This is a genomic window from Marinobacter antarcticus, from assembly GCF_900142385.1.
GTDB lineage: Bacteria > Pseudomonadota > Gammaproteobacteria > Pseudomonadales > Oleiphilaceae > Marinobacter > Marinobacter antarcticus.
In genome coordinates, this window is record NZ_FRAQ01000003.1 from 1 (window position 1) to 56,510 (window position 56,510).

Genomic DNA, 56,510 nt, shown 5'->3' on the forward strand with positions numbered 1-56,510 from the left:
GTTCAAGACCAGGACGTTGATAGGTCGGGTGTGTAAGCGCTGCGAGGCGTTGAGCTAACCGATACTAATTGCTCGTGCGGCTTGACTATATAACACCCAAGACAATTGCGGATATCGCAACGAAAGAATCGAAATCACGGCCTTGAAAAGCCAGTGTTCTGTCTCATCCCCCAGTGATCAACCGTTTTGTCTGACGACTATAGCGGCTTGGAACCACCTGATCCCATCCCGAACTCAGAAGTGAAACAGGCCTGCGCCGATGGTAGTGTGGCATTGCCCATGTGAGAGTAGGTCATCGTCAGACTCTTAATACCGAAAACCCCCAGCGGACTGCCGTTGGGGGTTTTTTTATGCCTTAAAATTGCCTCAGCATGTAGGGGAGCACTGCTCCTTATACTTCCCGGTGATATACTCTCGCTATAAAACCAAATGCGATACGGAGCACCTCAATGTCTGGCAACGATCACCTGGTCATATTTGATACGACTCTCCGGGATGGTGAACAAAGCCCCGGCGCTACCATGAACAAGGCGGAGAAGCTTCGGATTGCCAAGGCTCTCGAGAAGCTGAGGGTGGATGTCATCGAGGCCGGCTTTGCAATCGCCAGTCAGGGCGACTTCGAAGCGATTAAGTCCATTGCGGAGACTATTAAAGAGTCAACGATTTGCAGCCTCGCACGGGCCCTGGATAAAGACATTGACCGCGCCGCTGAGGCAATTCGCCCGGCCGAACGCGGGCGTATCCATACCTTTATTGCCACCTCGCCCATTCACATGAAGCACAAGCTGCAAATGCAGCCCGATGAGGTGATTGAGCAGGCAGTTCGGGCAGTAAAGCGCTCCCGAAGCCATGTCGATGACGTTGAGTTCTCCTGTGAGGATGCTGGTCGCTCAGAACTGGATTTTCTCTGCCGCATTATTGAGGCCGCGATTGACGCCGGCGCCAACACGATCAACATTCCAGATACGGTTGGCTACGCCATTCCTGAGCAGTTCGCTGAGACCATTCATCAGTTGCTTAATCGCATCCCCAATGCGGACAAAGCCATTTTTTCCGTACATTGTCATAACGACTTGGGGCTTGCGGTCGCTAACTCACTTGCCGCCGTAACCCGGGGAGCCCGTCAGGTTGAGTGCACGATTAACGGCCTGGGCGAGCGCGCCGGTAATGCTTCTCTGGAAGAGATCGTGATGGCCGTTCGTACCCGTCAGGATCTGTTCAACATTGATACCCGGATAGATGCCCGCCATATTGTCCCGGCTTCGCGCCTTGTCTCCACTATTACCGGTTTTCCGGTGCAGCCCAACAAAGCTATAGTGGGCGCGAACGCATTCGCCCATGAATCGGGTATACACCAGGATGGCGTGCTCAAGCATCGCGAGACTTATGAGATCATGCGGGCGGAGGATGTTGGCTGGCATACCAACAGCCTGGTGCTAGGTAAACACTCTGGTCGTAATGCATTTCGTACACGACTACTTGAGCTGGGCATTCAGTTTGAGACCGAGACAGAGCTTAACGAAGCGTTTACCCGCTTCAAGGCGCTGGCTGATCTGAAGCATGAGATTTTTGATGAAGATCTGCAGGCCATTGCGAGCGACACCCGGCAGAAAGATGAAGACGGTCGTTATGGGCTGGTTTGTCTTCAGGTCTGCTCGGAAACGGGCGTGGTACCCAAGGCCACCATGACATTGACGATGGACGGAAAAGAACACAAAGTCGATGCGGAAGGAAGTGGTCCGGTAGATGCAACATTCAAGGCCATTGAGTCTCTTGTTGATTCTGGCTGTAACCTGCAACTCTACTCAGTCAATAACATTACCAGCGGCACTGATGCTCAAGGCGAGGTCACTGTCCGGCTGGAGCGTGGTGGCCGAATCGTAAATGGAGTGGGCGCGGATACAGATATCATAATTGCGTCAGCCAAAGCTTATATCGAAGCCCTTAACCTGATTAGCCGCGTCGGTATCCGGCAGCACCCTCAGGTGGCGGATGTTTGACGTGACGCGGAGCGTGCAAACCGCACGGGATCAGCAGGTCGTTTGAATGATCCATACTGAAGCTCAGAGGCAGTTCTATCTCGGTGTTGCGGGCATTCGTTTGTGGTATGCCCGCGAACCCTTGCCGGGTGCCGCACCCAGCCCGGAATTTCAGTTCCCGACGCCGGATGAGCCAGCGCAACCGTTAATGTCGAGTCGGGCCCAGGGTGCTGTAGCGCCCGCAAAAGTCGCCGGGCCCAAGCCTGCTTCCATTTCATCCGGTTCCAATCAACGTGCAGTGCAACGCATTGCCAGTCTCCAGGCGTTGATGGAGCAAAAAGAAGGGGTGGCTGCGGGTAAGGAGCCGCCAGTCCAGAAGTCGCCGGCAGCTCCAGACTTGCCTTCCGATAATTCACAAGACGGTGCCGTGCAAATGCAGGTGCCTCAGATACAGGCAGATAAGGCGCTTAGCCTGAACATGGGCGTATTTTCCGGTGAGCGTTACGTCCTGATAGCAAGCATCTCCAAAGAAGCGAGCCTTCGACTGCAGGAGGCTCTTGCTGTAAACATACTGAGGAGTCTCGGAGAAGAGCCGTCGAAGCCTGCAGAATGGATTCAGTGGCCGGTTTTCAACAATCGCCTTGCGGCAGGAGGATCGATTGCTGACCTGCTGTCCGTTATGAAGCATGTTCTGCCTGGTGTGGCCGGCAAAAAGGTGATTGTTCTGGGCAGTGTCAGTGGTGCCGATGTGGATGCGGGAAGTGAAGGCTGGTTGGCGGAGGCGCTTGAGCGTTTCCCCGATATTCAGTTTGAGTATTCTCTGGCGGAGCTTGCCAGTAACCCGGGCTCCAAGCGTTCCTTGTGGCAGCAGCTGAAACCGTTGGTCAAAACCTGATGCACAGAAGGGAAGATTCATACCTTGGCGCCCCTGGCCTGGAGCTGACTATACGTCCTTTGGAGCCCGGGGATCTTTCCGAAATACTGAATATAGAGCTCCAGGGATACTCTCATCCCTGGTCGGAAGGGATATTTCTGGACTGCTTCAAACCGGACTATCGCTTGTGGGGTGTTTGCCAGAATGGTTCGTTAGCCGGTTACGTTGTAGTGTCCTATGTGCTTGACGAGGTCCATCTCCTGAATCTCTGTGTTCACCCCGGGTTTCGTGGTCGGGGAGCTGGGCGGCTCCTGTTGCGCCATCTTCTTGCAGAAGCAGCCCGCGAGTGCATGAATCAGGTTATTCTGGAAGTAAGGCTGAGCAACAACGTAGCGAGCAAGCTCTATCGCAATGAAGGTTTTGAGGAAATAGGGCGGCGCCCCCGATACTATCCTGCCGCTTCAGGGTGGGAAGATGCTCGGGTAATGGCGTTGTTATTGCAGCCCTGACGGTTGTTGCTTCTGTTCGCGTAATCACCCCTTAGCCCTTATAATGGCTGCCTTTTACGAACATCTGACGCAGGTTGCTTTTCTACTATGGCTCACCTTTCCCAGGAAGTGGCGAAACGCCGCACCTTTGCGATTATCTCTCACCCGGACGCTGGTAAAACCACGATTACCGAAAAAGTCCTTTTATTCGGGCACGCTATACAGAGGGCGGGCACGGTCAAGGGTAAGAAGTCCGGTCAGCACGCAAAATCCGACTGGATGGAAATGGAAAAGGAGCGGGGTATCTCGGTAACTACATCCGTGATGCAGTTTCCTTACGGTGGCAAGTTGGTGAACCTGCTGGATACTCCTGGCCATGAGGATTTCTCAGAGGACACTTACCGCACCCTGACGGCAGTAGACTCTTGTTTGATGGTTATTGACAGCGCCAAAGGTGTTGAAGCCCGTACCATCAAACTGATGGAAGTGACCCGTCTAAGAGACACACCTATTCTGACCTTCATGAACAAGCTGGACCGCGATACTCGTGATCCGGTAGAGCTTATGGATGAAGTGGAAGATGTTCTGAAAATTGCCTGCGCACCCATTACCTGGCCTATCGGTATGGGTAAAAACTTTAAAGGTGTCTACCACCTGCTCCGTGACGAGGTGACTCTTTACCAGAGCGGGCAGGGCCACGCTATTCAGGCGGTCCGGGTAATCAGTGGGCTGGATAATCCGGAGCTCGATACGGCGATTGGCACTTACGCGGCTGAGTTGCGGGATGAAGTGGAACTGGTAAAGGGCGCTTCCCACGAGTTCAATCTTGAAGCATTTCTGGCCGGTGAACTTACTCCGGTGTTTTTTGGTACTGCGTTAGGCAACTTTGGTGTGGACCATATGCTGGATGGACTTGTTGACTGGGCCCCTGCGCCTCAGCCTCGGGAAACAGACCAGAGGCCGGTGCAGCCGGATGATGAAGCCTTCACCGGCTTTGTTTTTAAAATTCAGGCCAATATGGATCCTCAGCACCGGGACAGGGTTGCGTTTATGCGCATCGTGTCGGGTAAATACAGCCCGGGCATGAAGGCCCGTCATGTGCGGATCGGCAAGGAAGTGCGCTTTTCCGACGCGTTGACTTTTATGGCAGGTGATCGTGCGCACGCTGAGGAAGCCTATGCCGGCGATATCATTGGTCTGCATAACCACGGCACGATCCAGCTGGGGGATACGTTTACCGCCGGCGAAGACATGAAGTTTACCGGTATCCCCAATTTCGCGCCTGAGTTGTTCCGTCGTATCCGGCTGAAGGATCCGCTGAAAGCGAAGCAACTCCAGAAGGGGCTGATTCAGCTCTCGGAGGAGGGTGCCGTCCAGGTCTTCCGGCCACTGCGCAACAACGATCTGATCGTCGGTGCAGTTGGTGTGCTGCAGTTTGACGTGGTCGTGAGCCGTCTCAAAACTGAATACAAGGTTGAGGCTGTTTATGAGCCTATCAATGTCGCCACTGCACGCTGGGTAACCTGCTCAGATGATCGTAAGCTGGATGAGTTCCAGCGCAAGAACAATGACAATCTCGCGCTCGACGGTGGTGACCGGCTCGCATATATCGCACCAACCATGGTAAACCTGAATCTTGCTCAGGAGCGTTATCCCGACGTGGAGTTCCACAAAACCCGGGAACATTGATCCATTAGCGGGTGGAGGTGGCTTTGAAACTGGTTGATGCCCATTGTCACTTTGACTTTCCCCGGTTTGATGGGATCCGGGCCAGCGAGCTCGGGGCAGCTTCAAAAAATGGCGTTGTCGGGCTGGTTATTCCCGGTGTACGCCGCCCAGACTGGGAGCGTGTCCGGGATACGGCTCTGGCGCACTCAGGCCTGTTTTACTGTCTTGGCATTCATCCGTGGTTCGTTAGCGAACACTCCGCCGGGGACCTGGAGGCTATGGAGCAGCTCCTGCGCTCACGGCCTGAGAGCTGCATAGCCGTTGGTGAATGTGGGCTGGATCGGTTGCATGGTGATACGGGGGCACAGTTTCCCTGGTTTGAAGCACAGGTTGAGCTGGCATCGAAGCTGGGCTTTCCGCTGGTTATCCACTCGGTGAAGACCCACGATGAGGTTCACGCCACCCTGAGGCGCAGGAACTGGAGCGGGAGGGCCCTGCTACACGGTTTTTCCGGCAGCTATCAGCAGGCAAAAAAGCTGGTCGACCAAGGATGCTTTATCGGAGTGGGTGGGGTAATTACGCATCCTCGAGCCCGCAAAACCCGGGAGACAGTTGCACGCCTGCCTCTGGAATCTCTGGTGCTTGAAACCGATGCGCCAGATATGGCGCCGGAAGGTGTTGCCGCGGGCGATAATTCACCGGTTTATCTGCACAGTATTCTTGAATGCCTTGCCGAGATCCGTGGTGAGCAACCGGAATATCTGGCTTCTGTATTGTTTGCCAATACGGCAATGCTATATGGCCAGGCATTATGGCAGTAAGCGAACCATAAAACTGTTCAGAGCAGGGTTGGATTTCAATAATCGTTCGAGTATACTTCGCCACCTGGCTTTTCAAGGCAATGCCACTACCTCAGCCCCGAATAGTGTCACTGCCGATCAAACTACAGGTACAGAACCTCCTCCGGGTGTATTACATTTTCCGGTGGCGGTTTTTAACGTTTCTTTTTATAGCGTTCAAGGCGGAATTAATGAAGACTCTGAGTGCGAAACCAGAAACCGTAAAACGTGACTGGTACGTTGTAGACGCAGCCGGCAAGACGCTGGGTCGTCTGTCAACCGAAATCGCCCGTCGTCTGCGGGGCAAGCATAAGCCTGAGTATACCCCTCATGTAGACACTGGCGATTACATTGTTGTGATCAATGCGGGCCAGGTGCGGGTTACCGGCAACAAGGCATCTGACAAGATGTACTACAGTCATACCGGCTTTCCGGGTGGGATCAAATCTATCAGCTTCGAGAAGCTGGTCGACAAGGCGCCCGAGCAGGTTATTCAGAAGTCTGTGAAAGGCATGCTTCCGAAGGGTCCGCTTGGTCGCGCCATGTTCATGAAGCTGAAAATCTATGCAGGCGCTGAGCATCCTCATGCAGCCCAGCAGCCCAAAGAACTCGACATTTAACGGAAGGCGGATATGTCTGTAGCACAAAATTACGGTACTGGTCGCCGCAAAACGTCCACGGCTCGGGTGTTTATCAAGCCGGGAAGCGGTAATATCTCTATCAATGGTCGCACTATCGAAGAGTTCTTCGGTCGTGAGACTCTGCGTATGATCGTGCGTCAACCTCTGGTTGTTGCAGAATCTGCAGATCGCTTTGATATCAACGTCACCGTCAAGGGTGGTGGTATCAGTGGCCAGGCCGGTGCTATTCGCCACGGTCTGACCCGCGCTCTGATGGATTATGACGAAACACTGCGTCCGGCGATGCGTAAAGCGGGTTATGTAACTCGTGATGCTCGTGAAGTTGAGCGTAAGAAAGTTGGTCTGCGCAAGGCGCGTAAGCGTCCTCAGTACTCCAAGCGTTAAGTTTCGCTGGAGCAGATCTCAGGAAAACCCGGCTATTTTGGTCGGGTTTTTTTGTTTCCGGGTCAATGACAGCCAAATTGATCTGGAGCAGAGAAGAGGCTCTGGTGGCGGCTTTGCGACTTGTAAGCACGTGGTAATTTCATTACCATTTGAGCGCTTATATTTTTGGATTGTGAAGTCCTTTTCGATGCTCACTGTCGGCTTTCTTGCGGGCTGTGACATCGCCTGATGGGAGAAAACCATAATGAATAATGGCGACGTGAGCCAAGGTCGACGCCGGTTTCTTATCGGCGCTACGGCTGCGGTAGGTGGAGTCGGCGTCGTCGGTGCGGCAGTTCCTTTCGTGGCATCCTGGAATCCCAGTGCCAAAGCGGAGGCAGCTGGTGCGCCGGTAACCGTCAATATCAGTAAGATTGAACCGGGTCAGCAGGTCACCATTTCATGGCGGGGTATGCCGGTCTGGCTCATCCGCCGCACAGAAGAAATGCAGAGCAGCGTAGAAAAGCTCAACGACAAGGTGAGCGATCCTCAGTCTGAAGCCCCGCAGCAGCCGGCATACATTGACGGCATACTACGGTCGCTGAAGCCCGAGATGGCTGTTCTTGTCGGTTTGTGCACGCATCTGGGCTGCGTGCCTACCTATCGCCCGGAAGTAGCGCCGGCAGACCTGGGTGAGGAGTGGCTTGGTGGCTTGTTCTGCCCTTGCCATGGTTCCCGGTATGATTTGGCCGGACGGGTATACAAATCGCAGCCTGCTCCGCTGAACCTGCAGGTTCCGCCTTATCGCTATGACGATGACGTGACTCTCACGATTGGTCTTGATCCGGAGGCAGCGTAATGCAGAAGCTTCTTAATTGGGTAGACGAGCGTCTGCCAGTTGTTGATGCCTGGAATAAGCACCTGGCAAAATATTACGCGCCGAAAAACTTCAACGTCTGGTATTTTTTCGGATCTCTGGCGATGCTTGTGCTGGTCAATCAATTGGTGACCGGTATTTGGCTTACCATGAGCTATAACCCGACAGGTGAGGGAGCGTTCGCTTCCGTTGAGTACATCATGCGCGATGTGCAGTGGGGGTGGCTCTTGCGCTATCTGCACTCTACGGGTGCGTCTGCCTTCTTCATTGTGGTTTATCTCCACATGTTCCGTGGTCTTATGTACGGTTCCTATCAGAAGCCCCGCGAGCTGATCTGGTTGTTTGGCATGCTGATTTATCTGGTGCTGATGGCAGAAGCTTTCATGGGCTACTTGCTGCCTTGGGGGCAGATGTCCTACTGGGGTGCACAGGTCATCGTGAACCTGTTTGGCGCCATACCGGTTATTGGCGAAGATCTGTCTCTGTGGATCCGTGGTGATTACCTGATCTCTGGTATTACCTTGAACCGATTCTTTGCGCTGCACGTGGTTGCTTTGCCCATTGTTCTGCTTGGTCTTGTGGTTCTGCATATTCTTGCTTTGCATGAAGTGGGCTCCAACAACCCGGACGGTATCGATATCAAGAAGAACAAGGATGAAAACGGAATTCCCAAAGACGGTATCCCGTTCCATCCATACTACTCCGTGCACGATCTCGTGGGCGTGGCGGTATTCTTCTTTATCTTCTTTATTGTGGTGTTCTTCTTCCCTGAGATGGGCGGGCTATTTCTTGAGGCGCCGAACTTTGAACCTGCGAACGCGCTGAAGACGCCTGCGCACATTGCGCCTGTCTGGTACTTCACGCCTTTCTACGCCATGTTGCGTGCGGTTACGATCGATATCTTCGGTTTGCCGGCGAAATTCTGGGGTGTGGTTGTCATGGGCGGTGCCATTGCAATTCTGTTTGTTTTGCCCTGGCTCGACAGAAGCCCGGTGCGCTCCATCCGTTATAAAGGATGGCTGAGCAAGATTGCACTGGCTCTGTTTGCGGTAAGCTTCGTTATTCTCGGCTATCTTGGTCTTGTACCTACTACCGAAGGTCGTACCACTGCTGCCCAGATTCTGACGGCCGTTTATTTCCTCTACTTCATTCTGATGCCGTTCTATACGCGCATGGAGAAAACCAAGCCAGTACCAGAGAGGGTGACAGGATAATGAGAAAGCTGATTTTTGGTCTTTTCATCGCATTCCTGCCAGTTCTTGGACTGGCAGCCGGTGCTGGCGTTCCGCTTGATCACATCGAGACGGACCACACAGACAAGGCATCTCTTCAGCGTGGTGCTGCTATGTTCACCAACTACTGCATGGGGTGCCACTCCATGGAGTATGCCCGTTACAAGCGGGTTGCTGACGATCTTGAGATCCCTGTTGATCTATACGAGGAGAACCTTATCTTCACCGGCGCCCAAATTGGCGAGCTGATGAAGAATTCCATGAACAAGGATATGGCAGCGGACTGGTTTGGTGCTCCGCCACCGGACCTTACGTTGGAAAGTCGCCTGCGTGGTGAAGCCTGGGTTTATTCGTATCTGCGTGGTTTCTACAAGGATGAGACGCGTCCGCTCGGCGTGAATAATGTCGTGTTCCCTGCGGTGGGCATGCCGCACGTGTTGGTTGGCCTTCAGGGGCTGTGTGCAGTTGAACCCAACATAGGTAAAAAGGCGAGCGTTGAGCCGCTGAGTGGCAATGTCAATAACTCGAGCGCCTGCCCAGAGTATGCGACGGAAGGCAGTATGTCCGGCGCCGAGTTTGATAGTGCCATGTATGACCTGACCAACTTCATGTCTTATATGGCGGATCCTATCAAGGTGGAGCGTGAGCGCCTCGGGATTTTCGTATTGATCTTTGTGGCTATTTTCTTTGTCTTCGCGTACCTGCTCAATCGTGAGTACTGGAAGGACGTGCACTGAAAAATAGGGTATAATCTCGTTCCCTGAGTTCCAGCGGGCGTTAACCGGCCCGCTGGAATTTTGCGTTTTTCAGGACCATTTCGGTTTGTTTACTCGTGAGGTAGTTCTATGGGCGTTGTGACCAAGCGGTCATCGATGACGTTTTTCTCGGATCCGACCAGCCACTATAGCCACAGGGTGCGCATTGTGTTGGCAGAGAAGGGTGTTACCGTTGATGTCGTTGATGTTGACCCGGACAATCCACCAGCCGAGCTGGCTGATCTGAATCCGTATAACGCCCTGCCGACTCTGGTGGACCGTGACTTGGTTCTGTATGAGCCTAACATCATGATGGAATATCTTGATGAGCGCTTTCCACACCCGCCGTTGTTACCGGTTTATCCGGTTGCCCGCGCCAACAGCCGGCTGATGATCCATCGGATCCAGAAGGACTGGTGTGGTTTGGTGGATCAGATTCTGAACCAGCCAAACGTCAAGGCGTCAGAGACCGCTCGTAAAGAGTTGCGCGAAAGCCTGCTCGCAACAGCGCCGTTGTTTGCTGAAATGCCGTTTTTCCTCTCTGAGGAATTCACCATTGTGGATTGCTGTATTGCACCTATCCTCTGGCGCTTGCCGTTACTGGGCATAGAGCTCAACGAGAAGCAGGCCAAGCCGCTGCATAAGTATATGGAGAGCATTTTTGGCCGCGAAGGTTTCAAAGCGAGCCTCTCTGATCTCGAAGAAGATATCCGTAGCTGATTTGGCGGGGTTCCGCTTTACGGAACAGGAGGGTAGCTGTGTCTGATAACAAGATCACCATGACGTCCAGTCGTCCGTATCTGGTACGGGCATTTAATGAGTGGATACTGGATAACGACTGCACGCCTTATATAGTGGTGGACGCGAGCGTTCAGGGCGTTCAAGTGCCTAATGCGCATGTCGCGAACGGACAGATCGTTCTGAATGTCAGTCCTGGTGCAGTGCGCAGTCTGGTAGTGGGTAACGGTGCGCTGGAGTTCAGCGCCCGCTTCGGTGGTGTACCGATGCAGGTCTTTATTCCGCTTCAGGCAGTGATGGCTATCTACGCCAAGGAAAACGGTGAAGGTATGGTGTTTGGCAGTGAGCCCGGATCCCCGGATCCTGACGGCACTAATGATCGGGAAGGGGCCGGGCAGTCCGGAGGTCAGGAAGAGCGCCCATCGGGCCGGCCGACTCTCAAGGTCGTTAAATAAGTTGTAGCCAATCGTTGTTCTGACAAAAAAGCCGGCAGATGCCGGCTTTTTTGTCAGCCTCCAAACAGTTTTCCATCTACCAGTGAGCACAGGGCATTGATTACCAGCAGCAGCAGGGGCGATGCCTCTGTTGGTGAGAGGTCGTTCAGAGCGATCTCGTGGTCTTCAGAGTGCATCAGGGAGGTGATATCAGACTTCTCCCTCGCGCTCAGTACCACCACGTTCATTTCCCTGTCATGGGCTGCCTGAATAGCCTGAATGAGATTCGCTTTGTGACCGTCGTCAACAATCACGAATAATAGGTCGCCGGGCTTGCCGATGGCTTTAACCTGGCGGGAGAAAGTATCGTTGAATCGGTTATCCCGGCAAATGGCCGAGTAGGTGGTCGCGTCGGCTCCCAGATTGATCGCCGGCAGTGCAGGCCGATCCTGTTCAAAGCGATTCAGGAATGCCGTACAGAAATACTGGGCTATTACGTTGGCGTTACCGTTGGCGCAGGTAACAATCTTCCCGTCATTGAGAAGGGCGTTTACAAAAGCGTCTGCTGCCTGCTCGATAGCAGGTCCTACGGTGCTGGCTGCTTGAGCAGTATGTTCCATGTGGCTCGCAAACAACTGGTTGATCAAGTTTTCCGTTTCGCTCATCAGAATTTATACATCCGCCTGGATTGCATTTTTGATCCATTGTACCCGGTATTTTTTAACGGTTCCCGGGCTGATTGCCACTACGTCTATCCGGCTGAGTGCGTTCCAAAGGTTGTGTCGGTGCAGATAAAACGAAGCGGCCTTCAATAGCCGCTGTCGTTTTGGATAAGAAATGGAGCCTGCCGGATCGACGAGACTGCCACTGCCCCGGTAGCGCACCTCAAAGAAGACGAGAGTGTCGTTGTCCTGGCCTATCAGATCAATTTCACCGCCGCGGTTGTAAACATTGCGTTCCCGGATATGCACGCCGCGAGAGGTGAGATACCTTGCTGCGACTCCTTCAAAATGTGCTCCGATAGCTTTGCGGCCTTCCATGGCGCTTGCCTGTCCTTTTGCGAGGTGGTGTCAGTTAGTTAGCGCCTGCGGGCGCTTGTCCGCTTCAGCGCCAGGGTCGGCTGGCTTCGTTAGCAGGTCGGGCGTTCCGCTGCGGAATTGTGCCCAAAGCTGATTTCGATGGATGCTGCCTTCGCGGGTCATGGTCAGTTTACCTGTCTGGCCATCGACTACGGCGGTTTGAACCTGACGTAGCAGAGGCAGACGTTTGCTCAGCTGCCATGCGTCCGCACCCATGGCAAAGAGTCTGCCAAGCTGACCATAAGTGTCGGGCAAGGCTCTGGTGGCTTCTTCACGCAATGGGTTCTTGCTGTCGAGTACCCAGGGAATGTCGGTAAAAATAACCTGGTTGAGGTCGCGATCCCGGGCGGGGTCCGGTGAGCCTTCGTAAATGATGGAAGGCGAGTAGACGGGCAGGTCGCCTCCAAAGTAAAACGCAAACAGCGGCTTGAACTGGCGTGCGACTGCGGGCTCGGCCACCATAACGATTGCTTCAGCATCCTGGCGCCGCCGCGGTTCGAACTCCACATTGAGACCAATGGTACGTTCTACCTGAATAGCCCGATCCCGGGATACGGTAATGCCCAGCAAGTCTGCAGTAACTGCACGCAGGTTGTCTTCGCGGAAGAATCGCTCGATATCCAGTGCAACTGCGCCATTGTGCTGCATACGTTTCAGCAGCGCAGCCTCTACTCGATCGCCCCATTCACCCTGGGGGATGAGCGCCAGAACCTGATTAATATTCTCCTCCGAGAGTCTGTCCGCGATCTGTCGGGCTTCGTCCTCTGCTGAGAGTCCAAACTGGTAGAGGCCGTCTGGCGCCTTCTTGTCGGCAGCCAGATAATTGAGCCCGAGGGCAGGGACTGGAAGAGTTCTCATGCTGGTAAGGCTTGCCAGTGCATCCTTCTCAAGAGGGCCTATAATCAGATCGATATCTTGAGCGGCCAGTTCCTTATACAACTCATCAAATGGTTGATTTGAGGTGTCCACAATGCGGATGTCGGTTTTGCTGCGGTCGGCTGAGTCGTCCTGGTAGTAGGCGGCCAGAAATCCGTCCCTGATAGCCTTGCCGGCGCTGGCCAGAGGCCCTTGAAGAGGCAGTGCCAGGACAATTTTTTCAGGTCGGTTCTCAGCCAGGTTGGCAATAAGCTGCAGTTCCGATGGCAGTATCTGCGCGGCTGGATGGCCGGGCCAGTTATTTTGCCAGCGACGAATAGCTCGGCCCTGATCATCAATGCTCAGCCCAGGAGCGCGCACCCTTGCGGCGAGCTCAAACCATCCCTCGGTCTCAAAACCGATGCTGCTTTCGCCTGCGGCAGCGAGTTGCTGGTCCGGAACGGCTTTCAGGAATGTCCAGATCTGGTCGTGGATCTGTTGCGGGTTAACCTTGCCATCTGTCTGTGAAAGAAGCATTAGAGTCATGGCAGCTGATAGGCGGTCGCCTACAAGCGCATAGGTTTCGGCCTGAAGACTTGCGGCCCGGTTCACAAGGTCTGAGTTGTAGCTCCTGAAATTGTCCGGTGAGAGTGTCTTGGCAATAATGCCGGCCCACTCCCGGTCTTCGAGCGCCACCGCGCTTGCCATGGCGAGTAGCTGCTTTTGTGCCTGTAGTGGCGGTGCAGGTTGCGCCAGTTGAGTGCTCTGCAGTAATGTGCGGGCCGCCCGGTGTTCGCCGCGCTCCTGGAACCGGCTTGCGACCTTCAGCAGGTATCGCTGCGCCGTTTCAGTGTTGCGTTCTTTTGCGGCAAGCTCGAGAGCCTGGGAGGGGGATTGGGCTATGTGCGACTCCAGGTCGACACCGGCGCAACCGGCAAATAACAGGCTGATGGTAAATATACCGGCCAGGGCGGTATGGTTAATACGGTTCTTAGTCATGGCAAGCTCTATAGATTCCGGAGTTTTGGGCTTGTGGCGCCGATCTGATGGTGGCAAGTTTAACAGCTCCCGGGCCAATTCACATGACGCAGGTGTCATGGTGACGTCGTCCCTGCGCGCGAGGCACACATTTTGAATTCTGAATCGGATCAGTCAGCCATGCAGACATTAAAGCCGAGTGATAGCGGTGGAACCCTCTATATCGTCGCTACGCCCATTGGCAATCTGGAGGATCTTTCTTCGCGCGCAGCCAAAGTGCTTTCGGAGGTGGCGGTCATTGCCGCAGAGGATACTCGCCATAGCGGGCGCCTGCTTCAGCATCTTGGTATTAACAAGCCCTTGATTGCATTACATGATCACAATGAGCGCGGCAGGGTTAAGAGCATACTGGATCAGTTGTTGGCGGGCGCTGATGTTGCGTTGATTTCAGACGCAGGTACGCCGTTGATCTCTGATCCGGGCTATGTGTTAGTTCGTGAGGCGAGGGCTGAAGGGGTGCGGGTAAGCCCGATTCCCGGGCCATGCGCACTGGTTGCTGCATTGAGTGCGGCGGGGCTGCCCACTGATCGCTTTCTGTTTGTCGGTTTTCTGCCTGCAAAGCGCACTGGCCGGCGCACAGCTCTGGATGAACTCCGAAAGGAGATATCAACGCTGGTCTTCTATGAGTCACCTCACAGGATACTGGACACCGTGTCGGACATAATGGAAGTAATGGGAGCACACCGCGAGATTGTGCTTGGCCGGGAGATTACCAAAACCTTCGAGACCTTCTACTCAGGTGAGGCGGCCCAAGTGCTCTCCGCACTGACAGACGACCCTCACGGCAGCCGTGGCGAGTTCGTTGTTATGGTGCGGGGCGCCGACAAGGCCGAAAGTGGTTTGATGGCTGGTGCGCTTGATGTGGACCAGTTGCTGAGTCTGTTGATAGCCGAGCTACCGGTCAAGAAAGTGGCGAAGATTGCCTCTGGTTTGACCGGGCTGGGTAAAAACGAACTGTATCAGCGTGCGCTGGAGCTCAAGGACGTCTGACCCCTGGTCGGCGCTTTTTCTTGCATGGTGCGTGGTGCAGGAGTATTGTCTCGCCCGAGCTCGCCAGACAGTCGCCGCCGGTTTACCGGGGGAGGAAAGTCCGGGCTCCGCAGGGCAAGGTGCCAGGTAACTCCTGGGCGGCGTGAGCCGACGGAAAGTGCAACAGAAAGCAGACCGCCTAAGTGCTCGTGATCAGTTCACGGGCGCCGGTAAGGGTGAAACGGTGCGGTAAGAGCGCACCGCGTGGCTGGCAACAGTCCACGGCGATGGTAAACCCCACCTGGAGCAAGACCAAATAGGAGTCCTATGGCGTGGCCCGCGCTGGACTCGGGTAGGTTGCTTGAGGCCTGTGGTGACGCAGGCCCTAGATGAATGACTGTCCACGACAGAACCCGGCTTATCGGCGAGCTCGCCTTTTTCCCTTCTTAGCTTGTGAAGCGCGTTCATTCTCATGGCGCGCTTCTTATAGCCAAAAAATCTTAAACCTCACTTGTCTTCTTCAAACACTTTTGCAGGTGTTTGATTTTCCTTCTTTTCTTTTCCGTAATGTTACATTCCCCTCACGTCAATGCCCGTAACCTGTTGTCATAAAAGGAACTTTCCCAAGAGGGCCGCTGTTTGCGGCGCTTGCATTGTGAATTGCGTGTTTCTATAGTGTGCACAAGTGGGAAAAAGTGGTTTCTAGTGGTTATTTGTGGTTTTCAGGTCCCCAGAGACAGTGTAAATGAGCAATTTTCTCGGCAGTCATGCCATCAATATGGATGCAAAGGGTCGCTTGGCGATCCCCACCAAGGTGCGCGAAAGCCTCGCGCAGGCTTGTGGTGGCCGCATTGTATTGACGGCGAATGCCGATGAAGAGCGGTGTCTGCTGGTTTACCCGGAGCCGGAGTGGGAAATTCTCCGCCCTAAAATCGAGGCGCTTCCCAACATGAATAAGGCTGCGCGACGCCTCCAGAGGCTGCTGCTTGGTAACGCTGCGCCCATGGAGATGGATTCTGCTGGACGCATTCTGGTGCCGCCCACATTGCGCAGTTATGCATATCTTGAGAAAAAGCTGATGCTCATCGGTCAGGGCAAGAAACTGGAGTTGTGGAGTGAGGAACGCTGGTTTGCGTGGCTTGATGAATCTTCCGGTGATGAAGATATGCCGCCCGAGATGGAGGCGCTTTCCCTATGACCTCTGATCGCAGTCAGGAGGTCGGAGCAGAGTTTTCGCATCGCTCGGTCCTTCTGGATTCGGCGGTCGACTATCTGGTCAGCGACCCCGATGGCAACTATGTGGATGCCACGTTTGGTCGCGGTGGTCATAGTCAGCTCATTCTCGGGCGCCTGGGCACGTCTGGCCAGTTGCTGGGTATCGACAAGGACCCAGAGGCTATCACTGTGGCTGAGCTGCTTGCAGCGGATGATTCCCGATTCGGATATTTCCATGGTTCATTTTCTGAGCTCGGCCGCGCGGTATCTGACGCTGGCTGGGGGCAGGTTGATGGCGTGCTGATGGATCTGGGTGTGTCTTCGCCACAGCTTGATGATGCATCGAGAGGTTTCAGCTTTATGCGTGAGGGCCCGCTTGATATGCGAATGAATCCGTTGCAGTCGCCGAGTGCGGCTGAGTGGCTGGCAAGTGCGGACGAGCGTGAGATCGCGGATGTTATCTGGCGCTACGGAGAAGAACGGTTTTCCCGTCGCATCGCCCGCCTGGTTGTTGAGCATCGCAAAGAGGCGCCGATTGAAACCACGCTTCAGCTGGCCGCGTTGGTGAGCGAAGCGGTACCGAAAAAAGAGAAACACAAGCACCCGGCAACCCGCACTTTTCAGGCAGTTCGAATTTTTATTAACCGCGAACTGGAAGATCTGGAAGCTGGGCTGCAGGCAGCAGTAGATCGACTGGCGCCTGGCGGGCGTCTGGTTGTTATCAGCTTTCATTCGCTGGAAGACCGGCTGGTCAAGCGTTTTATGCGAGACCTTGCTCGCGGCCCCAGGTTGCCCAAAGGCATACCGGTGACGGCGGATCAGGAGGCTTCGGACTTCAGGTTGATTGGCAAGGCCAGCAAGGCCGGTGCCGGCGAGGTCAGTGAGAATGTTCGTGCCCGCAGCGCTGTTATGCGGGTTCTGGAGCGCATCGACAACAAACAGAAATCCCAGGGGAGCGCGTAATTATGGGCGCGGTAGCCATAGAGCCGGCGGTAAAGCAGGCCAAGCTGAATAAAGAAAAGGTTCGCGAGGGCGTTGTTGCTGCCGTCCGGATTTCGCGACGTGTTTTTGATGCCCTGCGGCAGAAAAGGGTTCTGGTATCACTGGCCCTTGCAGTGCTGCTTGTAGGTTCATCTATAGGTGTTGTTGTCAGCGCCCACGAGAACCGTGGACTGTTTAACACGCTGTCCCAGCTTCAGGTCGAGCGCGATCGTTTTCAGGCGGAATGGAGCCAGTTGCTTCTGGAACAGAGCGCTTTGGGAGCTCACGGTCGCGTGGAAAAACTTGCGGCAGAGCGGTTCAGTATGGTGGTTCCGGGGCGTCAGGATATTGTCCTGGTGCCTCTGATGTCGCCTTTAGCATCCCGGTAATTCACGGTTACAACAGTCTCAGGGTGATCTGATTGTCCAATCAGGAATCAGCAAGATCATTGAGCCAGAAAGTGGCGGCAGGCCTGAAAGCCTGGCGCTTTGGCTCTGTGCTGGGCGTATTCCTGTTGGTAGTGCTGGCTCTTGGCTGGCGCCTGGTTGATCTGCAAGTTGTGGATAACGATTTCCTGCGCAAGCAGGGTGATGTCCGCACTATTCGCGTAGAGGCAATCGATGCTCACCGTGGGGTGGTCACTGATCGCTATGGCGAGCCGCTGGCCGTGAGTGCTCCGGTGCAGACACTCTGGGCAAACCCTTCAGAGATAGATCCCGCTGAGCCGCGTCTGGCTAACCTGGCGCGGGTGCTGGAAATCAGTGAGGCAAGGTTGCGTGAGCGCCTTGAAACTTATGCTGGTCGCGAATTCATTTACCTCCGCCGAAAGGTCCAGCCCGGGCTGGCTGCAAAAGCTATGGAACTGGATATTCCCGGTGTTTATACGCGCCAGGAGTACCGGCGTTATTACCCTGCGGGAGAGGTTACTGCTCATGTTGTCGGGTTTACCAATATTGACGAGCGTGGCCAGGAAGGTATGGAGTTGGCATACAACGACTGGCTGTCCGGGGAGTCTGGCCGCAAACGTGTGCTGAAGGATAACCGCGGGCGGATCATCAAGGATCTTACGCTTATCCGCGATGCCAGCCCCGGCCATAATCTTGAGTTGAGCATAGATCTGCGCCTGCAATACCTGGCTTATCGCGAGCTGAAAGCAGTTGTTACTGCCCATGACGCTCATGGCGGCACGCTCGTTATGCTGGATGTTGAGACCGGCGAGGTGCTGGCGATGGTCAATCAGGGGTCTTATAACCCCAACGACCGAAGCCAGCTTGCCCCGGAAAATCTTCGTAACAAGGCTATCACTGATCTGTTTGAACCCGGTTCAACCATGAAGCCGATTGCCATGGCTGCGGCGCTTGAATCCGGACAATATTCCACCAATACATCGATTGATACATCACCTGGCTATCGGAGGTTTGGAAGATTCACGATTCGCGATCATCGGAACTATGGGGTCATCAGTCTCACCGACATCATCGTCAAATCCAGCAACGTTGGTATCAGCAAGATTGCCACTGAGTTGGGTGGCGATACGATTCGCAACCTCTATGCTCGACTCGGCATTGGTCAGCCAACCGGTATCGGATTTCCGGGTGAGGCTGTGGGTGTATTGCCAGCGCCACCGAAATGGCGCCCAGTAGAAGAGGCTACGCTCTCCTATGGCTATGGGATGAGTGTGAATGCGCTTCAGTTAGCGCAAGCCTATATGGTGATTGCTAATGGAGGCATTCGGTATCCGCTCAGCCTGATGAAGTTGAATGAAAAGCCAGTTGGTCGAAGGGTGCTGTCCGAGCAGGTGACCAGTGATGTTCGCGTCATGCTGGGAGAAGCAGTTTCCAGGGGCACCGGCAAGCGCGCCCAGCCCGGTTTATACAGTGCCGGGGGTAAGACCGGAACGGTCCATCTGGTGGGCGCTCAGGGTTATGAGGACAGCCAGTACAAGGCGATTTTTGCCGGGATGGCGCCAATCGATAACCCCAGAATTGTAACGGTTGTGGCTGTGGATGCGCCGCAGTCTGGCGAATACTACGGCGGCGAAGTGGCTGCACCGGTTTTTTCACGGGTGATGAGCAATGCGCTCCGTCTCCTGAATGTGAGGCCGGAGTTGGAAGTTGGCACCACGGGCCAGCAAGCCGAAAAAACAGGGGAAAGGGGTTAAGCCTATGTGCATAACATCTCTCAGCACCTTGTTGCAGGGCATTGTTTCTGTCCCCTCAGTATTTGACGTCACCATACACGGACTGCAAACCGACAGCCGTGAAATCAGTGCTGGTGACGCGTTTGTCGCGTTGGCGGGCACGGCTACGCCGGCGGACCATTACGTGGATCAGGCCATAGCCGCCGGTGCGACGGTTGTGCTCCTGGAGTCTGACACAGAGCTGGAGTGTTCGGAGCATCATGGTGCGCTGATTGTGCCGGTTGCAGGGCTTCGCCAGTTGACGGGCAAAATTGCTGCCCGTTTCTACGAGCATCCTTCCCGCAGGCTCCGGCTAATAGGCGTTACCGGCACCAACGGTAAAACGTCAGTGAGCCACTATGTGGCCCAGTTGCTAAGCCAGGCAGGAACGCCCTGCGGTGTTCTGGGTACGCTGGGCTACGGCATGCCGGGAGCTTTGCAAGAAGCGACTCATACCACCCCGGACGCCGTTCAGATCAACCGTGCATTGGCGGGCATTCTCGCCAAGGGCGGACGTGCCGCAGCGATGGAAGTGTCATCCCACGGTTTGGATCAGGGCCGAGTGGACGGGCTGACTATAACCGCAGCCATTTTTACCAATCTGACGCGGGATCACCTTGATTATCACGGTTCCATGGAAGCTTATGGTGCCACCAAAGCCCGGCTGTTTGAGCGTGAGGATGTGCACTTTTCGGTGATCAACTTTGATGATCCCTTCGGTCGCCAGTTATACAAAAAGCTTGAAGGCAAGTGTGATCGCGTTCGCTACAGCCTGCACGAATCCGAGACAGAGCTGTGGCTGAAAGAGTTCCATCCTACGGAATATGGCTTTGATGCAATCGTCGATGGTGAGTGGGGTAGTTTCGACTTCTCTGCGCCCCTTATGGGCAGCTTCAATGCCAGCAATGTGCTTGCGGCAATTGCAACGGTTATGACATTAGGTGTTTCTATAGAGCAGGTTCAGCAGGCGGTCAAGCAACTGACGCCCCCTCCCGGCAGGCTTGAGCGCTTTTGTGGCGGCGATGGCGTCCGTGCCGTAGTTGATTACGCCCACACCCCGGATGCCCTGGCGAATGCCTTGGCCGCATTGCGGCCGCACGTAGCTGGACGGTTGATTTGTGTATTCGGTTGTGGAGGTGATCGTGACAGTGGAAAGCGCCCGGAAATGGCGAAAGAAACAGAGAAAGGCGCGGATGTCATCATTGTTACGGATGACAACCCACGGACAGAAAGCCCAGTGGGAATTGTGCAGGATATTCTGACGGGCTTCTCTCGCCCGGATTGTGCAACGGTTATTCACGACAGGGCTGAGGCAATCTGCTTCGCTATCAACATGGCTGCGCCCGACGATCTTGTTCTTATAGCGGGAAAAGGTCACGAGTCCTGGCAGGAGATCGCCGGCCAGAAGCTTCCTTTTAGTGATGCCGCTCAGGTTCGCCGGATGCTGAAGCTCGAAGGAGGTGCCGCATGATGCGCGCTTTTTCACTGGCTGAGGCTGTGGGATTTACCAATGCAGCCTGTGGATCCGAGGGGCTCGGCGCAGTCGAGTTTACGGATGTTTCGACTGATACGCGTGCTCTGAAGCCGGGCGGTCTGTTTGTTGCCCTGCGTGGCGAAAATTTTGATGGCCACCGGTTTTTGCAGTCCGCGATGAAGTTCGGGGCCTGTGCTGTCGTGGTCGACACCTTTGATAGCACGCTCGCCAGCAACGCCGATATGCCGCAGTTGGTTGTGGCCAACACCGTTGATGCGTTGGCCGGTCTGGCGGCGGGCAATCGCAACGAAAGTGATGCGAAGCTGATTGCGATCACTGGCAGTAGTGGCAAAACCACCGTTAAAGAACTGACCGCCGCCATTCTGGTTCGTATGGGGGACACCCTGGCAACCCGCGGCAATCTGAACAATCACATTGGTGTTCCACTGACCCTGTTTGGCCTGAAACCAGTGCACCGGTATGGCGTTATCGAACTGGGTGCCAGCGGGATTGGTGAAATTGCACATACCGTGGCGATCACTCGCCCACAGGTAGTGATTCTCACAAATGCGGGCCAGGCGCACCTGGAAGGCTTTGGCAGCTACGAAAATATTGTGCAGGCCAAGGGCGAAATCATTGAAGGCGTTGCCGAGGGCGGCCTGGTGGTTCTGAACCGGGACGATCCAGCGTTTGGTCAGTGGCTTGCCCGTGCCGGCAACCGCAGGGTTGTCAGTGTCAGCCGTTGCGGCCACCCTGAGGCCGACTACAGCGCTGTTATAAAACAGTCGCAAACCCAAAAGCCCGAGATTGTGATTGCAGGGCCGGAAGAGTGGTCTTGTACATTAACGCTGCCGCTGGAAGGCGAGCACAACGTAACCAATACCCTGCTTGCTATTGCGGCGGCTCGCGAGCTGGGAGCAACGGATGTGGCCATTACCGAAGGGTTGGCCAAGGTACAGCCGGTTCGCGGTCGCTTGCAGGTCGTCAACCTGCCGGGGGAGTTATCGGTCATTGACGACAGTTACAACGCGAACCCTGCCTCCATGAAAGCGGCGCTGAGTGTTCTGGTAAAACGTCAGGGTAAGCGTGTTGCTGTTTTTGGCGCCATGGGCGAGCTCGGGCCAACAGCCCTAGAACTGCATAAAGAAGTTGGAGCCTTTGCCTCCGAACTCGGAATTGACCGTCTGCTGACGGTGGGTCCCGGCTGCGACGGCTATGCCGATGGCTTTGGTGAAACCACCGAGATGTATCAAACACACGAAGAGGCCGTACAGGCCCTCGTTTGCCCTAATGAGCCTCCGATGACCGTGCTGGTGAAAGGGTCAAGAAGCGCTGCCATGGATCTCGTGGTGGAAGGGATAAAAAACAAGGTGAATGACGCATGCTGCTCTGGCTGACAGGGGTTTTATCAGAATATTTTTCAGCGCTGACGGTGTTTCAGTATCTGACCCTGCGCGGGATTCTGGGGATATTGACGGCGTTGCTGATTTCTCTGGTTATCGGGCCGCTGATGATCCGCAAACTCAGCCAGTACCAGATTGGCCAGGCGATTCGGGATGACGGGCCGCAGACGCACCTCAGCAAGGCAGGCACTCCCACCATGGGCGGCGCGCTGATTCTGGTGGCTATAGGCATTAGCACATTGCTATGGGCGGATTTGAGTAACCGCTACATCTGGGTGACCTTACTGGTCACCATGTTGTTTGGTGCGATTGGCTGGGTGGATGATTACCGTAAGGTCGTCGAGCGTAACCCTCGCGGGTTGCCCGCGCGCTGGAAGTATTTCTGGCAGTCTCTGATTGGCGCCGCAGCAGCCATCGTGCTGTATTTCAGTTCGGTGTTGCCCCAGGAAACATCGCTGTATCTGCCGTTTGTTAAAAACGTCTCGCTGACTCTCGGGCCGGTGTTCTTCATTCTGCTGACGTATTTTGTGATCGTCGGCAGCAGCAATGCGGTGAATCTGACGGACGGCCTGGATGGCCTGGCAATCATGCCTACGGTTATGGTCGCCGGTGCTCTGGGCATCTTTGCCTACGTTTCTGGCAACGTTCAGTTTGCAAACTACTTGCTGATTCCGCATTTGCCTGGAACCGGCGAGCTCATAGTTTTCTGCGGAGCTCTCGTTGGCGCCGGGCTCGGCTTTCTGTGGTTTAACACCTATCCCGCCCAGGTATTCATGGGTGACGTTGGAGCACTTGCTTTAGGCGCAGCTCTGGGCGTGGTTGCGGTGATCGTGCGCCAGGAAATCATTCTTTTCATCATGGGCGGTGTGTTCGTGATGGAGACAGTGTCTGTAATTTTGCAGGTGGCTTCCTTCCGGCTGACCGGCCGCCGGATTTTCCGGATGGCGCCATTGCACCACCATTTTGAACTCAAAGGCTGGCCTGAACCGCGCGTGATTGTGCGTTTCTGGGTCATCACCGTCGTTCTTGTTCTGATTGGCCTGGCCAGTCTGAAGATACGATAGGAAACAGGATCGATTATGAGTGTCATCACGTCAGATCGTCGCACACTGGTAGTAGGGCTCGGTAAAACCGGGCTCGCCTGCGTGCGCTATCTGTCTGCACAGGGGCGTGAGATTGCGGTGGCTGACAGCCGCGAAGCGCCTCCGTGTCTGGATGACCTGCGTGCCGGGTGGCCGGATATCCCTGTTCACCTGGGGCCGTTTGATCAGGAGCTGTTTGCCGGCTTCAATGAGCTGATCGTAAGCCCGGGTATCAGCATCGCTGAACCCGCCATTGCCCATGCCGCTGGGCAGGGCGCGCGCATCCGGGGCGATATCGATCTGTTCGCTGAGGCTGCCGATGCGCCGGTTGTGGCTATAACCGGTTCCAATGGCAAGACCACCGTCACTACGCTGCTGGGTGAGATGGCTCGGGCGGCAGGCCGCAAGGTCGAGATCGGCGGAAACATCGGAGTTCCGGCTCTGGATTTGCTGGGCCGTGGTGCCGAGCTGTATGTACTTGAACTTTCCAGCTTCCAGCTGGAAACCACAGCAGAACTGAATGCGTTGGCGGCAACGGTACTGAACGTCAGTGATGACCATCTGGATCGCTATCCGGACAAGATGGCTTATTTTCAGGCCAAGCAGAGAATTTTCCGTGGCTGTCAGAACGCCATTGTGAATCTGGACGATGCTCTGAGCACGCCCATGGAGCGGGATAATTTACGGTTTCTCTGTTTTGGATTCCATCGCGTCAATCCGAACACCTTCAGTACCCGGGAAGACGATCAGGGCCTTTGGCTGACTTTCGGGTTCGATAGCCTTCTGAACGCCGCGGATCTGAAGCTGATGGGCTGGCACAACCTCAGTAACGTGATGGCGGCACTGGCATTAGGTCGGGCAGTCGGGCTTCCAATGGACGCCATGGTGAATGCCGCCCGGGAATTCAGCGGTCTGCCGCACCGGTGTGAGTTCATATGCAGGCTTAAAGGTGTCGATTATATCAACGACTCCAAAGGTACGAATGTCGGGGCCACCGTGGCGGCCATAGAAAGTCTGGCCCCCGAAGGCGACGGGAAAATAGTGCTGATTGCAGGTGGCGAGGGCAAAGGCGCTGAATTTTCTGATCTGGCTGCGCCGGTCAGAGCCTGTTGCCGCGCAGTGGTATTGATCGGGTGTGATGCGGATCGCATTGCCGAAGCTGTCGGCTTCGACCTTCCGGTTTACCGTGCCGCAACTCTGGCGGAGGCGGTAGAAAAATCTACGGAACTTGCGCTGGAAGGAGATCGCGTTCTGTTCTCCCCCGCTTGCGCGAGCTTCGATATGTTCCGGGATTATATTGATCGCGGTGATCAGTTCCGCGCATTGGTTCAGTCGCTTGGGGAGTCGCTCTGATGCAGGCAGGACTGTCAGCAGTATCCCCACGAACTCAGTGGTTGGGCGAAATTCAGCCGCTGTCGACCCTGGTTCTCAGCTCGGTTGCTCTGCTGATCATCGGGATTGTGATGATTTCCTCAGCCTCCATGGATATGGCGGTAGAAACCATGGGCAATGGTTACCACTATGTGATTCGCCAGCTCATGTTCGCCGTTATGGGCTCCATGCTCGCGCTGGTAGCGGTCAACGTGCCGGTAGCCTGGTGGGAGCGCAGCGGCTGGTTGTTGCTCGGTATAGGCCTGCTGGTTCTGGTGCTTGTTCTTACACCCTTGGGCCGCACGGTTAATGGCTCAACGCGCTGGATACCGTTTGGTCTGTTCAATGTACAAGTGTCGGAGGTGGCAAAGCTGTGCCTGATTGCCTACCTGGCCGGATACGTGGTCCGTCGGCGTGATGAATTGCTGAACACCTGGCCGGGTTTTCTAAAGCCCCTGGCGGTTCTGGGTGTGGCGTCTGTGCTTTTGGTTATCCAGCCCGACTTCGGGGCCACGGTGGTTCTGGTTACAGCGGCAGCGGGCATGATTTTCCTGAGCGGCGTGCGCCTTAGCCGGTTTGTTCCACTGATCGCGACTCTGGTGGTGATTGGCGTCGTTCTGATCCTGACCCAGCCCTATCGCCTGAAGCGCGTGGTGAGCTATCTCGATCCCTGGAAAGATCAGTTTGATACCGGATATCAGTTAACCCAGTCGCTGATTGCATTCGGGCGAGGCGAATGGGCAGGCGTCGGCCTGGGCAACTCGATACAGAAGTTGTTCTTTCTGCCAGAAGCCCACACCGATTTTATTTTCGCGATTATCGCTGAAGAATTCGGGCTGCTGGGCTCATTGCTTGTGCTCGGACTGTTTACGGTACTGGTTGTAACTGGTTTTGTGATTGCCCGTCGCGCCGAGAAGGCCGACATGCCGTTTGGTGCCTGCTTTGCCTACGGCATTACTCTGCTGATCGGTTTGCAGGCAGGTATCAATATGGCGGTCAGCACCGGGTTGCTGCCCACCAAGGGATTAACATTGCCTTTGGTGAGCTATGGCGGCTCCAGCCTGATGATCAGCTGTGTTTGTATCGGGATTCTGGCCAGGGTTGAGATGGAGAGGCTGGATAAGGAAAAGCAGGCTACGGAAAAGACCGCCCCGCGTAAGCGGGGAGGAGCGCGTTATGACTGAATCGCGCCGGTTTCTGATGATGGCCGGAGGTACAGGTGGGCATGTGTTCCCTGCGCTGGCTACGGCCCGGGCGCTTGAAGCCAAAGGGCACGAAGTACACTGGCTGGGCGCCAGCGGAGGCATGGAGGAGCGATTGATTGGTGACACCGGTATTCCGTTGTCGCTGATTCATATCTCCGGGCTCAGGGGCAAAGGCAAGCTGGCTCTGATCATGGCGCCGTTCCGCCTGATGCGGGCATTGGGTGAGGCCTTCACGATCATGCGTCGGATCCGCCCGGATTGCGTGGTTGGCATGGGCGGGTTTGTGACTGGCCCTGGCGGTTTGGCGGCATGGCTTACACGAACGCCCCTGGTGATTCACGAGCAGAATGCCATCGCCGGAATGACCAACCGCATTCTCGTACGGTTTGCGAAAACGGTGCTTGAAGCCTTCCCGGGAAGCTTTGGTACAGATGTGATTACACGGTGCACCGGCAACCCGGTACGCGAAGATCTGGCGACTCTGCCGGCACCGGAGCAGAGAATGGCCGGGCGCTCGATCGAGCCTGGTGAAGAGAATAACCCGCTGCGTATTCTGGTGGTGGGGGGCAGTCTGGGTGCCCAGGTATTCAATCAGCTGGTGCCGGAAGCCCTGGCAATGTTGTCCGAACAGGAGCGGCCGCAGGTTCGTCATCAGTGTGGTGAAAAGCATCTTGAAGCGGCGCGTGCCTCTTATGAACAGCAGGGAGTCAATGCCGATGTTGAGCCGTTTATTAAAGATATGGCGGAGGCATACAGCTGGGCCGATATCGTGTTGTGCCGCGCGGGTGCACTGACTGTTTCCGAGCTTTGTGCGGCAGGTGTTGGAGCGGTGCTTGTGCCATTCCCTCACGCGGTGGATGACCATCAAACGAAGAACGGCCAACAAATGGTGAATGCCAAGGCGGCCGTACTGATACCACAGTCACGGCTCACGCCGGCTGTGCTGGCTGAAACCCTGGGCGACCTTGCCAGGGATCGCGCCCGGGTCATGGATATGGCAAAGGCTGCACGCACGCTGGCTCGTCCCGACGCAACGGAGAGAGTCGTGAATTACTGTCTGGAGGCTGCTAATGGCTGATATAACCAATCCGCCGCTTGTTTTTCAGGTACCGGAAATGCGCCGGATTCGTCACATCCACTTTGTGGGTATCGGTGGCGCCGGCATGAGTGGTATCGCAGAGGTGCTGAAAAATCAGGGTTATGACATCTCAGGATCAGACCTGAAAGAAGGTGCGGTAACCGATCGTCTCAAGGCCATGGGCATTGAGGTTCAGATTGGTCACCGGGAAGAAAACAGCGCTAAAGCCGACGTGGTTGTAGTGTCTTCGGCGGTAGGTTCCGATAACCCTGAAGTGGCTTCGGCCCGCATTCGGCGGGTTCCCATTGTGCCTCGTGCCGAGATGCTGGCAGAGATTATGCGTTACCGTCACGGCATTGCCGTGGCCGGAACCCATGGAAAGACCACGACCACCAGCCTGATCGCTTCGGTGCTTGGTGAAGCAGGGCTTGATCCTACCTTTGTGATCGGTGGCAAGTTGAACAGCGCGGGTACCAACGCCAAGCTGGGCGGTTCCCGCTATCTGGTGGCAGAGGCGGATGAGAGCGATGCCTCTTTCTTGCACCTGACGCCAGTGATTTCTGTGGTCACGAACATCGAAGCCGACCACATGGATACCTATGACGGCGACGTTGAAAAACTCAAGCAGACCTTTGTGGATTTTCTCCACAACCTGCCGTTTTATGGCGTGGCTGTTATGTGCGTTGATGATGACTATGTACAGGAGATTATCCCTCGGATATCGAGAGCGATTATCACCTATGGCATCAGCAATCCCGATGCAGATTATCGTGCCGAGAAGATCGTAACAGACGGCCTGAGAACCCACTTTCTGGTGAAGCGTCCCGGCGGGCGCAGCGATTTAACCGTAGAGCTGAAAATGCCCGGGCGTCATAACGTGCTGAATGCGCTCGCGGTAATTGCGGTCGCCACTGATGAGGGTGTTGCGGACGAAGCCATCTGCCAGGGCCTGGCGGCTTTCGCGGGTGTCGGCCGGCGCTTTCAGGTCAATGGGGATTATAAAACGCCTAAGGGCGGTACGGTTACCTTGGTGGATGACTATGGACATCATCCGACTGAGGTCGAGGCTGTGATTCGTGCAGCTCATGATGCCTGGCCGGGGCGACGACTGGTGATGTTGTATCAGCCCCATCGGTTCACCCGTACCCGAGATCTGTATGAAGATTTTGTGCGGGTTCTGTCGGAAGTCGATGGCCTGTTACTGATGGATGTTTACTCCGCTGGTGAGCCGGCGATTCCCGGCGCAGATGGACGTGCACTATGCCGCAGCATACGGCAGCGCGGCAAAGTGGAGCCGGTGTTTGTAGAAGACAACCGCGAAATCGAGAGCTTGCTCGGCAGTGTGCTACAAGACGGTGACCTCTTGATTACACAGGGTGCCGGCGACATCGGCGGCGTGGCGAATAGGTTGGCAGCAGCAGGAGTACTTTCAGGTGAGTGATATGCAGCATCCGGGGATCCCAGCGTATCAGGCCGAGCCAGAGGTGGTTCGGGCGTTGGGGCGTGTGGCTGTGTTTATGGGGGGAGACTCTGCCGAGCGCGATGTTTCTCTCAAAAGCGGCAAGGCGGTTCTTGCAGCTCTGGTATCCGCGGGTGTCGATGCCTTTGCCATGGATGTTCAGGGCTGTCTGCTGAAAACGGTAGAAAACCCGAAGTTCGACCGGGTTTTCATCGCCCTGCACGGTCGCGGCGGTGAAGACGGAACGCTGCAGGCAATTCTGTCCCAGGCAGGAATTCCCTATACCGGCAGCGAAGTGTTGGCTTCGGCTCTGGCGATGGACAAGCTGCGCACAAAATACGTGTTTGCTGGCTGCGGTCTGCCGACACCGAAGTTCAGAACCATGTCGGCCCCGAATGAGGCTGCTCAGATTGTTCGGGAACTTCGCCCGCCACTGAGCGTCAAGCCGTCCCGGGAAGGTTCCAGTATCGGAATCCGTAAAGTGAATACTGCCACCGAACTGGCTGAGGCCTTCGAGGCTGCCGCCGCGCTAGACAACCTGGTGCTGGTGGAAGAGTGGATAGAGGGGCCGGAATATACGGTCAGCCTGCTGCAGGACAGCGCGCTGCCGGCCATAGGGCTGAGTACGGATCACGTGTTCTACGACTATGACGCGAAATACCTGGCTGATGACACCCGCTACAGAATCCCCTGCGGCTTGGCGCCTCAGGATGAAGTGCGATTACAGAACCTTGCGCTTGAAGCTTTTCGGGTATTGGGGTGTCGCACTTGGGGCCGGGTAGACATCATGCAGGACAAAGATGGCGAGTTCTGGCTTCTGGAAGTGAATACCGTACCGGGCATGACCGATCACAGCCTCGTGCCCATGTCTGCGAGAGCCGCCGGTATCAGCTTTGAAGAACTGGTTGTGCGGATTCTCCGCGACACGCTGGAGGATGCCAATGCTTGAAACACTGCTGATCCGGAGCCGGGCGATACCGTCCGAGCCTCCCCGGCGCCGGGGAGCAACCTCCCTCGGGCCGGAGAAGGACCGGTTTGGCGTGTTGAAGGCGGTGCTGGCTGCCGTACCCTGGCTGCAGGCCGGTATGGGCATTGCGATTCTGCTGGCGGCGGGCCTGATGCCCTGGGCCGCGGGCAAGGTGTTGGGTGCCATGGATCAGCAAATTCTGGCCATTGATATGAACGGCGAATTTGTCGGCGACAGCCGCGTTGCCATTGAGCGTCAGGCGGGGAACTGGATTGGCAAAAGCTTTTTTTCGACGGATCTTTCGGACATCAAAGCCGACCTCGAGAAGCGCCCCTGGGTTGAGACAGTAGCGGTACGTCGGGTATGGCCGGATCGCCTGGAAATCAACATTCGGGAGAAAAAGCCGCTGGCCTACTGGAACGACGGTCGCTTGGTCAGTCGAACCGGGGAGCTGTTTATGCCGCCTAATCCGGAAGTGGCAGGGCGTTTGCCGCAGCTTTCCGGGCCTGATGAGCGGGTGCGTGATGTGATCAGCATGGCCCGGACCATGAGTGACAAATTGGTGGAACACGGCCTGGGATTTTCCGGGCTGGCACTGGAGCGGCGAGGGGCTTGGACCCTTCGTCTCTCAAACGGAATCGAAGTGGTACTCGGCCGGGATCAGGTCGCGAAGCGCTTTGAGCGCTTTATCACGGTGTATGAAAACCGGCTTGTATCACGGTCGGACGAAGTTAGCCGGGTAGATGCCCGCTACACCAATGGTGTAGCGGTTCAATGGAAGCCAGCCCAGGCTGCTTCCGGCCCGAAAACATAGACACAGTAAATTCAGACCTACGGTTTGGTGGATCACATGTCATCGGTTGAAACGGAAAACATGATTGTCGGCCTCGATATCGGAACCTCGAAGGTGGTTGCGATCGTCGGCAAACGCAAGATGGACGGAACCATTGAGGTGGTGGGTATTGGTTCCCACCCATCCCGGGGGCTGAAGCGCGGCGTGGTGGTCAATATTGAAACCACGGTTCAGGCGATCCAGCGCGCGGTTGAGGAAGCCGAGCTGATGGCAGGTTGCCGCATTCACTCAGTATATGCGGGGATTGCAGGCAGCCACATCAAGAGCCTCAACTCCCATGGCATTGTGGCCATCCGCGATCGGGAAGTAACCCAGGCGGATATCGACCGGGTTATTGATGCGGCACAGGCCGTCGCCATCCCTGCGGATCAGAAAATCCTGCATATTTTGCCGCAGGAATTTGTGATTGATAGTCAGGAAGGGATCAAGGAGCCCATGGGTATGTCCGGCGTGCGCCTGGAGGCGAAGGTGCATCTGGTGACCTGTGCCGTCAACGCAGCTCAGAACATTGAAAAATGCATTCGCCGCTGTGGTCTCGAGGCCGACGACATCATTCTGGAGCAGTTGGCCTCCAGTCACGCGATCCTCACCGAGGACGAAAAGGAGCTGGGTGTCTGCGTTGTGGACATGGGGGGCGGTACCACGGACATCGCCGTGTTTACTGGCGGTGCTATCCGCCACACGGCGGTTATCCCCATCGCCGGGGATCAGGTTACCAACGACATCGCTATGGCGCTGCGCACACCCACGCAGAACGCCGAAGAGATCAAGATCAAATACGCCTGTGCCTTGACGCAATTGGCTGGCGCTGATGAAACCATCAAGGTGCCCAGCGTTGGCGATCGTGCGCCTCGTGATCTTTCGCGTCAGGCGCTGGCGGAGGTTGTTGAGCCGCGCTACGAGGAGCTGTTTACCCTCGTGCAGTCAGAGCTGCGTCGTTCAGGTTTTGAGGATCTGATTCCGGCGGGCATCGTGATTACAGGCGGCGCCTCCACCATGGAAGGTGTGGTGGAGTTGGCTGAAGAAATCTTCCATATGCCGGTTCGGCTGGCGTGCCCGCACGCAGTCTCCGGCATGACAGAAGTTGTTAATAACCCCATCTACGCCACCGGCGTCGGGTTATTGATTCATGGTTTCCGGCAGATGGATCTTGGCCGGGCACCGGTGCTCAAGGGTGAAGATGCACCCTCGCTGTTTGAGCGCATGAAGGCCTGGTTTACCGGTCATTTCTGACGGTTCCGGGCAGGCAGTAAACGAAGGTATCTCGAAAATACAATCTCGAATAAACAGCCTGAAACAAGGCTGAAAACAGCACGAAGGAGAAGGGGAATGTTTGAACTTGTCGATAATGTCCAACAAAACGCTGTCATAAAGGTAGTCGGTGTTGGCGGCGGTGGCGGTAACGCCGTGCGTCACATGCTGAACAGTGACATTGAAGGTGTAGATTTCATCTGCGCCAACACAGATGCCCAGGCACTGGCTGATATGGATGCGCGTCAGATCATCCAGCTGGGTGGCAACATCACGAAAGGACTGGGTGCCGGGGCAAATCCAGAGATTGGCCGCCAGTCCGCTCTGGAGGACCGCGATCGTATCGCCGAAGCCATCAAGGGCGCGGATATGGTGTTTATCACCGCTGGTATGGGTGGCGGTACCGGTACAGGTGCAGCACCGGTAGTTGCCGAAGTTGCGCGGGAAATGGGCATACTGACCGTTGCCGTGGTGACTAAACCTTTCAATTTTGAAGGTGGCAAGCGGATGAGTATTGCGGAGTCGGGGCTCAAGGAGCTGGAGGAGACCGTTGATTCTCTGATTACGATTCCGAATGAAAAGCTGCTCGCTGTTCTGGGTAAAAAGACCAGTCTGCTGGACGCTTTTGCTGCTGCCAATGATGTTCTGCTCGGTGCGGTTCAGGGTATTGCTGATCTGATTACCCGTAACGGCATGATCAACGTCGACTTTGCCGACGTGAAGACGGTTATGTCTGAGATGGGTATGGCAATGATGGGTACTGCTCGCGCCACAGGCGAGAACCGCGCGCGTGAAGCAGCAGAAGCCGCTATTCGCAGCCCGCTGCTGGAAGATGTCAACCTGCAGGGTGCCAAAGGTATTCTGGTCAACATCACCGCCGGTATGGACCTCAACCTGGGCGAATTCTCTGAAGTTGGCGATATTGTGCGTGAGTTTGCATCTGACTCTGCCACAGTGGTCGTAGGTACTGTTATTGACCCGGACATGACCGACGAGCTGAAGGTAACCGTTGTTGCAACAGGGCTTGGCGGAGATCGTGAAAAGCCGACAAAAGTGGTTGATAACACACGTACTCTGGATGGCACGACGGATTACAACCAGCTGGATCGCCCTGCAATCCTGCGTCGTCGTGCGGTATCACGCGGTAATGTGGCGGTTGACCAGAGCAAAGAAAGCGAAGAGCAGGGAGTCGACTATCTCGATATTCCCGCATTCCTTCGCAGGCAGGCTGACTGATAATATGTTGCAATCGACATCCGGTGCTGGTTCATATCTGCAGAGATAGACCAGAAAGCCGGATAATAAAGCGCTGACAGCCAATGGCTGATATTGCATGAATTTCAGGCAATGTCAGGTTGGGCAAATGGTACTCAGACGTATTTTTTGATATTCTGCGCCCAGATTTTTGCTTTGAATATCGCCATTTTTTACGGAACAACGAACCGATGATCAGACAACGGACACTAAAAAACACGATCCGTGCTACCGGGATCGGGCTGCATTCGGGTGAAAAGGTTTACCTTACCCTGAAGGCAGCTCCGGTAGATTCGGGAATCATTTTCCGGCGCACAGATCTCGACCCTGCGGTCGAAATCCTTGCCTGTGCTGAAAATGTGGGTGAGACCATGCTGTCCACGACGCTGGTAAAAAACGGTGTCCGCGTGGCAACAGTTGAGCATCTTCTGTCAGCCATGGCTGGTCTCGGTATCGACAACTGCTTTGTTGAATTGAGCGCTGCAGAAGTGCCAATCATGGACGGCTCTGCCGGTCCGTTTGTCTTTCTGCTGCAGTCTGCCGGCATTGCCGAGCAGGAAGCTGCGAAGCGATTCATTCGCATCAAGCGGGAAGTGACCATTGAAGAGGGCGACAAGAAGGCAACCTTCCTGCCGTTCGAAGGCTTCAAGGTGAGCTTTGGCATAGACTTTGATCACCCTGTGTTCAAAGGCCGTGCCCAGACCGCGACCGTTGATTTTTCAAGCACGTCTTTCGTGAAGGAAGTCAGCCGCGCACGGACTTTCGGGTTTATGCGTGATATTGAAAAGCTGCGGGCGATGAATCTGGCGCTGGGTGGAAGCGTGGACAACGCCATTGTGGTAGACGATTACAAGATCCTGAACGAAGACGGTCTTCGTTATGAGGACGAGTTCGTCAAACACAAAGTACTGGACGCGATCGGAGATCTGTACCTGTTAGGCAACAGCCTGATTGGCGAGTTCCGTGGTATCAAGTCCGGTCACGATTTGAATAATAAGCTGCTGCGCAAGCTCAGGGCTGAAGAGGATGCATGGGAAGTGGTTACGTTTGATAACGAAGAAGCCGCGCCTATCTCCTACATGAAGCCCGTGCTGGCGGTGCCGGCTTAAGGCTGGATGCCCTAATCCCGGACGTGGCTTGCGAGTTTTTCGAGAACCTCGCGTAGTTTTTTATCCTTCGTGTGCCCGGCTTCTTCTCTGAGGAGCTGGGCATTTTCTTTACTCAAAGGCATTTTTTTCGCTGGCGGTTTTTCATTAAACCGTGGTGGTGCCACTTTTACTTTGAGCTTCCATACAAAACGGAACAGTTCGTTCTCACGCAATTTTTCCATGATCTCGTGCTGGCGAAAACGGATCTGGCTGGCCTTTCCTGCGCTCTCTGCCGAGAGAGTCAGTTCCCCCTCCAGACAGCAGACAAACCGGGTACCTGGCGCCAGCGCTGGCGGTAACGAGGCTATAACCTGTTCTTCTGCCTTGCGGTGCGTATTGGCCTTTGCCACCAATTCTCGCAAAACGGGGGTCCTACCCAAGTTGTCGAAGGTCATTTTTTGCTCATTTCTTCGCTTCATAAGGCGTTTTTATCTCGACGGCCGCGATAACGATTGGTTACACTTCTGCACGTTTCATGCGTAGTGCCCGGGCTGCTCTTGTTTTACCTTGTTGTAAATGAGTATGTCTACCGAGCGCTGCGATTTATCAGTACGTAGTTGTTGCTAAGGATGGCAGACCCACTCGGAACATTCCGAGCTGCAGAACTAAAGGACACGGTTGCAGCTCATCGATGAAACCAGAAGATAATATGAACATCATTCTTGTCGGTAAGCGCCACGGAGCGTCTCGTGTGTTCGCTCTGAACGGTACGATTACTTTTGGTCTGGTACTTTTTGTAGCTGCATTGCTTATTGTAGCAGCCTGGGGCGGATACAGCGTCGCGGTAGGCCAGGCAGAAGCCAGGGAGCCTTCAGACTCTGAGCTTGTAGCCGAGTGGCAAAGCAAGCTTGGCGAACAGAAAGCAGAACTGGCCGGGCTGCAGCAAAATGTTCAGGATCAGGTAGATGCACTGACACTGCGCCTTGGCGATATTCAGGGTAGGTTGTTGCGCCTCGATGCATTGGGCCAGCGCTTCGTGGAATCTGGCCTTGTTGCCAGCGATGAATTCGATTTTAGTCAGCCGGCGGCTGTGGGTGGTCCTGAGGATTCACTTTCTGCTGATTCATTCTCGGCGCCCGAGCTGACCCGGATGATCGACGAGCTGGAGCTGAAGATGCAGGATCGTGAGCAGCAACTGCGGCTGCTGGATCAGGTTTCCTCCCGTCAGAAGCTGGAAGATGAGCTGTATCTGGAAGGTCGTCCGATCACTTGGGGCTGGCTTTCTTCACGTTATGGCTACCGCTCCGATCCGTTTACCGGAAAGCGTACCTGGCACGCAGGAGTCGATCTTGCGGGTAAGGACGGCAGTGATATTATCTCTGTAGCTGGTGGGGTCGTATCTTACGCGGACGAGCGTCATGGCTATGGCAATCTGGTGGAGATTGATCATGGTGATGGATTGGTTACCCGCTATGCGCACTGTAAAGCGATCAAGGTCAGCGTGGGTGATGTAATCCAGAAGGGACAAGTGCTTGCGCTAATGGGGAGCACCGGCCGCTCCACTGGGCCTCACGTTCACTTTGAAGTCATTCGGAACGGAAAAAGTGAGAATCCGGAAACCTATATCAAGAGAGCCAGTCGCTAGGATTTCAGGTTTCGCCTGACACGACACTTGCCCTGTTTCCGCCAGTTTCATCAGGTTCGTTACCCACCCCCGGTATTTGGCACAGCATAGCCCTGGAACGTTGGCTATGTGAGCCCTGCCTTTTGTACTGTTACAAAATAAGGTTAGAATGCCGGCTTCCTCCGTTTAATCAAAGAAGCAGTGGTCTATGTTCTCAAAGTTTGCAACCAAGATGTTCGGCAGTAAAAATGCCCGAGAAATCAAGAGAATGCGCAAGCTCGCCTTGCGTGTTAATGAGCTTGAAGAGCAGTTTGGCAATCTGGTGGACTCCGAGTTACAGGGCAAGACGGCTGAGTTCCGTCGCCGGCTCGATGAAGGCGAGAGCCTGGATGCGCTGTTGCCTGAAGCTTTTGCGACTGTTCGTGAGGCCGGGCGACGTGTTATGGGCATGCGTCACTACGATGTACAGTTAGTTGGCGGTGTTACTCTGCATGAGGGTCGGATTGCGGAGATGAAGACCGGTGAGGGCAAAACGCTGGTCGCGACCGCTGCCGTTTATCTCAACGCCTTGCCTGGCAAAGGCGTACACGTTGTAACCGTGAACGATTACCTGGCCAGCCGCGACGCGGAGTGGATGGGTAAACTCTATCGCTTCCTCGGGCTGCAGGTGGGTGTAGTTGTTGCCGGCCAACCGGCGGAAGAAAAACGCGCTGCTTATCAGGCGGACATCACTTACGGTACTAACAACGAATTCGGCTTTGATTACCTGCGGGACAACATGGCATTCAGCACCGACGACAAGGTGCAGCGTGGCCTCTACTATGCGATTGTGGATGAAGTCGACTCCATTCTTATCGATGAAGCGCGTACGCCACTGATCATTTCCGGTGCAGCAGAAGACAGCTCAAAAGCATACCTGGCCATTAACGAACTGATCCCAAACCTGGAAAAAGGTGAGGAAAGTGAGGAGGGCGAATCCTCTGGCGATTTCACCATTGATGAAAAATCGCGCCAAGTTGAACTGACCGAAGCGGGTCATGAAAAGGTTGAAGAGCTGCTGCTGAGAAGCGAATTGCTGGGAGAGGGTGAAAGCCTCTACTCTGCTGCCAATCTTAGCCTGCTGCATCACGTACATTCTGCGCTTCGTGCCCACCACCTGTTTCAAAAAGATGTGGATTACATTGTTCAGGGCGGCCAGGTTGTCATTGTTGACGAGCACACAGGTCGTTCCATGCCAGGCCGTCGCTGGAGTGAAGGCCTGCACCAGGCGATGGAGGCCAAAGAGGGCCTGAAGATTCAGGCTGAGAGCCAGACTCTGGCTTCAACTACCTTCCAGAATTATTTCCGACTTTACGACAAACTTGCCGGTATGACCGGCACTGCTGATACTGAAGCCTTTGAATTCCGCCAGATCTACGGTCTTGATGTTGTGGTTATTCCGCCCAACAAGCCGATCCAGCGAACTGATTACAACGACCTCGTTTACCTGACCCAGGATGAGAAGTTCCACGCCATCATTGATGAGATCAAGGATGTTACCGGTGAGGGGCGGCCAATTCTGGTGGGTACGGCTTCTATTGAGGCATCGGAATTGCTCTCCATGCTGCTGAAAAAGGCACGTATCGAACACAAGATACTTAATGCCAAGCAGCACGAATCAGAAGCGCAGATCATTTCTCAGGCCGGCAGTCCAGGCGCTGTGACCATTGCCACCAATATGGCTGGCCGGGGTACGGATATTGTGCTGGGTGGCAACTGGGAGCACGAAGTTGCTGTTCTGGATAATCCCACAGAGGAGGAGGTTGCTCGCCTCAAAGCAGAATGGACGGAGCGCCATAACCAGGTGCTGGAGGCTGGTGGCCTGCACATAGTGGGTACCGAGCGCCATGAGTCCCGCCGTATAGATAACCAGTTGCGTGGCCGTGCCGGGCGACAGGGTGATCCAGGTTCCTCCCGCTTCTTCCTGTCCCTTGAAGATAACCTGATGCGTATCTTTGCGCCGGATAAGGTTAAGAGCCTTATGCAGGCCATGGGTATGAAGAAGGGCGAGGCGATTGAGCACCGCATGGTCACAAACGCCATTGAAAAATCTCAGCGTAAGGTTGAGGGGCGCAACTTTGACATGCGTAAGACGCTGCTTGAATACGATGACGTTGCCAACGACCAGCGTACGGTTATCTACGATCAGCGCAATGAGGTTATGTCATCTGCGGATGTCTCCGAGATGGTTGATACCATCCGTGAAGATATTGTTGATGTGCTGATTAGCGAGCATATCCCGCCCCAGAGCATGCCCGAGCAGTGGGATGTGGTTGGTCTTGAAGCCCAGCTGCAGTCGGAAATGTCAATCGACCTGCCAATCCAGACCTGGCTGGAAGAAGATAATAAGCTTTTCGAAGACAACCTGCGCCAGAAAGTTCTGGACGAAATTGTGGCGGCTTATCGGGCCAAGGAAGAAGTGGCTGGCGCCGAGTCCATGCGCAAATTCGAAAAGCAGGTGTTCCTGCAGGTTCTGGATACGCTGTGGAAAGAACACCTCTCTAATATGGATCACCTGCGCCGTGGTATTCACCTGCGCGGCTATGCGCAGAAAAACCCCAAGCAGGAGTACAAACGGGAAGCGTTCAACATGTTTGAGGCCATGCTTGAGAGCATGAAGCGTGATGTAACCCGCGTGCTTTGTCACGTTCGGGTTCAGAGCAGGGAAGAAATGGACGAGGTTGAACGCCGCCGCAAGGAGGAGCTTGAGCAGGAGCTTGCCAAGGCGCGTTTGCGCCACGATGAGACCAGCGCGACAGCACAGAGTGACGCTGGTCGAGGCGCTGGCAGCGGCGCAGGAGATTCCCGGCAGACGATGCCTGAAACCTTCGTGCGACAGGAGCGTAAGGTGGGCCGCAATGAGCCTTGCCCATGCGGATCCGGCAAAAAGTACAAGCAGTGTTGTGGCAAGGTGAGCTGACCACGCCACATAGGCAAGAACGAAAGTACGGAGCCCGCAATCGACCAGCTGACTGGAAGACTGCGGGTTTTTCGTTTTCAGGCATATTCAATTCAGAAGAAGTATCAGAAGGAGTGGCAGGATGGCGGTTGGACCAGGAACCTTACCCGAGTTTTTCCCGGTAGCGGGTGTCAGGCTGGGTATCGCCAGCGCCGGTATTAAAAAGCCCGGGCGCAAAGATGTGGTGGTGTTTGAGTTGGCACCAGGTAGCCGGGTTGCAGGGTTGTTTACCACTAACCAGTTCTGTGCCGCCCCGGTTACCCTCAGCCGCAGACATCTGGCGGAGAAAGCTCCGCGTTATCTGTTGATTAATACAGGAAACGCCAACGCGGGAACCGGTGAACGCGGCATGAACGATGCGCTGGCCTGTTGTGAGGCACTGGCGCAGCAGGCTGGTGTGAGTGCCTCCGAGGTGCTGCCGTTCTCGACGGGTGTTATTGGGGAACCTTTGCCGGTCCAGAAAATCGTGAGCGCACTGCCAGATGCCCTGGCCAGCACTGCGGATAATCGCTGGGCTGAGGCAGCCAGCGGCATAATGACTACAGACACACGCCCTAAGGGCGAATCCGCAAAGTTTGATCTGGGTGGCTACACAGTTACTATTTCCGGCATTAGCAAGGGCGCAGGCATGATTCGCCCCAACATGGCCACCATGCTGGGCTTTATTGCCACAGACGCCCGCATTGCGTCAGACGCACTGCAGACGCTGGCATCGGAACTCGGGGAGCAATCGTTCAACCGCATCACTATCGATGGAGACACCTCCACTAACGACGCCTGCATGCTGATAGCCAGCGGCCAGTATGACGGCCCGGAAATCACTCTGGACAGTCCGCATCTGCCGGCGCTAAGGGATGCGCTGAAGAAAGTCTACCTGGATCTTGCTCACGCCATCGTGCGCGACGGCGAAGGCGCAACCAAGTTCGTCACCATTCATGTTAGCGGGGCGGCTGCCCAGCAGGAGGCGTTGGACGTGGCTTACACGGTAGCTCATTCCCCCCTGGTGAAAACTGCGCTGTTTGCATCTGATCCTAACTGGGGGCGGATTCTGGCGGCGGTCGGGCGGGCCGGTATTGCTGATCTGGACGTTAACGCATTGGAAATCCATCTCGGAGACGTTTGTCTTGTAAGGAATGGAGGTCGCGCCGAGGATTATTCCGAGGAGCGCGGGCAGGCGGTCATGGATCAGGAAGAGATTACCATTGCCATTGACCTTAACCGTGGTGATATCAGCGAAACGGTCTGGACCTGCGACTTCTCCCACGACTATGTCACCATCAACGCGGACTATCGCAGCTAAGTATGGCCAGAGGAGATTTGGATGTCCGGGAGATTCATGTAGCGGTTGGAGTTATTGTCCGGGAGGGGCGAGTGCTCATCGCCCGCCGACCGGACCATGTTCACCAGGGCGGCTTGCTGGAGTTTCCGGGTGGTAAGGTTGAGCCGGAAGAATCGGTACAGGCTGCGCTGGTACGTGAGATTGCTGAGGAAACCGGGTTGCGAATACCGCTGGAATCACTTCAGCCCATGATTGGTATTCGCCACGATTATTGCGACAAGCGGGTGTTCCTGGATGTCTGGAGAACGGACCAGGCGCAGGGTGAGGCTCATGGCCGTGAAGGGCAGTCCGTAGACTGGGTGAGCCCTGACAACCTGCGCGACGAAGACTTTCCCGCTGCTAATCGGCCGATTATCCGGGCGCTGAGGCTGCCTTTCTTGCTAGCTATCACTGGAGATATTCACGCCGGTGATGCGGGTGTCCAGCAGCTGCGCAGGGCGCTTTCCGGATTTCCAGCCGGGTTGTCAGAGAGTGATCGTGCCAGGTTAGTGCTGTTGCGCGCGCCGGGCATGGCAGCAGCGGACTATTGTTCCCTGGCTGAGTCTGCATTAGATGTTTGCGAGGCTGCCGGAGCCGGCCTTATGCTTCATGGGTCGCTTGCGGTGTTTGATGACAACCCGGATGCGGCGGGGCTGCATCTGCCCTGGCGCAAAGCTGAAAAGCTTGGTGCAAGACCAGTGCCGGACGGAGTCTGGCTCGGAGTTTCCTGTCACGATGCTCGCCAGATAGATCATGCTGTTGCGATCGGTGCCGATTATGTGACTCTGGGTCCAGTCAAGCATACTGCAACCCACCCGGGTGCAGCAGCCATGGGCTGGGCGCAGTTCCGTGAGCTGGTTTCCCGTTCGACGATTCCGGTCTTTGGTCTGGGCGGTCTCGAGCCGGCCGATCTTGACCAGGTAAGGCAGTCGGGAGGCCAGGGTGTTGCTGGAATCTGTTACTGGTGGCCACGAAGCTGAGCATGATCAGCCGCGCTGGTGGGTATCTCTGATATGCTCGTTGACTGAGTTTTCGTCTATATCGCTACTTGATCTGGCGATTTGTTCAAATTCGCATCCTGGGAGACTTCGTGAGTAAACTGACCCATCTTGACGACAAAGGTGAAGCCCGCATGGTGGACGTTACGGACAAAGCCGTAACGGAGCGTGAAGCTCGCGCCGAAGCAACGATTCACATGGCGGGTGAAACGTTAAGGATGATCACCGAAGGGGAGCACCCAAAGGGTGATGTGTTGGCTGTAGCACGCATTGCCGGGATTATGGCTGCCAAGAGAACACACGACCTGATTCCGTTATGTCACGCTCTGAACCTGACCTCGGTTAAGGTTGAACTCACCCCGGGAGCAGATGGCGCATCGGTGCATATACTGACCCGCTGCAAGCTTTCAGGGCAGACTGGTGTCGAGATGGAAGCGTTGACTGCGGCCAGTATCGCAGCACTGACGTTATACGACATGTGCAAAGCCGTCGACAAGGGCATGGAGATCAGTGCTGTGCGCCTGCTGGAGAAAAAAGGTGGACGTAGTGGGCACTGGGTTGCTGGCAATCAGTGATGCATGATCTGCATGGCATCATGGCTCGTAAATTCCGCCTGATAGCTGACTCATGGTAGAATACGCCCCCCGATTTACTGAACCACGAGGAAACACTGTGGCTGTTCGTTACATCCAGACTTGCCGGTTGCCGACCCCGTTTGGGGTATTCGATATGCATGGCTTTGAAGAGCTGGAGACCGGCAAGGAGCACGTTGCACTGACTCTGGGGTCGCTGGACAGTGACGAACCCATGCTGGCCCGCACGCACTCGGAATGCCTTACCGGCGATGCCCTCTACAGCATGCGCTGTGACTGCGGCTACCAGCTTGAAGAGGCGTTACGAAGCATTGCCCGCGATGGGCGTGGCATTCTGATGTATCTGCGCCAGGAAGGTCGTGGTATTGGTCTGCTCAACAAGATCCGAGCTTACCATCTGCAGGATCAGGGGGCGGATACCGTGGAGGCTAATGAACGCCTCGGCTTTGCGGCAGATCTGCGCGACTACAGCATGTGCAAGGATATGCTGGAACATCTGGGCATTAAAAGCCTGCGCCTGATGACCAACAACCCCCGCAAGGTGAAGGCGTTGACTTCTTATGGCATTGAAATCACAGAGCGTGTTCCGCTGCATGTTGGGCGTAATCCGCACAACGAGCACTACCTGAACACCAAACAGAGCAAGCTTGGTCACTGGTTTGAGACGCATCAGGACGATGATCCTCAACTTAAGTCCTAGATCCCTACAGACTTCAAGATGCAAAAAGCCCGCTCAAGCGGGCTTTTTGCATCTTGTTGCATCTTGAAGCGGTCTTATTTGACCGCTTTCAGTCGCTGATGCTGCAAGCGCTCCATGCGAGATCTTATGGTAGAAAATATTCCATGGGCATCCAGCCCGCAGTCTTTGAGCAGTTCTTCGTGTTTGCCGTGATCGATGAAGGTGTCCGGCAGTCCGAGCTGCAACACTGGCATGGTCACCTCCTGGCTGTTCAGCAATTCAGTAACAGCGCTTCCTGCGCCACCGGCGATAGCATTTTCTTCCAGCGTTACAAGCAGAGCATGCTGCTCTGCGAGCTCAAGAACCAAAGCCTCGTCCAGCGGCTTCACGAAACGCATATCTGCCACTGTCGCCCCCAGTTTTTCTGCGGCCTCCAGGGCCGGGGTGAGCAGCGTACCAAAGTTGAGAATAGCGACGCCGCTGCCTTCCCGAACCTTGCGCCCCTTGCCGATTGCCTGGGGAGTAAGCTCTTCCTGGATCTCTGCACCCGGCCCGGTTCCTCTCGGATAGCGCACGGCTGCCGGGCCTTCAAACAGCATGCCGGTATGAAGTAGCTGGCGCGTTTCGTTTTCATCGGACGGCGTCATCAGAACCATGTTCGGGATGCAGCGCAGATAGCTGATATCAAAGGCACCCGCATGGGTAGGGCCATCTTCGCCGACCAGGCCGGCCCGATCGATTGCGAACAGCACGTCCAGATTCTGGATCGCGACATCGTGTATCAGCTGATCGTATGCCCGCTGCAAAAACGTGGAGTAGATCGCAACCACGGGCTTCGCGCCGTCACAGGCCATGCCAGCCGCAAGCGTTACGGCATGCTGCTCGGCAATCGCAACGTCGAAATAGCGATCCGGGAAACGCTCGGAGAACGCCAGCAGGTCTGAGCCTTCGCACATGGCGGGGGTAATGCCGTTTACGCGCTCATCCTGCTCAGCGGCATCACACAGCCACTGACCGAACACGTTGGCGTATTTCTGCTTGGCCGGTGCGGATTTGACGGGTTCCGGCTTGTTGGGTGGCACCGGTTCAATCTTGTTGATGGCGTGGTAACCGATGGGATCCGCTTCGGCCGGAGCGAAGCCTTTGCCTTTTGTGGTCACCACATGGAGGAACTGTGGGCCCTCCAACTCGCGGATATTTTCCAGGGTCTCGACCAGCAAGGGCAGGTCGTGCCCGTCGATGGGGCCGATGTAATTGAAGCCAAGCTCCTCAAACAGGGTGCCCGGCGCAATCATGCCTTTGAAGTGCTCTTCGGTTTTCTTTGCCAGCGCCATCAGATTTGGCGCGCCCTGAAGGACTTTCTTGCTGCTGTCGCGAACCTGATTGTAGGTGCGGCTTGAAAGCAGCTTGGCGAAATAGTTGGACAGACCACCGACATTGCGTGAAATCGACATGTCGTTATCGTTCAGGATTACCAGCATATCGGCATGCAGATGGCCAGCGTGGTTCAGCGCCTCAAAAGCTATGCCTGCAGTCATGGCGCCATCGCCAATAACGGCAATGCTCTTGCGGCCGGTGTTCTGTTGGCGGGCGGCAACCGCCATGCCCAAGGCTGCACTGATGGAGGTACTGGAATGACCTACGCCGAAGGTATCGTATTCGCTTTCAGCGCGCTTCGGAAAACCGGCCAAGCCGTTCTTGCGACGGATGCTGCCCATCTGTTCACGGCGGCCAGTGAGGATCTTGTGTGGGTAGGCCTGATGGCCAACGTCCCACACCAGGCGGTCTTCGGGTGTATTGAAAACGTAGTGGAGTGCCACGGTGAGCTCCAGCACCCCAAGCCCGGCGCCGAAATGGCCGCCGGTCTGCCCGACAGTCCATAGCAAAAACGCTCTTAGCTCTCTGGCAAACTGGACAAGTTGGTCAGACGGCAGCTCCCGCAGCTGGGAGGGTATGTCAATCCGGTCCAGCAGCGGCGTGTTTGGCCGCTGTGACGGGATTTCCTTGAAAATATAAGTGTCCTGCATCTGCTCGGGTCTTTTCCGGAATGTTATGAAATTGTATTTCCTCAGTGTGCGCTTCCGCGGCACCTGAGTTCAATGCAGCGCTCAGTAGAAGGCTCAATGAGTTCGTGTCACCACATAATCTGCCATGGCTCTCAAAGGATCAGCTTCCGGCCCGAAATCCTGCAGGCTCTGAAGCGCGTTGCTGAGTAGTGATGACAGGTGCTCCCTTGCCCCTTTGGGCCCCAGCAGGGCAGGGTAAGTCGGTTTGGCGCGGGCAACATCGGAACCCTGGGGCTTGCCGATGGTTTCTGTGTCCCCTTCAATATCGAGGAGGTCATCCTGAACCTGAAATGCCAGGCCAAGCGCTTTGGCGTAGCGTGTCAGGGCATTCAGAGAAAGTTCGCTGACTCCCGGCGCGGTCAAGGCCCCGATCCGCACGCTGGCTTCAATCAGTGCGCCGGTTTTATGTCGATGCATGGTCTCGAGTTGAGCCAGGGTCAGGCTCTTGCCCACGGATTCCAGATCAATCGCCTGGCCACCCACCATGCCGCTATGCCCGCTTGCACGGGCCAGTTCCTGAATCATGGCGAGCCGCGCAGATGCTGCAACGCCGGGAGCTTCTGTCAGCCATTCAAACGCCAACGCTTGCAGGGCGTCGCCGGCCAGAATGGCGGTAGCTTCATCAAAGGCAATGTGTGCTGTTGGCCGGCCCCGGCGTAACTCATCGTTATCCATTGCCGGGAGGTCGTCATGAACAAGCGAATAGGCGTGGATCAGCTCTATAGCACAAGCCGGAACCAGTGCTGCATCAGCGCTCTGCCCGAGGGCGCTTGCCGCAGCAAGTGTCAACGCAGGCCGGATACGTTTGCCGCCGCCCAGAACACTGTAACGCATAGCCTCCTGAAGCCGCTCAGAGGCCGATCCGGATGCAATGCGACGATCCAGTTCTGCATCCACACGGCTGCGACAGGTTTCCAGAAAATCCATGGTAGACGGAGTCCCGTTATGCATCAGTCGGTGTCATCCGGCGAAAACGGACGGGTTTCAAGAGTGCCGTCGTCGCTCTGCACAAGTTGCTCAACCCGTTGTTCGGCGCTTTTGAGGGCTTGTTGGCATGCGCGGGTCAGCTTTACGCCACGTTCGAAAGCGGTCAGCGATTGCTCAAGGGACAGCTCTCCCTGCTCCAGATTACGTACCAGCGTTTCCAGCTCATCAAGAGATTTCTCAAAGTCGGCAATGGATGTGGCGTCTTGTTGACCGGCCATCGGCGGCCCTCCGATCGGGTGGACGAATTTCGTGAATTATATCAGAGGCTGAGCGCTATCGCTGCCAGTGGAACTCCCTGTATCCCTCCGGGCGGCCTTCAGGTGCCCAGCTCTGTTCGGTCACGTGAACTTCACCGGCATGGGAGACGCTGATCACGGTGGTGGCGCGGGTGCCGTATTCAGCGCCGATTATAAAAGGCGATGAAAGAAAACGTTCGGTATCAAGGTCTACGCCAGTATCGGGCAGCATCTGGTCCGGCGCCGGCGTTGTATCCTGTAGCAGTTGGACGAGATCCCGGTGCAGGTCACCGGCGCTGCCCCTTGCCGATTTAACGGTTCGGTCTACGGATTCCCTGAGACGTATGAGTTTTGGCCAGGGCGTTTGAAGCAGGTGATTGCTCAAGCCATACATCCCACGATGAATGGTGCGCCCTGAGTTGGCCTCGCGGTTGCTGAAGTACCATCCAGCGGTATCATCGAGGCTGACAAGGTTGAACCCTGTGTATCGGGCAGCGGTATTTGCCAGACTTTCCTGCAATTGTGATTGGGACTCCCTGAGCGCCCGCAGGGGCAGCTCGCCACGGCTTGCCTGGGCAGCTTGGTGAGTGCCCTCGCGGAAATTGGTTACGGCAGTCACCCGGCCTTCGGGGGAAACCGCCAGCCAGGTGCCTCCCGATTGCAGATCCCTGCCAGAAAGCACCTGGTGGCCCGATTCGGTTGTCCACCAGTCCATTGGCGCTGTGGGCCGTCGGAAGAATTCATCCCGGTTGGCGGCAACCACCAGAGGAAAGCGGCCACTCTGGTCAAGGGAAAAGGCGATGAGGCACATACGAATTTATTCTCCGGGGCTGACGGGGTAATCCTGAGTGGTGAAGTTGCTACTGCCGGTGTGTATCATACCAGCCTTGTTTTCCCGGATGTGTGAGCACCTATGTCCCTATTATCCGTGTTTCTCATTTATATGGTACTCGGAGCCTTTGCCGGAACCCTTGCGGGCCTCTTTGGTATTGGTGGCGGTCTTATTATTGTGCCGGTACTGATTTTCAGTTTTGGAACGCAGGGTTTCAGCCCTGAGATTGCTGCTCACATGGCCGTGGGTACTTCACTGGCGACCATTGTTTTTACCTCGCTCAGCTCTATTCGATCTCACCAAAAGCATGGCGCTATTCGCTGGGATATTTTCCGGCCGATGGTATTTGGCATTGTAGCCGGCGCTCTCATAGGGGCCTGGACAGCAGCGCTATTGAGTGGCGCCGCCCTGGAACTGATCATCGGCGTATTTGTCATTCTTGTCGGCGTAAAAATGCTGTTCGATGTAAACCCCTCCCCAGGCAGAAACGTGCCAGGTGGTCAGAGCCTTGGCGTCGCCGGGTCAGGAATTGGCTGGGCTTCGGCTATTTTTGGTATAGGCGGGGGAACACTGACCGTCCCTTACCTGAGCTGGTGCAACGTTCGGATGCAGCAGGCAGTGGGTACCTCTGCAGCGTGCGGACTGCCGATTGCCATTGCCGGTGCTCTTGGCAACGTATGGACCGGGTGGTACGAGCCTGCACTGCCGGAATACAGCCTTGGTTTTATCTATTTGCCGGCTCTGATCGGTATTATTCTCACCAGCGTGCTGTTCGCTCGTGTCGGGGCTAATCTGGCACATCGACTGAATGCCAAAGTTCTGAAGCGGGTATTTGCCATCCTGCTTCTGCTGGTGGGCCTTCGTTTTCTTTTAAGCTGAGAGGTTATTGATGCTTCAGCATCCGCAGATAGACCCGGTAGCCATTGCCATCGGGCCACTAAAAATTCACTGGTACGGACTGACCTACCTCGTGGGTTTCGTCGCCGGCTGGTGGTTGGGCCGCCTGCGCGCCCGCAAACCCGGGTCTCCGATTACCGAAGAGCAGATGGGCGACCTCCTGTTCTACCTGGCGCTCGGCGTTATTCTGGGCGGACGTTTTGGCTATGTTATCTTCTATAACTTTGATCTCTTCCTGGCTGATCCGTTGTGGCTCGTGCGGGTATGGGAAGGCGGTATGTCCTTTCATGGCGGGCTGCTAGGCGTCATGTTTGCCATGTGGTGGTACGGTCGCAAGATCGAAACAGGGTTCTGGCGCCTTGCCGATTTCGTTGCACCTCTGGTGCCGGTGGGTCTTGGGGCCGGGCGAATTGGTAACTTTATCAACGGTGAGCTCTGGGGCAAGCCTACCGATCTGCCCTGGGGCATGGTGTTCCGCCAGGCGCCGGATGCGCTGGCACGCCACCCGTCCCAGCTTTACCAGTTTGCCCTTGAGGGTGTGCTGTTTTTTATCATTCTCTGGTGGTTCTCCGCCAAGCCACGCCCAAGAATGGCGGTGTCCGGGTTGTTCCTGGTTTGCTACGGGATCTTCCGCTTTTTGGTGGAGTTTGTTCGCCAGCCGGATGCGCAGCTGGGCTACCTGGCCTTTGACTGGCTCACCATGGGGCAGGTACTTTCCTTCCCGATGATCCTGGCCGGGGCTGTCCTGATATTCATTGCTTACCGGAGAAATGCGGAATGAAAGTCTATCTTGATCTGATGCGGGACGTAGTAGATAGCGGGTTCGACAAGGGCGACCGCACTGGCGTCGGCACCCGTTCTGTCTTCGGGCGCCAGATTCGCTTTAACCTTCAGGACGGATTCCCTCTGGTGACCACCAAGAAGGTTCACCTGCGCAGCATTATTTATGAGCTGCTCTGGTTCCTGGAAGGCTCTACAGACAACAACTGGCTGAAAGAGCGAAAAGTCTCCATCTGGAACGAGTGGGCGCTGGACAACGGCGACCTCGGGCCTATCTATGGTAAGCAATGGAGAAGCTGGCAGTGCCCGGACGGTCGCGTGGTGGACCAGATCAGCGACGTTATCGAGCAGATCCGTAACAAGCCAAACTCCCGTCGGCTGATTGTTTCCGCCTGGAACCCGGCAGAGCTTCCGGATGAGTCCGTTGGTCCCCAGGACAACGCCCGCGAAGGCCGCATGGCACTGGCACCCTGCCACTGCCTGTTCCAGTTTTATGTGCTTGACGGCAAGCTCTCTTGCCAGCTGTATCAGCGCAGTGCGGATTTGTTTCTCGGTGTGCCCTTCAACATCGCATCCTACGCGTTGTTAACCCACATGATTGCTCAACAGTGTGATCTGGAAGTCGGTGAATTTGTTCATACGTTTGGTGATTGCCATTTATATCAGAACCACCTGACAGACGACATCGTGTTTGAACAGTTAAAACGTGAGCCAAAAGCTCTGCCTAAACTGCTAATCAAGCGCAAACCGGGATCAATTTTTGAGTATGAACTGGAAGACTTCGAATTTGAGGGCTACGACCCTTATCCCGGTATAAAAGCACCCATCGCTATCTAGTACTTGCAGCCCCCGAATCAGAGGAAATAACATGCGCAAGGCACTCATAGTAGCCATGTCCCGAAACCGGGTTATTGGCCGGAATAACAATCTGCCCTGGCACCTGCCGGGTGACCTGAAGTACTTCAAGCAAGCCACCATGGGCAAGCCCATCATCATGGGTCGTAAAACCTGGGATTCCATAGGCAGGCCGTTGCCGGGCCGGATGAACGTTGTTATTTCGCGGGATGCAGACCGGGAAGCACCTGCAGGAACCGTTACCGCGCAATCACTGGAAGAGGCTCTGGTAAAAGCTGCAGCACAGGCTGAACTGGATGGTGGTGATGAAGTGATGATTATCGGGGGTGGGCAGATCTATGCGGAAGCGCTACCGATGACAGACCGCATTTACATCACGCAGGTGCATGCCGAGGTGGATGGCGATGCGTATTTTCCGGAAGTGAACTGGGATGAGTGGGAAGAAATCGGACGGGAGGATTTCTCCGCGTCCGATAACAATCCTTACGACTACAGCTTCGTTGTCTATCAGCGCTTGGCGTCTGACTGACGGGGAGGGCGCTTACCGGCCGGCTTGCCACCTTTACCCGGTGGCTTGCCTCGTGCTCCGGCGCCTCCAGGTCCACCACGACCTTTTGGTGGTCCCTTGCGAAACTCGCCCGGGCGTCCGCCTCCGCCTTTGCGATCACGGCGCGGAGGTGGAGTCGAAGACACCACTGGCAGCGCTTCCGGTTGCTCCAGAGGCAGTGAGCCAGGCTGCATTGCCTCCATCCAGCACGCGAGGGCACCAGCAACCATGGCTATATCCATTTCGTTGCGTTCGGCGATCTCGTCCAGCAATGCCATAGACTTTGCGAGCTTTTTATCTTCAGCAAAGCCCAGAAGCTGGGTTTCAAACTGCTCTTCGCGCATTTTCTTCAGTTCAACAGGCGACGGCAGTTGGTAAGCTTCCATTGGCGAGTTGGTGGCGCGCTCAAGAGTGCGCAGCCAGCTCCGCTCGCGGGGGGTTACCAGCAGGATAGCTTTACCTGTGCGCCCGGCGCGGCCGGTACGCCCCACCCGGTGGATATAGGCTTCGGTGTCGTAGGGCACATCGTAGTTGATAACGTGTGTGATTCTGGGTACGTCCAGGCCGCGGGCGGCTACGTCGGTCGCGACGATAATGTCTTTCTTGCCACGCTTGAGGTCTTCAACAGTCTGTTCGCGCTGTCGCTGGTTCAGATCCCCGTTCAGGGGTGCTACGGCGTGTCCGCGGGCGCTGAGTTTCTCGGCCAGCAGTGTGGTTTCGGCCTTGGTGCGCACAAAGATAATCGCACCTTCGATAGGCTCCACTTCCAGAATGCGGGTCAGCGCATCCAGCTTGCGCTCTGCATAAACCGGTAGAACAAACTGAGAAATACGCTCAACCGTGCGGGTTTCGCTCTCGATTTTTACTTCCACCGCATCGCTCAGGTAGGTTTGAGCTACCTTCTTGATCTGCGGTGGCATGGTGGCGGAGAACAGAGCGCGCTGACAGTTTGGCGGCGTCTTGGAGAGGATAGCCTCAACGTCATCAATAAAGCCCATGCGCAGCATTTCATCAGCTTCGTCAAGGACCAGGGCTTTCAGGTTGCCCAGCCTTAGTGTGCCTTTGCGAAGATGGTCGAGCATGCGGCCGGGGGTACCGACAATAACCTGGGCACCGCGTTTGAGGCCTTTGATCTGAGGATAAAAATCCTGGCCACCGTAAATCGGCAACACGTGGAAGTTGCGAAATTTCGAGGCATAAGAGGTAAAGGCTTCCGCTACCTGAATAGCCAGTTCCCGCGTGGGTGCCAGAACCAGAATCTGAGGCTCAGTCACGGATGCATCAATCCGGCTCAGCAGCGGTAATGCGAAGGCGGCGGTTTTACCCGTGCCGGTCTGGGCAACGCCCAGCAGATGTTTGCCAGCGAGCAGTGCAGGAATGCATTGAGCCTGGATGGGTGTTGGGGTTTCATAGCCAATGGCGGATACAGCTTCAAGTACGGCTGGATCAAGCCCCAGTTCGGCAAAGGACAATTCAGACATCGATTTACTCGGGATTCGGAAGGTAGAGCATTGCTGGGCAATGCATTATGTGGCGATATTATAACCGCTTTTTGTCGGCTTTAATACGTAAAATCTTTTGTACCTCGTAGGTAGTTGCCGGGGCGCGCAACGTTTGGCGGCCTGGTAACTGGCTTGCTGTTTTTGAGGCCAGTCATCGAAGCTGACGATCAGTCGCCAGACTGTGACGGTATGCGGTTAGTTTTTTATCGGTGGTTGAAAGGTGCTTTAAAGAAATGGCGGCTCAGGCCGCCATTTCTGATTTCAACGCATCAAGAATAATCCGCGCAAAGTCTTCGGGCGAGTCTTCCTGCAGGAAGTGCCCACCACTCAGGGTGATGTGCGGCTGCCCCAGTGCGCCGGGAACGCGGCGCTGCATGTAGCGGTCCCCGCCTCGGGTTATAGGGTCGCCGCTGCTGAAACACGTAATGAAGGGCTTTCGCCAGGTTTCCAGTACCTTCCATGCGGCCTTGTTGGCATTGCTTGCCGGGTCTTCTGGTGAAACGGGTACCAGTTTTGGAAACGCTCGCGCGCCCGCTTTGTATTCTGTTGACGGGAACGGCGCCTCGTAGGCTGCCAGTTCATGTTTGTTCAATGTTCGTTCGGTACCGAGCTGCACAATCCGGCTGACCGGAAACCAGGGGCTGTGGGTAGCGAAAGCCTTCCATACACTGAACGCGGCAGGTGCGCGGGTTTCGCCGGTTGGCAGCATGCCATTACCAACAATGATCCGTTGGAATCGGTTTGGGAGTTCCGCGGCAAGTCGCAGGCCCAGAAGCGAGCCCCAATTCTGGCAAACCAGCGTTATGTTTTTGAGGTCCAGTGCTTCGAGCCATTGCTTAAGCCATGCCATGTGGCGATCGTAGCTGTAGTCATCTACGGATGCGGGCTTGTCGGATTTACCGAAGCCCACGAGGTCAGGCGCCAGTACCCGGTGGCCTGCATCAGCGACTACAGGAATCATATGGCGGTAAAGGTATGACCACGAGGGCTCGCCGTGAAGCATGAGAACGGGGGATGCATCGGCTGGGCCCTCGTCGACATAATGCATCCTGAGGCCGGGCTCGACATCCAGATAATGAGGGAGAAAAGGGTAATCCGGGAGGCCTACAAAGCGGTCGTCATCGGTTCTCAGAATACGCATGCCATCGACTGTCCTGACTGATTGGTTGCGTGATTGCTGCGGGTTTTCCATTTCCGGAACCGTTACAGCAATCTTAGATCATCAGGATAGATCAGTTGGCGATTTCATGTGTTTGAGTTGCGTAACAGAGCGTTGCAGCTTTGAATCAGGCGTCGTCCGGGTCGACTGTTGGTCTTCGGTTGGAGCGTTTGTCTTCCCAATCCAGGTTTTTGGGGTCATACCAGCCGATAGCGTTGAGTACTTTCTCACGCGTGACTGCTGACAGCGTTGGCCAGAGCTCCTGGAAGTCGTCCAGCCCCTGGTCCCGAAAACGCTGCTGCTTGCTCTGGAGGCGGTGAATGATTCGTGGCAGTTGCAGTGCCTCGCCCAGCTGCCCCGGCACCAGAATTTCCTGGCCCAGAACCTTTCGGCGATGGGTTCTGGCGGCAAGCACCCGGCGCAGTTCCGCCGCAGCGTCCAGAGCTGTTTCCGTAGTAAAGGTTTCCTGTTCCAATACCATGACCTGTTTAATAGCTGACCAACAACCTTCGACTATAACCTGAAGCATGCGCCAGTGGCCATTTGGTCATGGTAGGCTAATGCCCGCCTGAATCTGACTTGGATAAACGGAATTATGTACGCAAAACTTGAGACACGAACCTTTCTTGCCATGCTGGTCGGGGTATCTCTGGCTTTCGCGTTGCTCATGAAGCCTTTTTCGGGGCCCATCTTCTGGGCTATCGCGATTGCACTGATTTTTCATCCGTTCCAGCTGTTCCTGGTACGTCGGCTTGGTGAGCGGCCAAACGTGAATGCGTTGATTACGTTAACGGTATGCATGTTGATCGTGGTAATTCCTGTGCTGGTGCTAGTGACCTCTCTGGTGTCCGAGGGGCTGGGAATCTATCAGCAGATTCAGGACGGGGAGATAAAGCCCGGCGAGTATATTGATCAGGTGAACAAGTCCTTCCCGGCTATTCAGGCACTTCTGGCCCAGTTTGATGTCAGTTTCAGTGAAATCCGCGATCGAGTCGTCAGTCTGTTCGTGGGCGGCAGCCAGTTTCTTGCCAAGCAGGCTCTGGGCGTTGGCCAGAACACCTTCCAGTTTTTCCTCGGGCTGGCTCTTATGGTGTACCTGGCGTTTTTCCTGTTGCGCGACGGCAGTAAGCTGGTTGACCTGCTGATTCGTGCGCTTCCCCTGGGGGATGAGCGTGAACGCTTGCTGTTTGCCAAATTTGCCGAAGTAACCCGCGCAACGGTCAAAGGTAACCTGCTGATTGCCATCATTCAGGGTGCGCTGGGGGGCTTTATTTTCTGGATTCTCGGTATTGGCGGGGCGCTGCTTTGGGGCGTAGTGATGGCCATTTTCTCATTACTGCCGGCTGTGGGCGCCGCGTTGGTGTGGGTGCCTGCAGCGATTTATCTGGCTGCAGTAGGTAATATCGTTGAGGCCGTGGTGCTCACGATATTCGGCGTGGTCGTGATAGGGCTTGCTGATAATGTTTTACGACCGATTCTGGTTGGTCGGGATACAAAACTCCCTGATTACATTGTGCTGCTTTCCACGCTGGGCGGCATTGCAATGTTTGGTATTAACGGTTTTGTGATGGGGCCTCTGGTCGCCGCATTGTTCATGGCGTTCTGGGGAATCTTTATCCGGGAGTTCAGCGAAGAGTCTCAGAAGGCCGAAGATTATGACCGTGATGTCGGTTAAGGCGACATGAGATAAAAGTATGATAGGATTTTGCGGGTTCGCCCCAGCCTGTGGAGATCGGCACCACATAACAAGAAAGAAGCGGATATCGCTCGGATATCAGGAGTACATCAGGTGAAAATCATGAAAAACGCGACCACCCGTTTGGGACGCCTTGCGCTCGTAGCCGGCACAGTAGCAGTGCTGGGTTTCGCGCCTGCAGCGTTTGCTGATGAGACGGTTGCGCTCAAGAATGCCTTATACGGCGCCGGATACGATATCACTAACGTCAATTCCAGAATGGATGATGCCACCCGGTCTGAATTGTCGCGTTTCCAGAAGGACAATGGACTTCAGGCAAGCGGGATTCTGGATGAGGAAAGCAAAAAAGCGCTGGGCATGATCAGTGTTCAGGTTGCGGCTGCTGCGCCCGCTCGCCAGCCCGAAAAGACTCAGCCAGCGGCAGGCAGCAATCCTGAGCCGGTCGAGGAAGACGCGGTTGAGGAAGAGGATGATGGCGGCTGGTCATTCTTCTGACACATGCATCTCGAAACAAAAAAGCCCGCGCAAATGATCTGCGCGGGCTTTTTTGTATGAGAATCCGTATCAGCCGAGCTTTTCCAGATCTCTCACTGCGCCTTTATCGGCGCTGGTTGCCAGTAACGCGTAAGCTTTCAGAGCCGCCGAGACTGCGCGCTCTCTTGGTTGTTCAGGCTTCCAGCCTTTTACATCTCTGGCTTCGCGACGACGATCCAGTTCCTGTTGGTCCAGCTGCACATTGATGGATCGCTGGGGAATATCGATACGGATCGAGTCGCCGGTTTCGATAAGCCCTATCGCGCCACCAGCTGCGGCTTCGGGTGATGCGTGGCCGATGGAAAGCCCCGAGGTACCGCCGGAGAAACGCCCGTCGGTCAGCAGTGCGCAGTCCTTGCCGAGCCCTTTGGATTTGAGGTAGCTGGTCGGGTAGAGCATTTCCTGCATGCCGGGGCCGCCCTTGGGGCCTTCGTAACGGATGATAACCACTTCGCCGGGTTTGACTTCGTCTGCCAGTATGCCGGCAACGGCGGAGTCCTGGCTTTCAAAGACCCGGGCTTTGCCCTCGAATACGTAGATGCTTTCATCCACGCCGGCGGTTTTTACCACGCAGCCGTCAACGGCGATGTTGCCATACAGAACGGCAAGGCCGCCCTCGGAACTGTAGGCGTGCTCAATCGAGCGGATACAGCCCGTCTCACGGTCGCCGTCCAGGCTTGGCCAGCGGGTGCTCTGGCTGAAGGCCGTTTGAGTCGGGATGCCTGCGGGCCCGGCTTTATAGAACTCAACAACTTCTGGGGGCGGCGAACGCATGATGTCCCAGGTTTCCAGCGCTTCTTTCATGGTTTTGCTGTGTACCGTGGGCAGGTCAGTATTGATCAGGCCGCCACGCTCCAGCTCTCCCAGAATTCCCATAATGCCGCCGGCCCGATGCACATCCTCCATGTGGTATTTGGGAGAGTTTGGTGCCACTTTGCAAAGCTGCGGAACCCGGCGGGATAGCTGGTCAATCTCGTTCAGAGTGAACGGAACACCACCTTCCTGCGCGGCTGCCAGCAGGTGAAGAATGGTGTTGGTGGATCCGCCCATGGCGACATCCATAATCATGGCGTTTTCGAACGCTGCCATGGAGGCGATGCTCCGTGGCAGAACGCTGTCGTCGTCCTGCTCGTAATAGCGCTTGGCATTCTCCACAATCTGACGGCCGGCTTTCAGGAACAGCTGCTCTCGGTCGGCGTGGGTGGCCAGCATGGAGCCGTTGCCGGGCAGGGCGAGACCAATGGCTTCGGCCAGGCAGTTCATGGAGTTGGCGGTAAACATGCCTGAGCACGAGCCGCAGGTGGGGCAGGCGCTACGCTCGTACTCTGCAACCATTTCGTCATCGGCTGAGGGGTCTGCGGCTATAACCATCGCATCGACCAGGTCCAGCTTGTGCTTTGACAGTTTGGTCTTGCCGGCTTCCATGGGGCCGCCGGAAACGAAAATGGCGGGAATGTTCAGGCGCATGGCGGCCATCAGCATACCCGGTGTGATTTTGTCACAGTTGGAGATGCATACCAGGGCATCGGCGCAATGCGCATTCACCATATACTCAACAGAGTCAGCGATGATTTCGCGAGAGGGCAGCGAATAGAGCATGCCGTCGTGGCCCATGGCGATGCCATCGTCCACTGCGATGGTATTAAACTCCTTGGCTACGCCACCTGCGGCCTCAATTTCGCGGCAAACGAGCTGCCCCAGGTCTTTGAGATGGACGTGTCCGGGCACAAACTGGGTGAAGGAGTTGGCGACGGCAATAATCGGTTTTCCGAAATCATCGTCTTTCATGCCGGTGGCGCGCCAGAGGGCGCGGGCGCCGGCCATATTGCGGCCTGCGGTGGAAGTCCGCGAACGATACTGAGGCATGGTGCTCTGGTCTCTCTGTTTGAATGCTTGGCGGTAGCTTTAATAAAGAGGCAAAGGATACCAGATTAGACTCCCGGCGCATGGTTGTTTTCCTGCGCCATGGTTACAATAGCTAACAGAGATAACGAATCGATTCCCTGCCTTGTGCTCACTTAGGAGATTGCCTATGGCTAGCCAGGAAAGCCTTCCGCTACGTCGTCTGAAAGAGTTTCAGCCGCTGAACCGGCTGACCGATGACCAGTTGGTATTGCTAGCCAGTCGCGCCGAACGCAGATCTCATGGCCCAGGCCAGCGAGTGCTGGAGCGCGGTGTACGTGATGGTCTGGATTATTTCCTGGTTGCCGGGAAAGTGGAGCTGGAATCGGTTGATGGCCGCAAAACGGTTATTGAAGCCGAAACCGAGAAAGCGCTGAATCCCATCGCCAGGCTGCAGCCACGAATGTATGAAGTTACCGCGGTTAAGTCGTGTGAATTTCTTGTGGTAGAGCAGGATGTCCTCAACCAGCTTCTGCGAGCAGCGCCGGTCGCCCAGGTTGAGATGGACTCGGGGGAGGGCAATGACAGCGGAGAGAGTGAAGAACACCATCTTTTGATGGAGTTTTACGCCGAGCTTCGTTCCAACCAGCTCAAGCTGCCCAGTGTCCCAGATGTAGC

At 55.6% G+C, this 56,510-nt stretch carries 54 protein-coding genes, 2 rRNA genes and 1 other RNA gene (1 of these 57 running past the window's edge); 45 read left to right on the top strand and 12 right to left on the bottom strand.

Features of this window, described 5'->3' with window-relative positions:
- The 14 genes from BUA49_RS13995 to BUA49_RS14060 all read left to right on the top strand — a co-directional run.
- Positions 1–89, top strand: a 23S ribosomal RNA gene (locus BUA49_RS13995); the annotation flags it as partial.
- Positions 90–189: 100 nt separating this feature from the next.
- Positions 190–304, top strand: a 5S ribosomal RNA gene (rrf, locus tag BUA49_RS14000).
- Positions 305–449: 145 nt separating this feature from the next.
- The gene (locus BUA49_RS14005) at positions 450–2,000 is read left to right on the top strand and encodes a 2-isopropylmalate synthase (protein WP_072798717.1); all 1,551 of its coding nucleotides are present in this window, start codon (positions 450–452) and stop codon (positions 1,998–2,000) included.
- Between the two features lie 46 nt (positions 2,001–2,046).
- A complete protein-coding gene (locus BUA49_RS14010) occupies positions 2,047–2,874 on the top strand; it encodes a hypothetical protein (protein ID WP_072798720.1) in 828 nt (275 codons plus the stop codon).
- The gene (gene rimI / locus BUA49_RS14015) at positions 2,874–3,362 is read left to right on the top strand and encodes a ribosomal protein S18-alanine N-acetyltransferase (RefSeq protein WP_072798721.1); all 489 of its coding nucleotides are present in this window, start codon (positions 2,874–2,876) and stop codon (positions 3,360–3,362) included. Before BUA49_RS14010 ends, rimI begins: the two co-directional genes overlap by 1 nt.
- An 87-nt stretch (positions 3,363–3,449) precedes the next feature.
- A complete protein-coding gene (gene prfC, locus BUA49_RS14020) occupies positions 3,450–5,030 on the top strand; it encodes a peptide chain release factor 3 (protein WP_072798723.1) in 1,581 nt (526 codons plus the stop codon).
- Positions 5,031–5,053: 23 nt separating this feature from the next.
- A complete protein-coding gene (locus BUA49_RS14025; protein WP_072798726.1) occupies positions 5,054–5,830 on the top strand; it encodes a TatD family hydrolase in 777 nt (258 codons plus the stop codon).
- Positions 5,831–6,039: 209 nt separating this feature from the next.
- The gene (gene rplM, locus BUA49_RS14030) at positions 6,040–6,468 is read left to right on the top strand and encodes a 50S ribosomal protein L13 (protein WP_072798729.1); all 429 of its coding nucleotides are present in this window, start codon (positions 6,040–6,042) and stop codon (positions 6,466–6,468) included.
- A 12-nt stretch (positions 6,469–6,480) separates the two neighbouring features.
- Positions 6,481–6,873, top strand: coding sequence for a 30S ribosomal protein S9 (rpsI, locus tag BUA49_RS14035; protein ID WP_072798733.1), 393 nt, complete (start codon positions 6,481–6,483; stop codon positions 6,871–6,873).
- A 244-nt stretch (positions 6,874–7,117) separates the two neighbouring features.
- Positions 7,118–7,711, top strand: coding sequence for a ubiquinol-cytochrome c reductase iron-sulfur subunit (gene petA, locus BUA49_RS14040; protein WP_072798735.1), 594 nt, complete (start codon positions 7,118–7,120; stop codon positions 7,709–7,711).
- Entirely contained in the window at positions 7,711–8,943 is a 1,233-nt protein-coding gene (locus BUA49_RS14045; RefSeq protein ID WP_072798736.1) for a cytochrome b, read from the top strand. The genes petA and BUA49_RS14045 overlap by 1 nt, the downstream gene beginning before the upstream one ends.
- A complete protein-coding gene (locus BUA49_RS14050) occupies positions 8,943–9,698 on the top strand; it encodes a cytochrome c1 (protein ID WP_072798737.1) in 756 nt (251 codons plus the stop codon). The genes BUA49_RS14045 and BUA49_RS14050 overlap by 1 nt, the downstream gene beginning before the upstream one ends.
- 108 nt (positions 9,699–9,806) lie before the next feature.
- Entirely contained in the window at positions 9,807–10,436 is a 630-nt protein-coding gene (locus BUA49_RS14055; RefSeq protein ID WP_072798738.1) for a glutathione S-transferase N-terminal domain-containing protein, read from the top strand.
- Between the two features lie 59 nt (positions 10,437–10,495).
- Positions 10,496–10,909: a ClpXP protease specificity-enhancing factor gene (locus BUA49_RS14060; protein WP_228704515.1), complete on the top strand. Its 414-nt coding sequence runs from the start codon at positions 10,496–10,498 to the stop codon at positions 10,907–10,909.
- Positions 10,910–10,962: 53 nt separating this feature from the next.
- Here the strand turns inward: BUA49_RS14060 and BUA49_RS14065 are convergent, their stop codons facing one another.
- From BUA49_RS14065 to BUA49_RS14075, 3 genes are read right to left on the bottom strand one after another with little or no spacing between them, the layout of a single operon-like run.
- Positions 10,963–11,553: an SIS domain-containing protein gene (locus BUA49_RS14065; RefSeq protein WP_072798743.1), complete on the bottom strand. Its 591-nt coding sequence runs from the start codon at positions 11,551–11,553 to the stop codon at positions 10,963–10,965.
- Between the two features lie 6 nt (positions 11,554–11,559).
- Positions 11,560–11,928 carry a YraN family protein gene (locus BUA49_RS14070; RefSeq protein ID WP_072798749.1) on the bottom strand — a complete coding sequence of 123 codons (369 nt, stop codon included), beginning with the start codon at positions 11,926–11,928 and terminating at the stop codon, positions 11,560–11,562.
- Positions 11,929–11,958: 30 nt separating this feature from the next.
- A complete protein-coding gene (locus BUA49_RS14075) occupies positions 11,959–13,821 on the bottom strand; it encodes a penicillin-binding protein activator (RefSeq protein WP_084063601.1) in 1,863 nt (620 codons plus the stop codon).
- Between the two features lie 159 nt (positions 13,822–13,980).
- Here BUA49_RS14075 and rsmI point away from each other — a divergent pair, with 159 nt between their 5' ends.
- From rsmI to lpxC, 18 genes are all read left to right on the top strand, one after another.
- A complete protein-coding gene (gene rsmI, locus BUA49_RS14080; protein WP_139248795.1) occupies positions 13,981–14,850 on the top strand; it encodes a 16S rRNA (cytidine(1402)-2'-O)-methyltransferase in 870 nt (289 codons plus the stop codon).
- Positions 14,851–14,905: 55 nt separating this feature from the next.
- An RNA gene (gene rnpB, locus BUA49_RS14085) (RNase P RNA component class A) lies at positions 14,906–15,266 on the top strand.
- 308 nt (positions 15,267–15,574) lie between these two features.
- Complete coding sequence (gene mraZ / locus BUA49_RS14090; protein WP_072798753.1) at positions 15,575–16,027, top strand: division/cell wall cluster transcriptional repressor MraZ; 453 nt, start codon at positions 15,575–15,577, stop codon at positions 16,025–16,027.
- The gene (rsmH, locus tag BUA49_RS14095; RefSeq protein ID WP_072798755.1) at positions 16,024–17,007 is read left to right on the top strand and encodes a 16S rRNA (cytosine(1402)-N(4))-methyltransferase RsmH; all 984 of its coding nucleotides are present in this window, start codon (positions 16,024–16,026) and stop codon (positions 17,005–17,007) included. Before mraZ ends, rsmH begins: the two co-directional genes overlap by 4 nt.
- 2 nt (positions 17,008–17,009) lie before the next feature.
- Entirely contained in the window at positions 17,010–17,414 is a 405-nt protein-coding gene (gene ftsL / locus BUA49_RS14100) for a cell division protein FtsL (RefSeq protein WP_072798756.1), read from the top strand.
- A gap of 32 nt (positions 17,415–17,446) precedes the next feature.
- Positions 17,447–19,186, top strand: a complete 1,740-nt coding sequence (locus BUA49_RS14105) for a peptidoglycan D,D-transpeptidase FtsI family protein (RefSeq protein WP_072798758.1) — start codon at positions 17,447–17,449, stop codon at positions 19,184–19,186.
- Between the two features lie 4 nt (positions 19,187–19,190).
- Positions 19,191–20,675, top strand: a complete 1,485-nt coding sequence (locus BUA49_RS14110) for a UDP-N-acetylmuramoyl-L-alanyl-D-glutamate--2,6-diaminopimelate ligase (protein ID WP_072798760.1) — start codon at positions 19,191–19,193, stop codon at positions 20,673–20,675.
- Positions 20,672–22,075, top strand: coding sequence for a UDP-N-acetylmuramoyl-tripeptide--D-alanyl-D-alanine ligase (locus BUA49_RS14115; RefSeq protein WP_072798761.1), 1,404 nt, complete (start codon positions 20,672–20,674; stop codon positions 22,073–22,075). The genes BUA49_RS14110 and BUA49_RS14115 overlap by 4 nt, the downstream gene beginning before the upstream one ends.
- Positions 22,060–23,145 carry a phospho-N-acetylmuramoyl-pentapeptide-transferase gene (gene mraY, locus BUA49_RS14120; protein ID WP_072798763.1) on the top strand — a complete coding sequence of 362 codons (1,086 nt, stop codon included), beginning with the start codon at positions 22,060–22,062 and terminating at the stop codon, positions 23,143–23,145. The genes BUA49_RS14115 and mraY overlap by 16 nt, the downstream gene beginning before the upstream one ends.
- A gap of 15 nt (positions 23,146–23,160) precedes the next feature.
- Positions 23,161–24,516 (top strand): UDP-N-acetylmuramoyl-L-alanine--D-glutamate ligase, encoded by a 1,356-nt coding sequence (murD, locus tag BUA49_RS14125; protein ID WP_072798765.1) that lies wholly within the window; start codon positions 23,161–23,163, stop codon positions 24,514–24,516.
- Positions 24,516–25,718 (top strand): putative lipid II flippase FtsW, encoded by a 1,203-nt coding sequence (ftsW, locus tag BUA49_RS14130; protein WP_072798767.1) that lies wholly within the window; start codon positions 24,516–24,518, stop codon positions 25,716–25,718. The genes murD and ftsW overlap by 1 nt, the downstream gene beginning before the upstream one ends.
- The gene (gene murG / locus BUA49_RS14135) at positions 25,711–26,817 is read left to right on the top strand and encodes an undecaprenyldiphospho-muramoylpentapeptide beta-N-acetylglucosaminyltransferase (protein ID WP_072798769.1); all 1,107 of its coding nucleotides are present in this window, start codon (positions 25,711–25,713) and stop codon (positions 26,815–26,817) included. The genes ftsW and murG overlap by 8 nt, the downstream gene beginning before the upstream one ends.
- Positions 26,810–28,258, top strand: coding sequence for a UDP-N-acetylmuramate--L-alanine ligase (murC, locus tag BUA49_RS14140; RefSeq protein ID WP_072798771.1), 1,449 nt, complete (start codon positions 26,810–26,812; stop codon positions 28,256–28,258). Before murG ends, murC begins: the two co-directional genes overlap by 8 nt.
- Before the next feature lies 1 nt (position 28,259).
- Entirely contained in the window at positions 28,260–29,225 is a 966-nt protein-coding gene (locus tag BUA49_RS14145; protein WP_072798773.1) for a D-alanine--D-alanine ligase, read from the top strand.
- Positions 29,218–30,057 (top strand): cell division protein FtsQ/DivIB, encoded by an 840-nt coding sequence (locus tag BUA49_RS14150; protein WP_072798775.1) that lies wholly within the window; start codon positions 29,218–29,220, stop codon positions 30,055–30,057. The genes BUA49_RS14145 and BUA49_RS14150 overlap by 8 nt, the downstream gene beginning before the upstream one ends.
- A gap of 36 nt (positions 30,058–30,093) precedes the next feature.
- Positions 30,094–31,329: a cell division protein FtsA gene (gene ftsA / locus BUA49_RS14155; RefSeq protein ID WP_072798777.1), complete on the top strand. Its 1,236-nt coding sequence runs from the start codon at positions 30,094–30,096 to the stop codon at positions 31,327–31,329.
- Positions 31,330–31,425: 96 nt separating this feature from the next.
- Positions 31,426–32,583 carry a cell division protein FtsZ gene (gene ftsZ, locus BUA49_RS14160; RefSeq protein ID WP_072798778.1) on the top strand — a complete coding sequence of 386 codons (1,158 nt, stop codon included), beginning with the start codon at positions 31,426–31,428 and terminating at the stop codon, positions 32,581–32,583.
- 209 nt (positions 32,584–32,792) lie between these two features.
- The gene (gene lpxC, locus BUA49_RS14165) at positions 32,793–33,710 is read left to right on the top strand and encodes a UDP-3-O-acyl-N-acetylglucosamine deacetylase (RefSeq protein ID WP_072799172.1); all 918 of its coding nucleotides are present in this window, start codon (positions 32,793–32,795) and stop codon (positions 33,708–33,710) included.
- 11 nt (positions 33,711–33,721) lie between these two features.
- Here the strand turns inward: lpxC and BUA49_RS14170 are convergent, their stop codons facing one another.
- Positions 33,722–34,168 carry a DciA family protein gene (locus BUA49_RS14170; protein WP_072798780.1) on the bottom strand — a complete coding sequence of 149 codons (447 nt, stop codon included), beginning with the start codon at positions 34,166–34,168 and terminating at the stop codon, positions 33,722–33,724.
- 212 nt (positions 34,169–34,380) lie between these two features.
- On the opposite strand from BUA49_RS14170, the gene BUA49_RS14175 reads away from it, so the two are divergent.
- The 6 genes from BUA49_RS14175 (at position 34,381) to ribA (ending at position 41,920) form a co-directional block, all read left to right on the top strand.
- On the top strand, positions 34,381–35,334 hold the full coding sequence (locus tag BUA49_RS14175) for a M23 family metallopeptidase (RefSeq protein ID WP_072798782.1): 954 nt from the start codon (positions 34,381–34,383) through the stop codon (positions 35,332–35,334).
- Positions 35,335–35,521: 187 nt separating this feature from the next.
- Complete coding sequence (secA, locus tag BUA49_RS14180) at positions 35,522–38,272, top strand: preprotein translocase subunit SecA (protein WP_072798784.1); 2,751 nt, start codon at positions 35,522–35,524, stop codon at positions 38,270–38,272.
- A gap of 121 nt (positions 38,273–38,393) precedes the next feature.
- Entirely contained in the window at positions 38,394–39,611 is a 1,218-nt protein-coding gene (gene argJ / locus BUA49_RS14185; protein ID WP_072798786.1) for a bifunctional glutamate N-acetyltransferase/amino-acid acetyltransferase ArgJ, read from the top strand.
- A gap of 2 nt (positions 39,612–39,613) precedes the next feature.
- The gene (locus tag BUA49_RS14190) at positions 39,614–40,609 is read left to right on the top strand and encodes a Nudix family hydrolase (protein ID WP_072798787.1); all 996 of its coding nucleotides are present in this window, start codon (positions 39,614–39,616) and stop codon (positions 40,607–40,609) included.
- A gap of 110 nt (positions 40,610–40,719) precedes the next feature.
- Positions 40,720–41,202, top strand: a complete 483-nt coding sequence (moaC, locus tag BUA49_RS14195) for a cyclic pyranopterin monophosphate synthase MoaC (RefSeq protein ID WP_072799174.1) — start codon at positions 40,720–40,722, stop codon at positions 41,200–41,202.
- 97 nt (positions 41,203–41,299) lie between these two features.
- Positions 41,300–41,920: a GTP cyclohydrolase II gene (gene ribA, locus BUA49_RS14200; RefSeq protein ID WP_072798789.1), complete on the top strand. Its 621-nt coding sequence runs from the start codon at positions 41,300–41,302 to the stop codon at positions 41,918–41,920.
- 74 nt (positions 41,921–41,994) lie between these two features.
- Here ribA and dxs read toward each other — a convergent pair whose 3' ends face one another.
- From dxs to BUA49_RS14220, 4 genes are all read right to left on the bottom strand, one after another.
- On the bottom strand, positions 41,995–43,926 hold the full coding sequence (gene dxs / locus BUA49_RS14205) for a 1-deoxy-D-xylulose-5-phosphate synthase (protein WP_072798790.1): 1,932 nt from the start codon (positions 43,924–43,926) through the stop codon (positions 41,995–41,997).
- 93 nt (positions 43,927–44,019) lie between these two features.
- Entirely contained in the window at positions 44,020–44,916 is an 897-nt protein-coding gene (ispA, locus tag BUA49_RS14210; RefSeq protein WP_072798792.1) for a (2E,6E)-farnesyl diphosphate synthase, read from the bottom strand.
- On the bottom strand, positions 44,916–45,170 hold the full coding sequence (locus BUA49_RS14215; protein ID WP_072798794.1) for an exodeoxyribonuclease VII small subunit: 255 nt from the start codon (positions 45,168–45,170) through the stop codon (positions 44,916–44,918). The genes ispA and BUA49_RS14215 overlap by 1 nt, the downstream gene beginning before the upstream one ends.
- A 55-nt stretch (positions 45,171–45,225) precedes the next feature.
- Complete coding sequence (locus BUA49_RS14220) at positions 45,226–45,999, bottom strand: NRDE family protein (protein ID WP_072798796.1); 774 nt, start codon at positions 45,997–45,999, stop codon at positions 45,226–45,228.
- Between the two features lie 102 nt (positions 46,000–46,101).
- Between BUA49_RS14220 and BUA49_RS14225 the strand changes: the two genes are divergently transcribed.
- From BUA49_RS14225 to BUA49_RS14240, 4 genes are read left to right on the top strand one after another with little or no spacing between them, the layout of a single operon-like run.
- Positions 46,102–46,899, top strand: coding sequence for a sulfite exporter TauE/SafE family protein (locus BUA49_RS14225; RefSeq protein WP_072798797.1), 798 nt, complete (start codon positions 46,102–46,104; stop codon positions 46,897–46,899).
- A gap of 10 nt (positions 46,900–46,909) precedes the next feature.
- Positions 46,910–47,698 (top strand): prolipoprotein diacylglyceryl transferase, encoded by a 789-nt coding sequence (lgt, locus tag BUA49_RS14230; RefSeq protein WP_072798799.1) that lies wholly within the window; start codon positions 46,910–46,912, stop codon positions 47,696–47,698.
- A complete protein-coding gene (locus BUA49_RS14235) occupies positions 47,695–48,534 on the top strand; it encodes a thymidylate synthase (protein WP_072798800.1) in 840 nt (279 codons plus the stop codon). Before lgt ends, BUA49_RS14235 begins: the two co-directional genes overlap by 4 nt.
- Before the next feature lie 31 nt (positions 48,535–48,565).
- Entirely contained in the window at positions 48,566–49,081 is a 516-nt protein-coding gene (locus tag BUA49_RS14240) for a dihydrofolate reductase (protein ID WP_072798802.1), read from the top strand.
- On the opposite strand, the gene BUA49_RS14245 is transcribed toward BUA49_RS14240, so the two are convergent.
- From BUA49_RS14245 to BUA49_RS14255, 3 genes are all read right to left on the bottom strand, one after another.
- On the bottom strand, positions 49,060–50,580 hold the full coding sequence (locus BUA49_RS14245) for a DEAD/DEAH box helicase (RefSeq protein ID WP_072798804.1): 1,521 nt from the start codon (positions 50,578–50,580) through the stop codon (positions 49,060–49,062). The two genes, BUA49_RS14240 and BUA49_RS14245, sit on opposite strands and share 22 nt — an antisense overlap.
- 262 nt (positions 50,581–50,842) lie before the next feature.
- On the bottom strand, positions 50,843–51,742 hold the full coding sequence (locus tag BUA49_RS14250) for a haloalkane dehalogenase (protein ID WP_072798805.1): 900 nt from the start codon (positions 51,740–51,742) through the stop codon (positions 50,843–50,845).
- 145 nt (positions 51,743–51,887) lie between these two features.
- Entirely contained in the window at positions 51,888–52,241 is a 354-nt protein-coding gene (locus tag BUA49_RS14255; RefSeq protein WP_072798807.1) for a hypothetical protein, read from the bottom strand.
- A 114-nt stretch (positions 52,242–52,355) separates the two neighbouring features.
- Between BUA49_RS14255 and BUA49_RS14260 the strand changes: the two genes are divergently transcribed.
- Entirely contained in the window at positions 52,356–53,435 is a 1,080-nt protein-coding gene (locus tag BUA49_RS14260; protein WP_072798809.1) for an AI-2E family transporter, read from the top strand.
- Positions 53,436–53,558: 123 nt separating this feature from the next.
- Complete coding sequence (locus BUA49_RS14265; RefSeq protein WP_072799176.1) at positions 53,559–53,951, top strand: peptidoglycan-binding domain-containing protein; 393 nt, start codon at positions 53,559–53,561, stop codon at positions 53,949–53,951.
- 69 nt (positions 53,952–54,020) lie between these two features.
- Here BUA49_RS14265 and ilvD read toward each other — a convergent pair whose 3' ends face one another.
- The gene (gene ilvD / locus BUA49_RS14270; RefSeq protein ID WP_072798811.1) at positions 54,021–55,856 is read right to left on the bottom strand and encodes a dihydroxy-acid dehydratase; all 1,836 of its coding nucleotides are present in this window, start codon (positions 55,854–55,856) and stop codon (positions 54,021–54,023) included.
- A 166-nt stretch (positions 55,857–56,022) separates the two neighbouring features.
- Here ilvD and BUA49_RS14275 point away from each other — a divergent pair, with 166 nt between their 5' ends.
- On the top strand, positions 56,023–56,510 hold the 5' end (the start) of the coding sequence (locus tag BUA49_RS14275) for an HDOD domain-containing protein (protein ID WP_072798812.1). The gene runs 769 nt beyond the window's last position; 488 of the gene's 1,257 nt are visible here — the first part of the coding sequence; the start codon lies at positions 56,023–56,025; its stop codon lies beyond the right edge, outside the window.

Bases quoted from the DNA above. Each gene is read 5' to 3' on its own strand.
- BUA49_RS14050 (WP_072798737.1), top strand. From the start codon at position 8,943: ATGAGAAAGCTGATTTTTGGTCTTTTCATCGCATTCCTGCCAGTTCTT.
- rpsI (WP_072798733.1), top strand. From the start codon at position 6,481: ATGTCTGTAGCACAAAATTACGGTACTGGTCGCCGCAAAACGTCCACG.
- dxs (WP_072798790.1), bottom strand. From the start codon at position 43,926: ATGCAGGACACTTATATTTTCAAGGAAATCCCGTCACAGCGGCCAAAC.
- BUA49_RS14255 (WP_072798807.1), bottom strand. From the start codon at position 52,241: ATGGTATTGGAACAGGAAACCTTTACTACGGAAACAGCTCTGGACGCT.
- BUA49_RS14065 (WP_072798743.1), bottom strand. From the start codon at position 11,553: ATGAGCGAAACGGAAAACTTGATCAACCAGTTGTTTGCGAGCCACATG.
- BUA49_RS14055 (WP_072798738.1), top strand. From the start codon at position 9,807: ATGGGCGTTGTGACCAAGCGGTCATCGATGACGTTTTTCTCGGATCCG.
- ftsW (WP_072798767.1), top strand. From the start codon at position 24,516: ATGCAGGCAGGACTGTCAGCAGTATCCCCACGAACTCAGTGGTTGGGC.
- BUA49_RS14235 (WP_072798800.1), top strand. From the start codon at position 47,695: ATGAAAGTCTATCTTGATCTGATGCGGGACGTAGTAGATAGCGGGTTC.
- BUA49_RS14150 (WP_072798775.1), top strand. From the start codon at position 29,218: ATGCTTGAAACACTGCTGATCCGGAGCCGGGCGATACCGTCCGAGCCT.
- BUA49_RS14225 (WP_072798797.1), top strand. From the start codon at position 46,102: ATGTCCCTATTATCCGTGTTTCTCATTTATATGGTACTCGGAGCCTTT.
- secA (WP_072798784.1), top strand. From the start codon at position 35,522: ATGTTCTCAAAGTTTGCAACCAAGATGTTCGGCAGTAAAAATGCCCGA.
- lpxC (WP_072799172.1), top strand. From the start codon at position 32,793: ATGATCAGACAACGGACACTAAAAAACACGATCCGTGCTACCGGGATC.
- lgt (WP_072798799.1), top strand. From the start codon at position 46,910: ATGCTTCAGCATCCGCAGATAGACCCGGTAGCCATTGCCATCGGGCCA.
- BUA49_RS14005 (WP_072798717.1), top strand. From the start codon at position 450: ATGTCTGGCAACGATCACCTGGTCATATTTGATACGACTCTCCGGGAT.
- prfC (WP_072798723.1), top strand. From the start codon at position 3,450: ATGGCTCACCTTTCCCAGGAAGTGGCGAAACGCCGCACCTTTGCGATT.
- rsmH (WP_072798755.1), top strand. From the start codon at position 16,024: ATGACCTCTGATCGCAGTCAGGAGGTCGGAGCAGAGTTTTCGCATCGC.
- rimI (WP_072798721.1), top strand. From the start codon at position 2,874: ATGCACAGAAGGGAAGATTCATACCTTGGCGCCCCTGGCCTGGAGCTG.
- BUA49_RS14250 (WP_072798805.1), bottom strand. From the start codon at position 51,742: ATGCGTATTCTGAGAACCGATGACGACCGCTTTGTAGGCCTCCCGGAT.
- BUA49_RS14240 (WP_072798802.1), top strand. From the start codon at position 48,566: ATGCGCAAGGCACTCATAGTAGCCATGTCCCGAAACCGGGTTATTGGC.
- ftsA (WP_072798777.1), top strand. From the start codon at position 30,094: ATGTCATCGGTTGAAACGGAAAACATGATTGTCGGCCTCGATATCGGA.
- mraY (WP_072798763.1), top strand. From the start codon at position 22,060: ATGCTGCTCTGGCTGACAGGGGTTTTATCAGAATATTTTTCAGCGCTG.
- BUA49_RS14245 (WP_072798804.1), bottom strand. From the start codon at position 50,580: ATGTCTGAATTGTCCTTTGCCGAACTGGGGCTTGATCCAGCCGTACTT.
- BUA49_RS14115 (WP_072798761.1), top strand. From the start codon at position 20,672: ATGATGCGCGCTTTTTCACTGGCTGAGGCTGTGGGATTTACCAATGCA.
- BUA49_RS14060 (WP_228704515.1), top strand. From the start codon at position 10,496: ATGACGTCCAGTCGTCCGTATCTGGTACGGGCATTTAATGAGTGGATA.
- BUA49_RS14010 (WP_072798720.1), top strand. From the start codon at position 2,047: ATGATCCATACTGAAGCTCAGAGGCAGTTCTATCTCGGTGTTGCGGGC.
- petA (WP_072798735.1), top strand. From the start codon at position 7,118: ATGAATAATGGCGACGTGAGCCAAGGTCGACGCCGGTTTCTTATCGGC.
- BUA49_RS14220 (WP_072798796.1), bottom strand. From the start codon at position 45,999: ATGTGCCTCATCGCCTTTTCCCTTGACCAGAGTGGCCGCTTTCCTCTG.
- murG (WP_072798769.1), top strand. From the start codon at position 25,711: ATGACTGAATCGCGCCGGTTTCTGATGATGGCCGGAGGTACAGGTGGG.
- argJ (WP_072798786.1), top strand. From the start codon at position 38,394: ATGGCGGTTGGACCAGGAACCTTACCCGAGTTTTTCCCGGTAGCGGGT.
- rplM (WP_072798729.1), top strand. From the start codon at position 6,040: ATGAAGACTCTGAGTGCGAAACCAGAAACCGTAAAACGTGACTGGTAC.
- ftsZ (WP_072798778.1), top strand. From the start codon at position 31,426: ATGTTTGAACTTGTCGATAATGTCCAACAAAACGCTGTCATAAAGGTA.
- BUA49_RS14260 (WP_072798809.1), top strand. From the start codon at position 52,356: ATGTACGCAAAACTTGAGACACGAACCTTTCTTGCCATGCTGGTCGGG.
- BUA49_RS14215 (WP_072798794.1), bottom strand. From the start codon at position 45,170: ATGGCCGGTCAACAAGACGCCACATCCATTGCCGACTTTGAGAAATCT.
- murC (WP_072798771.1), top strand. From the start codon at position 26,810: ATGGCTGATATAACCAATCCGCCGCTTGTTTTTCAGGTACCGGAAATG.
- rsmI (WP_139248795.1), top strand. From the start codon at position 13,981: ATGCAGACATTAAAGCCGAGTGATAGCGGTGGAACCCTCTATATCGTC.
- BUA49_RS14075 (WP_084063601.1), bottom strand. From the start codon at position 13,821: ATGACTAAGAACCGTATTAACCATACCGCCCTGGCCGGTATATTTACC.
- BUA49_RS14070 (WP_072798749.1), bottom strand. From the start codon at position 11,928: ATGGAAGGCCGCAAAGCTATCGGAGCACATTTTGAAGGAGTCGCAGCA.
- BUA49_RS14045 (WP_072798736.1), top strand. From the start codon at position 7,711: ATGCAGAAGCTTCTTAATTGGGTAGACGAGCGTCTGCCAGTTGTTGAT.
- ftsL (WP_072798756.1), top strand. From the start codon at position 17,010: ATGGGCGCGGTAGCCATAGAGCCGGCGGTAAAGCAGGCCAAGCTGAAT.
- BUA49_RS14145 (WP_072798773.1), top strand. From the start codon at position 28,260: ATGCAGCATCCGGGGATCCCAGCGTATCAGGCCGAGCCAGAGGTGGTT.
- BUA49_RS14190 (WP_072798787.1), top strand. From the start codon at position 39,614: ATGGCCAGAGGAGATTTGGATGTCCGGGAGATTCATGTAGCGGTTGGA.
- ispA (WP_072798792.1), bottom strand. From the start codon at position 44,916: ATGCATAACGGGACTCCGTCTACCATGGATTTTCTGGAAACCTGTCGC.
- BUA49_RS14265 (WP_072799176.1), top strand. From the start codon at position 53,559: ATGAAAAACGCGACCACCCGTTTGGGACGCCTTGCGCTCGTAGCCGGC.
- mraZ (WP_072798753.1), top strand. From the start codon at position 15,575: ATGAGCAATTTTCTCGGCAGTCATGCCATCAATATGGATGCAAAGGGT.
- ilvD (WP_072798811.1), bottom strand. From the start codon at position 55,856: ATGCCTCAGTATCGTTCGCGGACTTCCACCGCAGGCCGCAATATGGCC.
- BUA49_RS14170 (WP_072798780.1), bottom strand. From the start codon at position 34,168: ATGAAGCGAAGAAATGAGCAAAAAATGACCTTCGACAACTTGGGTAGG.
- BUA49_RS14110 (WP_072798760.1), top strand. From the start codon at position 19,191: ATGTGCATAACATCTCTCAGCACCTTGTTGCAGGGCATTGTTTCTGTC.
- BUA49_RS14175 (WP_072798782.1), top strand. From the start codon at position 34,381: ATGAAACCAGAAGATAATATGAACATCATTCTTGTCGGTAAGCGCCAC.
- murD (WP_072798765.1), top strand. From the start codon at position 23,161: ATGAGTGTCATCACGTCAGATCGTCGCACACTGGTAGTAGGGCTCGGT.